The 56,061-nt window shown below is 54.8% G+C and carries 57 protein-coding genes and 7 pseudogenes (1 of these 64 only partly in view); 2 read left to right on the top strand and 62 right to left on the bottom strand.

Going from position 1 to position 56,061, the window contains the following annotated elements:
• The 48 genes and pseudogenes from E0L15_RS03180 to E0L15_RS02940 form a co-directional block, all read right to left on the bottom strand.
• Positions 1-1,821 carry the 5' portion of an antirestriction protein ArdA gene (locus tag E0L15_RS03180; protein WP_168124517.1) on the bottom strand. It extends 39 nt beyond the left edge of the window, so 1,821 of the gene's 1,860 nt are visible here — the first part of the coding sequence; the start codon lies at positions 1,819-1,821; the stop codon falls past the left edge of the window.
• Between the two features lie 12 nt (positions 1,822-1,833).
• Positions 1,834-2,370 (bottom strand): hypothetical protein, encoded by a 537-nt coding sequence (locus E0L15_RS03175; RefSeq protein ID WP_206020541.1) that lies wholly within the window; start codon positions 2,368-2,370, stop codon positions 1,834-1,836.
• A complete protein-coding gene (locus E0L15_RS03170; RefSeq protein ID WP_168124516.1) occupies positions 2,357-4,456 on the bottom strand; it encodes a type IA DNA topoisomerase in 2,100 nt (699 codons plus the stop codon). Before E0L15_RS03170 ends, E0L15_RS03175 begins: the two co-directional genes overlap by 14 nt.
• Positions 4,453-5,001, bottom strand: a pseudogene (locus E0L15_RS12630) (DUF4366 domain-containing protein); the annotation flags it as partial. The pseudogene E0L15_RS12630 and the gene E0L15_RS03170, both read right to left, overlap by 4 nt.
• A 117-nt stretch (positions 5,002-5,118) precedes the next feature.
• Positions 5,119-5,628 (bottom strand): annotated as a pseudogene (locus E0L15_RS12625) (SH3 domain-containing protein); the annotation flags it as partial.
• On the bottom strand, positions 5,618-5,899 hold the full coding sequence (locus tag E0L15_RS03160) for a DUF4315 family protein (RefSeq protein ID WP_003510898.1): 282 nt from the start codon (positions 5,897-5,899) through the stop codon (positions 5,618-5,620). The gene E0L15_RS03160 and the pseudogene E0L15_RS12625, both read right to left, overlap by 11 nt.
• Positions 5,886-6,626: a phosphoadenosine phosphosulfate reductase family protein gene (locus E0L15_RS03155; protein WP_168124529.1), complete on the bottom strand. Its 741-nt coding sequence runs from the start codon at positions 6,624-6,626 to the stop codon at positions 5,886-5,888. Before E0L15_RS03155 ends, E0L15_RS03160 begins: the two co-directional genes overlap by 14 nt.
• Before the next feature lie 16 nt (positions 6,627-6,642).
• Complete coding sequence (locus tag E0L15_RS03150) at positions 6,643-8,541, bottom strand: C40 family peptidase (protein WP_168124514.1); 1,899 nt, start codon at positions 8,539-8,541, stop codon at positions 6,643-6,645.
• Positions 8,542-9,558: a DNA cytosine methyltransferase gene (locus tag E0L15_RS03145; RefSeq protein ID WP_168124513.1), complete on the bottom strand. Its 1,017-nt coding sequence runs from the start codon at positions 9,556-9,558 to the stop codon at positions 8,542-8,544.
• The gene (locus tag E0L15_RS03140) at positions 9,546-10,181 is read right to left on the bottom strand and encodes a hypothetical protein (RefSeq protein WP_168124512.1); all 636 of its coding nucleotides are present in this window, start codon (positions 10,179-10,181) and stop codon (positions 9,546-9,548) included. Before E0L15_RS03140 ends, E0L15_RS03145 begins: the two co-directional genes overlap by 13 nt.
• Positions 10,182-10,183: 2 nt before the next feature.
• A complete protein-coding gene (locus E0L15_RS03135) occupies positions 10,184-12,607 on the bottom strand; it encodes a VirB4-like conjugal transfer ATPase, CD1110 family (protein ID WP_168124511.1) in 2,424 nt (807 codons plus the stop codon).
• Positions 12,537-12,959: a PrgI family protein gene (locus E0L15_RS03130; protein ID WP_087238554.1), complete on the bottom strand. Its 423-nt coding sequence runs from the start codon at positions 12,957-12,959 to the stop codon at positions 12,537-12,539. The genes E0L15_RS03135 and E0L15_RS03130 overlap by 71 nt, the downstream gene beginning before the upstream one ends.
• A 5-nt stretch (positions 12,960-12,964) precedes the next feature.
• The gene (locus E0L15_RS03125) at positions 12,965-13,522 is read right to left on the bottom strand and encodes an MT-A70 family methyltransferase (protein WP_087235115.1); all 558 of its coding nucleotides are present in this window, start codon (positions 13,520-13,522) and stop codon (positions 12,965-12,967) included.
• Positions 13,523-13,534: 12 nt separating this feature from the next.
• Positions 13,535-14,401: a VirB6/TrbL-like conjugal transfer protein, CD1112 family gene (locus tag E0L15_RS03120; protein WP_021661448.1), complete on the bottom strand. Its 867-nt coding sequence runs from the start codon at positions 14,399-14,401 to the stop codon at positions 13,535-13,537.
• Between the two features lie 66 nt (positions 14,402-14,467).
• Positions 14,468-14,566: pseudogene (locus tag E0L15_RS12620) on the bottom strand (Maff2 family protein); the annotation flags it as partial.
• Between the two features lie 85 nt (positions 14,567-14,651).
• Positions 14,652-16,271: a recombinase family protein gene (locus E0L15_RS03110; protein WP_000945966.1), complete on the bottom strand. Its 1,620-nt coding sequence runs from the start codon at positions 16,269-16,271 to the stop codon at positions 14,652-14,654.
• A gap of 111 nt (positions 16,272-16,382) precedes the next feature.
• Positions 16,383-16,571, bottom strand: coding sequence for a transposon-encoded TnpW family protein (locus tag E0L15_RS03105; RefSeq protein WP_000427739.1), 189 nt, complete (start codon positions 16,569-16,571; stop codon positions 16,383-16,385).
• A 14-nt stretch (positions 16,572-16,585) separates the two neighbouring features.
• Positions 16,586-17,425, bottom strand: a complete 840-nt coding sequence (locus E0L15_RS03100; protein ID WP_000200031.1) for an ATP-binding protein — start codon at positions 17,423-17,425, stop codon at positions 16,586-16,588.
• Entirely contained in the window at positions 17,422-18,216 is a 795-nt protein-coding gene (locus E0L15_RS03095) for a replication initiator protein A (RefSeq protein ID WP_001205019.1), read from the bottom strand. The genes E0L15_RS03100 and E0L15_RS03095 overlap by 4 nt, the downstream gene beginning before the upstream one ends.
• A 72-nt stretch (positions 18,217-18,288) precedes the next feature.
• Positions 18,289-18,675, bottom strand: a complete 387-nt coding sequence (locus E0L15_RS03090; protein WP_000998386.1) for a cysteine-rich VLP domain-containing protein — start codon at positions 18,673-18,675, stop codon at positions 18,289-18,291.
• A complete protein-coding gene (locus tag E0L15_RS03085; RefSeq protein ID WP_009249723.1) occupies positions 18,665-20,332 on the bottom strand; it encodes a relaxase/mobilization nuclease domain-containing protein in 1,668 nt (555 codons plus the stop codon). Before E0L15_RS03085 ends, E0L15_RS03090 begins: the two co-directional genes overlap by 11 nt.
• A complete protein-coding gene (locus E0L15_RS03080; RefSeq protein WP_001126628.1) occupies positions 20,304-20,702 on the bottom strand; it encodes a plasmid mobilization relaxosome protein MobC in 399 nt (132 codons plus the stop codon). Before E0L15_RS03080 ends, E0L15_RS03085 begins: the two co-directional genes overlap by 29 nt.
• 646 nt (positions 20,703-21,348) lie before the next feature.
• Positions 21,349-21,540: a hypothetical protein gene (locus E0L15_RS12300; RefSeq protein WP_000841357.1), complete on the bottom strand. Its 192-nt coding sequence runs from the start codon at positions 21,538-21,540 to the stop codon at positions 21,349-21,351.
• 131 nt (positions 21,541-21,671) lie between these two features.
• Entirely contained in the window at positions 21,672-21,869 is a 198-nt protein-coding gene (locus tag E0L15_RS03070; RefSeq protein WP_001909500.1) for a helix-turn-helix domain-containing protein, read from the bottom strand.
• A pseudogene (locus E0L15_RS12295) lies at positions 21,862-22,284 on the bottom strand (sigma-70 family RNA polymerase sigma factor). The gene E0L15_RS03070 and the pseudogene E0L15_RS12295 overlap by 8 nt, the downstream one beginning before the upstream one ends.
• A 170-nt stretch (positions 22,285-22,454) precedes the next feature.
• Positions 22,455-23,222, bottom strand: coding sequence for a class I SAM-dependent methyltransferase (locus E0L15_RS03060; RefSeq protein WP_000456787.1), 768 nt, complete (start codon positions 23,220-23,222; stop codon positions 22,455-22,457).
• A gap of 231 nt (positions 23,223-23,453) precedes the next feature.
• Entirely contained in the window at positions 23,454-23,909 is a 456-nt protein-coding gene (locus E0L15_RS03055) for an XRE family transcriptional regulator (protein WP_001071126.1), read from the bottom strand.
• An 81-nt stretch (positions 23,910-23,990) separates the two neighbouring features.
• Entirely contained in the window at positions 23,991-25,910 is a 1,920-nt protein-coding gene (tet(W), locus tag E0L15_RS03050; protein WP_000691721.1) for a tetracycline resistance ribosomal protection protein Tet(W), read from the bottom strand.
• Positions 25,911-26,555: 645 nt separating this feature from the next.
• Complete coding sequence (locus tag E0L15_RS03040) at positions 26,556-26,696, bottom strand: Maff2 family mobile element protein (RefSeq protein WP_021659600.1); 141 nt, start codon at positions 26,694-26,696, stop codon at positions 26,556-26,558.
• A 32-nt stretch (positions 26,697-26,728) separates the two neighbouring features.
• A pseudogene (locus E0L15_RS03035) lies at positions 26,729-27,559 on the bottom strand (TraM recognition domain-containing protein); the annotation flags it as partial.
• An 87-nt stretch (positions 27,560-27,646) separates the two neighbouring features.
• The gene (locus E0L15_RS03030) at positions 27,647-28,012 is read right to left on the bottom strand and encodes a hypothetical protein (protein WP_071429084.1); all 366 of its coding nucleotides are present in this window, start codon (positions 28,010-28,012) and stop codon (positions 27,647-27,649) included.
• Positions 28,013-28,090: 78 nt separating this feature from the next.
• Positions 28,091-28,282 carry a transposon-encoded TnpW family protein gene (locus E0L15_RS03025; RefSeq protein ID WP_168124510.1) on the bottom strand — a complete coding sequence of 64 codons (192 nt, stop codon included), beginning with the start codon at positions 28,280-28,282 and terminating at the stop codon, positions 28,091-28,093.
• Between the two features lie 44 nt (positions 28,283-28,326).
• Entirely contained in the window at positions 28,327-29,190 is an 864-nt protein-coding gene (locus E0L15_RS03020; protein WP_168124509.1) for an ATP-binding protein, read from the bottom strand.
• Positions 29,187-29,942 (bottom strand): phage replisome organizer N-terminal domain-containing protein, encoded by a 756-nt coding sequence (locus E0L15_RS03015; protein WP_168124508.1) that lies wholly within the window; start codon positions 29,940-29,942, stop codon positions 29,187-29,189. The genes E0L15_RS03020 and E0L15_RS03015 overlap by 4 nt, the downstream gene beginning before the upstream one ends.
• A gap of 115 nt (positions 29,943-30,057) precedes the next feature.
• Entirely contained in the window at positions 30,058-30,456 is a 399-nt protein-coding gene (locus E0L15_RS03010; protein WP_087221679.1) for a cysteine-rich VLP domain-containing protein, read from the bottom strand.
• Complete coding sequence (locus tag E0L15_RS03005) at positions 30,437-30,610, bottom strand: hypothetical protein (RefSeq protein WP_168124507.1); 174 nt, start codon at positions 30,608-30,610, stop codon at positions 30,437-30,439. Before E0L15_RS03005 ends, E0L15_RS03010 begins: the two co-directional genes overlap by 20 nt.
• A 99-nt stretch (positions 30,611-30,709) precedes the next feature.
• Positions 30,710-32,116: a MobQ family relaxase gene (gene mobQ, locus E0L15_RS03000; protein WP_347565968.1), complete on the bottom strand. Its 1,407-nt coding sequence runs from the start codon at positions 32,114-32,116 to the stop codon at positions 30,710-30,712.
• A 225-nt stretch (positions 32,117-32,341) separates the two neighbouring features.
• Complete coding sequence (locus E0L15_RS02995; RefSeq protein ID WP_168124506.1) at positions 32,342-32,638, bottom strand: DUF3847 domain-containing protein; 297 nt, start codon at positions 32,636-32,638, stop codon at positions 32,342-32,344.
• On the bottom strand, positions 32,578-33,117 hold the full coding sequence (locus tag E0L15_RS02990) for a sigma factor-like helix-turn-helix DNA-binding protein (protein WP_168124505.1): 540 nt from the start codon (positions 33,115-33,117) through the stop codon (positions 32,578-32,580). Before E0L15_RS02990 ends, E0L15_RS02995 begins: the two co-directional genes overlap by 61 nt.
• Positions 33,114-33,575, bottom strand: a complete 462-nt coding sequence (locus E0L15_RS02985) for a sigma-70 family RNA polymerase sigma factor (protein ID WP_168124504.1) — start codon at positions 33,573-33,575, stop codon at positions 33,114-33,116. Before E0L15_RS02985 ends, E0L15_RS02990 begins: the two co-directional genes overlap by 4 nt.
• Before the next feature lie 10 nt (positions 33,576-33,585).
• Positions 33,586-34,038 carry an RNA polymerase subunit sigma-24 gene (locus tag E0L15_RS02980; protein WP_168124503.1) on the bottom strand — a complete coding sequence of 151 codons (453 nt, stop codon included), beginning with the start codon at positions 34,036-34,038 and terminating at the stop codon, positions 33,586-33,588.
• Positions 34,039-34,141: 103 nt separating this feature from the next.
• Positions 34,142-34,555 carry a sigma factor-like helix-turn-helix DNA-binding protein gene (locus tag E0L15_RS02975; RefSeq protein ID WP_168124502.1) on the bottom strand — a complete coding sequence of 138 codons (414 nt, stop codon included), beginning with the start codon at positions 34,553-34,555 and terminating at the stop codon, positions 34,142-34,144.
• 480 nt (positions 34,556-35,035) lie between these two features.
• Positions 35,036-35,407: a metal-dependent transcriptional regulator gene (locus E0L15_RS02965; protein WP_087221707.1), complete on the bottom strand. Its 372-nt coding sequence runs from the start codon at positions 35,405-35,407 to the stop codon at positions 35,036-35,038.
• A gap of 11 nt (positions 35,408-35,418) precedes the next feature.
• Positions 35,419-37,161, bottom strand: a complete 1,743-nt coding sequence (locus tag E0L15_RS02960) for an ABC transporter ATP-binding protein (RefSeq protein ID WP_168124501.1) — start codon at positions 37,159-37,161, stop codon at positions 35,419-35,421.
• Positions 37,158-38,972: an ABC transporter ATP-binding protein gene (locus E0L15_RS02955; protein WP_168124500.1), complete on the bottom strand. Its 1,815-nt coding sequence runs from the start codon at positions 38,970-38,972 to the stop codon at positions 37,158-37,160. The genes E0L15_RS02960 and E0L15_RS02955 overlap by 4 nt, the downstream gene beginning before the upstream one ends.
• Positions 38,956-39,570 carry an MptD family putative ECF transporter S component gene (locus E0L15_RS02950; protein WP_168124499.1) on the bottom strand — a complete coding sequence of 205 codons (615 nt, stop codon included), beginning with the start codon at positions 39,568-39,570 and terminating at the stop codon, positions 38,956-38,958. The genes E0L15_RS02955 and E0L15_RS02950 overlap by 17 nt, the downstream gene beginning before the upstream one ends.
• A 3-nt stretch (positions 39,571-39,573) precedes the next feature.
• Positions 39,574-41,061 (bottom strand): ABC transporter ATP-binding protein, encoded by a 1,488-nt coding sequence (locus tag E0L15_RS02945; RefSeq protein WP_168124498.1) that lies wholly within the window; start codon positions 41,059-41,061, stop codon positions 39,574-39,576.
• A gap of 11 nt (positions 41,062-41,072) precedes the next feature.
• A complete protein-coding gene (locus tag E0L15_RS02940; RefSeq protein WP_079545323.1) occupies positions 41,073-41,780 on the bottom strand; it encodes a CbiQ family ECF transporter T component in 708 nt (235 codons plus the stop codon).
• Between the two features lie 200 nt (positions 41,781-41,980).
• Between E0L15_RS02940 and E0L15_RS02935 the strand changes: the two genes are divergently transcribed.
• Positions 41,981-42,952 (top strand): AraC family transcriptional regulator, encoded by a 972-nt coding sequence (locus E0L15_RS02935; RefSeq protein ID WP_168124497.1) that lies wholly within the window; start codon positions 41,981-41,983, stop codon positions 42,950-42,952.
• A gap of 32 nt (positions 42,953-42,984) precedes the next feature.
• On the opposite strand, the gene E0L15_RS02930 is transcribed toward E0L15_RS02935, so the two are convergent.
• The 14 genes and pseudogenes from E0L15_RS02930 to E0L15_RS02865 all read right to left on the bottom strand — a co-directional run bounded on the left by E0L15_RS02930 (position 42,985) and on the right by E0L15_RS02865 (position 55,701).
• Complete coding sequence (locus E0L15_RS02930) at positions 42,985-43,338, bottom strand: TnpV protein (protein WP_168124496.1); 354 nt, start codon at positions 43,336-43,338, stop codon at positions 42,985-42,987.
• A gap of 26 nt (positions 43,339-43,364) precedes the next feature.
• Positions 43,365-45,245: a recombinase family protein gene (locus E0L15_RS02925; RefSeq protein ID WP_168124495.1), complete on the bottom strand. Its 1,881-nt coding sequence runs from the start codon at positions 45,243-45,245 to the stop codon at positions 43,365-43,367.
• A 91-nt stretch (positions 45,246-45,336) separates the two neighbouring features.
• Positions 45,337-45,762, bottom strand: a pseudogene (locus E0L15_RS02920) (type IV secretory system conjugative DNA transfer family protein); the annotation flags it as partial.
• A 50-nt stretch (positions 45,763-45,812) separates the two neighbouring features.
• Positions 45,813-46,004, bottom strand: coding sequence for a transposon-encoded TnpW family protein (locus E0L15_RS02915; RefSeq protein ID WP_087235179.1), 192 nt, complete (start codon positions 46,002-46,004; stop codon positions 45,813-45,815).
• 122 nt (positions 46,005-46,126) lie between these two features.
• Positions 46,127-48,004, bottom strand: a complete 1,878-nt coding sequence (locus E0L15_RS02910; protein ID WP_168124494.1) for an AAA family ATPase — start codon at positions 48,002-48,004, stop codon at positions 46,127-46,129.
• A 15-nt stretch (positions 48,005-48,019) separates the two neighbouring features.
• Complete coding sequence (mobQ, locus tag E0L15_RS02905; protein WP_130870849.1) at positions 48,020-49,531, bottom strand: MobQ family relaxase; 1,512 nt, start codon at positions 49,529-49,531, stop codon at positions 48,020-48,022.
• A 230-nt stretch (positions 49,532-49,761) separates the two neighbouring features.
• Complete coding sequence (locus E0L15_RS02900; RefSeq protein WP_087249583.1) at positions 49,762-50,058, bottom strand: DUF3847 domain-containing protein; 297 nt, start codon at positions 50,056-50,058, stop codon at positions 49,762-49,764.
• Between the two features lie 114 nt (positions 50,059-50,172).
• Positions 50,173-50,523: an SdpI family protein gene (locus tag E0L15_RS02895; protein ID WP_087268227.1), complete on the bottom strand. Its 351-nt coding sequence runs from the start codon at positions 50,521-50,523 to the stop codon at positions 50,173-50,175.
• A gap of 68 nt (positions 50,524-50,591) precedes the next feature.
• Positions 50,592-50,888, bottom strand: coding sequence for a hypothetical protein (locus E0L15_RS02890; RefSeq protein WP_087249586.1), 297 nt, complete (start codon positions 50,886-50,888; stop codon positions 50,592-50,594).
• 171 nt (positions 50,889-51,059) lie between these two features.
• Complete coding sequence (locus tag E0L15_RS02885) at positions 51,060-51,386, bottom strand: TnpV protein (protein ID WP_087385919.1); 327 nt, start codon at positions 51,384-51,386, stop codon at positions 51,060-51,062.
• A complete protein-coding gene (locus tag E0L15_RS02880; RefSeq protein WP_168124493.1) occupies positions 51,383-53,743 on the bottom strand; it encodes a recombinase family protein in 2,361 nt (786 codons plus the stop codon). The genes E0L15_RS02885 and E0L15_RS02880 overlap by 4 nt, the downstream gene beginning before the upstream one ends.
• Before the next feature lie 55 nt (positions 53,744-53,798).
• Positions 53,799-54,323 (bottom strand): annotated as a pseudogene (locus E0L15_RS02875) (type IV secretory system conjugative DNA transfer family protein); the annotation flags it as partial.
• On the bottom strand, positions 54,320-54,802 hold the full coding sequence (locus E0L15_RS02870) for a PcfB family protein (RefSeq protein ID WP_168124492.1): 483 nt from the start codon (positions 54,800-54,802) through the stop codon (positions 54,320-54,322). The pseudogene E0L15_RS02875 and the gene E0L15_RS02870, both read right to left, overlap by 4 nt.
• Positions 54,803-54,807: 5 nt before the next feature.
• Entirely contained in the window at positions 54,808-55,701 is an 894-nt protein-coding gene (locus E0L15_RS02865; protein ID WP_168124491.1) for a DUF6017 domain-containing protein, read from the bottom strand.
• A 93-nt stretch (positions 55,702-55,794) separates the two neighbouring features.
• Between E0L15_RS02865 and E0L15_RS02860 the strand changes: the two genes are divergently transcribed.
• Positions 55,795-56,010: a hypothetical protein gene (locus tag E0L15_RS02860; RefSeq protein ID WP_168124490.1), complete on the top strand. Its 216-nt coding sequence runs from the start codon at positions 55,795-55,797 to the stop codon at positions 56,008-56,010.
• The last annotated feature ends 51 nt before the right edge of the window (positions 56,011-56,061 follow it).

The raw sequence follows: 56,061 nt of genomic DNA, 5'->3' as shown, positions 1-56,061 counted from the left end.
GTCCGGGGGCTTGCGCTCGCCGCACTCCCGTTTGGCCTCCGCCAGCCGCTCCCGGATGGAGGGCTTCTTCTCCGGCGTGGTCCTGCGCGCCTCACCCTGGGCCTTCTCCAGCTCCTCACCCCTGCGGCCGTTGTTCAGCACCCCGTCGATCATCCCGTAGTCGTCCTCCAGGGTCATCTCGGCGGTGCGGAGAGGGTTCTCCGGCTCCACCGGCAGGGCGATGATCTGCCCGTTCAGACTGATGAACTGCTCCGGCTGCTTGAAGTGTTCCGTGTACTTCTGCACCTGCTCCGGGGTCAGGGAGGTGAAGCTGTCCTCACTCAGCCCCACCACCAGGAAGGTGCCGGCCATGATGTCGTAAATCTCCCCATGCTCATCCCGCAGGCCCCGGTTCAGCCCCAGGCCAATGAGCTTGCCCTCATCGTTGCAGACCAGCCCCACCGGGTCAGAGAAGGGATAAGCGGTGGCAATATCGCCGCCCACCTCCGCCTGTAACGAATGGAGGCCGGGGGCGATCTCCTTCACATAGGGCTCCTTCATGGGCTCCACCACCAGGACAGTCATCTTCTCCGGGGCGGCGTGCTCCTGGGCCTCCTCGCTGCGGATAGCAAAGGCGCGGGAACCGTTGCCCATGATGAGATACTTCCCATCGTCAGACTGATGGTGCAGACCGTACCCGGCCGCCTCCATCTGCTCCCGGCTCATATCCGTCACATAAAAGGTCCCCCTGGGGGTCCGCACCGTTTCGCCGGTCTCCCGGTCATCCGGGGAGGGCGCCGGGGCCTGCCCGGACAGCTCCGCCTCATACTCCCGGCCCGCCTGCTCCGCAAAAGCCAGCATCTCGTCCGCATGGGACTTGTCCGGGTTCTGGATAGCCTCCCGGATCACCGCCGGATCAAAGTCAAGAAATTCCTCATAGCCGGTGGCGTCCTTAAACTTCTCGATCTCCGAAGGCAGGTAGTCCTCCTGGGTCTGCCCCAGGGCGGCCAGCTTCTCATCCAGGGCGGAAATGCGGCCGGCCATCAGATTTTCGTAGATCTCCTCCTTGGCCGCGTGCTCCTCCGGGTGCTCGGCGGCGTACTGCGGGTCGTGCTGGCGGAAGAACTCGTCCATATCGTAGGCGATGTCCATCGCCCACTCGGATTTTTCCTCCTCAGTCAGCTCCTCCGCGTCCTGGAAGGTCATCACCCGGTATTCCTCCGGGATGCTTCCGTGTTCGCCGTCGTAATACTCATGGAAGCTGCTCCCGGTATCCCGCACATACCCCAGGTCGGTGAACTCGCCGCCCTCCTCCAAGGCGATGTCCCGGCCGTAGGCCTCATAGTCGATGTAGTTCCGCAGATGTTCCGGCACCTGCATGGCGTCCAGCTCCTCGATGTAATACCGGCCCAGGTCATCGTGGTCGTGGATGTCGGGATAAATGTCGTAGCAGTCCAGGTTCTCGGTCAGGTTGATGATCTCCTGCAAACTGCCCGAATGGTCGCCGATCTCCATCGCCGCCTGGAACTGTTCGTACTCGCCCTGGCTCATCTCGTCCAGCTTGGAAGCCAGGTAGTTGAGCTCGTCCAGGCTCTCATACTCGCCCAGCTTGTCATAGAGGCCGTCCACATAGCAGTCATAGTCGGTGATGAACCACTCCTCGTAGGGCTGGCCGAAGTCGTCCTTCTGCCCAATGCCGATCCGTTCAAACACCTTCTGCATCTCCTCCGGCGTGGTGGGGAACTTCACCCATTCGCCCACCAGGTCGCCCTCGTTGTACTTGCCCAGGTTGGTGATGAAGGCGGCGAAGGGATAGTCCTTGTCATATTCATAATGGGGCATATACGCACCTCCTTACAGCTCCGGCTCAGACTTCCCCTTGCGGGGCGTCTGGGCCTTATTCTTGTTTCTGCACTCCTGCCTGCTCTGTTCCAGCCGCTCCCGGATGGAGGGTTTGTGGTCCGCCTGCTTCGACTGGGGGCGGTCGTGCTGCCACTCATCCCCAGACAGCGTTAAATATCCCCGGCTGGTGAAGCAGCCCTGTTCCTCCTGCACAGCGTATTTGCCGAAGGGAACCGGGTCAATGGCGTCCAGCAGTTCCGGGGGCAAAAGGGTGTCCAGATGCTGCGCCAAGTAGCGCCAGCCCACATCCTCCACCTTACTGATGTTGGCCTCCAGGATGAAATACTCGGTATTGGCGGGAAATTCCCGGAACTGTTCCAGGGTGGTCAGCCGGAAGGGGGATTCCTGCACAGCGGCCAGGAGCCCCTGGTCCTCCGGGGAAAGGGTGGACAGCGCCCGAAGCGCCGCCTCCTGCTCTGCGGAACTCCCCTCCTGGGGGAGCATCGCTTTCAGATCATTCAGGGAAATATCCGATTTACTTTTTGCCATTCACGCCCTCCTTCCGTTTGGGGAACTCCAGCTTGAAGCGGACATACTTCTCGCCGGTATCATCCAGCACCACCACCGCGTCATAGGCGGCGCCCTTCTTTTCAGACCACATCCCCTTGACGGAAGTGCGGCCCTTCTTCAAAAGGTCGGCGGCCATCTTCTTTGTCAGCTCCTTTTTGCGGGAGGTCCAGAAACGGTCATCCTTCCACAGCACGAAGCGGCAGGAGCGGTCGGAACAGTAAAAATTCTTCTTGCCCTCATAGACCGGCTTGCCGCAGCGGGGGCAGAGACCCACGGCCTCCCGCTCCGCGGCAAACAGCTTCTGTCCCTCCTCGGAGATGTGGGAATAGGTTTTCACCAGCTCCCGCGCCATGCCAGAGATCCCCGCCATGAAAGCGGCGGGGTCGCCCTCGCCCCTGGCGATGGCGGTCAGCTTCTGCTCCCACTCCGCCGTGAGCATGGGCGAGGTCAGCGTGTCCGGCAGGACCGTAACCAGGTTGATCCCCGCCTTGGTGGGAATGAGGCTTTTGCCCTTGCGCTCCACAAACCCGGCCGCCACCAGCTTTTCCAGGATCGCCGCCCTGGTGGCCGGGGTGCCCAGACCCTTGCGCTCGGCGTCCTCCGGCATATCCTCTTTCCCGGCAGTCTCCATCGCCGCCAGGAGGGTGTCCTCCGTGTACGCCTTGGGCGGGGCGGTGAAGTGTTCGGTGACAGCGGCCTCCACCTGGTCAAAAAGTTGACCCTCGGTGAAGTCCGGCATCGGGTCGGACTCCGCTTCGCCTTCCGGCTGCTCCTTCAGGGAGGCGCGGAAAATGCGGTCAATGTCCTTCCATCCCTGGGACAGCACATGGCGCCCCTTGGCAGTGAAGGTCTGCCCACCGCAGGTAAAGGTTGCCGTCACCGCCTCGTACACATAGGGCTCCGCCGCCGCACACAGCAGCTCCCGGCAGACCAGCAGGAGAAGGTTCCGCTCACCCACGGGCAGAGCGGACAGGTCCGCTTTCTCCAGCTCCAGCGTAGGAATGATGGCGTGGTGGTCGGACACTTTTCCATCGTTCACCAGCAGGAACACATCCGGGAAGAACTCCCTGCACCCGTCAAAGGGCGGCACCTTGGCCGCCAGGTGGAGGACCGCCAAAGCGGTCTCCGCCATATCAGCGGTCAGATACCGGCTGTCCGTCCGGGGGTAGGTCAGCAGCTTCTTCTCGTAGAGGGATTGCGCATAGTCCAGCGTCTGCTTGGCCGTGTAGCCGAACACCCGGTTTGCCTCCCGCTGGAGGGTGGTCAGGTCGTAGAGCTTGGGCGGCGCCTCTTTCTTCTGTTCACAGGTGACGGAAGCGCAGACCGCCTCCGCGCCGGCACAGGCCGCCCGCAGGGCCTCCGCCTCCTCCGGGGCGGTGATCTTCTCCGACACCGCCTCAGCCCCGCCAAAGGTCAGGCGCACATGATGGTACTTCTCTTTGCGGAACAGGGTGATTTTGCTGTCCCGGTCCACCAGCATGGCAAGGGTGGGCGTCTGCACCCGCCCCACATTCAGGGTGCGGTGGTAGAGGACAGAAAAAAGCCTTGTGGCGTTGATCCCGATGAGCCAGTCCGCTTTCTGGCGGCAGAGGGCAGACTGGTACAGCGGGTCGTACTCCACGCCGGGGCGCAGGTTCTGGAAGCCCTCCCGGATCGCCGCGTCCTCCATCGAGGAGATCCACAGGCGGGAGAAGGGCTTCCGGCATCCCGCCATCTCATAGACCAGCCGGAAGATGAGCTCGCCCTCCCGCCCGGCGTCGCAGGCGTTGACCAGCTCGGTGACGTCCTCACGGTCCATAAGGCGTTTCAGGTTCTGGAAGGCGTCCTCCTTGTCCCTCACCAGCACATAGCGGAAGGGCTCCGGCAGGATGGGGAGGTCGTCATACTTCCACTTTTTGTAGCCGGGGTCATAGCCCGCCGCGTCCATCGGGGATACCAGATGCCCCACGCACCAGGAAACGATGAGCCCATTCCCCTCAAAACAGCCATCGGCCCTGGATGTGACACCCAGGGCCGACGCAACGGCTTTTGCAACACTCGGTTTCTCGCAGATCACCAGCTTCATTTCGTATCCTCCGTTTCGTCCTCCTGTTCAGGTTCGTCCTCGTTGATATACTCCTCCTCATCGGCAAAATCGTAGTCATCCGGGTCCGCGCTGGCTTTGGCTGCCTGCTTGGGCTTGATGAACTTGATATAGGCGAAGGCTCCGCCGCCGCCCAGCACCAGCAGCACCAGGACCAGCGCCAGGGCGCCCATGCCCCCGGACTCCTCCTCCGGCTCCGGTTCGGGTTCCGGCTCCGGCTCCGCGCCGGCGCACTCGGCCATATTCACTGCGCACACCTCGCAGGAGGTGTTCACCGCTCCGGCCTGGCATTTCTCCTTACAGATGCAGACCGCCGGGGCCTCCTGGGCTTCGCCATCCTCCATCAGGGCAAGAAGGTCCGCCTCGTCCACCTGGTTCAGGAAGTGGACGGTCTGCGCCCCCTCGTCATCCCGGTCGATGATGAGATAGAACACGTTGCCGCCCTTTGTCTCCACCGTGATGAACTGCTTGCCGGAGGACGCCCCACCCAGGTCGTCAATGAGGGACAGGTTCCCGTCCGGGGTCAGGGCTGCCCCTCCGCCCCCGGAGAAGCCGGAGGAGACCAGCTCCAGCAGGGCGGAGAGGTCCGTCCCGTCCAGAGAGAGGGAGAAGCTGCCCGTGTCCGTGATGGTCAGGTAGTCGGAGTGGACATAGCCCTCCCGCTCCGGCAGAAGTACCTTGACCCATTCGCCCTCGGTGCCGATGACTTCCACCTGCGCCCCATCGGGAAGCTGGGTGAAGGCGTCGTTGTCCAGCCCTGCGCCGGTGCGGACATTCAGGTTGCCGCCGCAGGTGGTCACGGTGCCGGTCTGCTGGGTCTCCCATTTCTCCGCGTCAGGGGTGAACAGGATACCGTCCTCGGTGACGGTCACGGTCCCCAGGTCGCCCAGCAGCTCGGTGATCTGATTCAGGGCGTCCCCGTCAGCCTCCGTGTTATTGTCTGCGCTATCATCGCCGGCGGGATCTTCCTCATCGGTGACAGTGACCTCCGGGGCTTCGGCGTCCTCCGCAGGGTCCGCCTCCGTCCCGGCCGTTTCGGTGTAGTAGGGTTCGCCCTCCCCGCCGCCGGCGAAAGCGGGGACAGCAAAGGCCGTGGCACAGAGCGCCACGGCCAGGGCCGCCGTAAACAGGCGGATGATCTTCTTATTCTTCATACTCGGTATCCTCCATCTCATTCTCGCCGGGGTCCGCCGCGGCCTCCGCCTCCATCATGCCCTCCGGCAGGGTGATGAGGCCGCTGGCGTAGGCCTTCAGGAAGGCCGTCAGCTCCCGGTTGTCCATCTTTACCGCCTTGACCATGCGGACGATCTCCAGGTTCTCCTCCTCGGTGAGCTGGGCCTCCAGGGTGCGGAGGCGCTTCTGCTGCTCGGAGATCTTCTCCTTGGTCTTTTCAATGTCACGGCGGATCTTCTCAACAGTTGCCATGTTCGCAAAACTCCTTTCCAAATCGTTCTTTCCATGAGTAGTTCCGGCCCAGGCCCTGGACCGTTTTCAAATTGGGGCGGGCGTTGTCCTCCAGGGCGATGGCCCTTCGGAACAGGTCCGGGTGGTGGTCCCGCAGGTGGATGATCTCCTCCGCCCTCATGCTGGGGCAGAAGAAGCAGGAGGATTTGCCCGGCTGGGGCAGGCCCGCATTTTCAATGGCCTGCATACAAGCCGCCCGGTCCCATCCCCACTCCATCAGGGGATACCACTTGCTGTACTTGGGGTCGGCCAGGTCGCCCAGCAGTACCTTGTCGCTGCGGTAGCCCTCACCTGCGTCGTAGCCGATGAACTTCACCACCCGTTTGCCCGCCGCCCATGCCTTTTGGCAGGGCAAATAGTGATTGCAGAACTTTTCCTGCGGCCCGATTTTGTGTTTCAGGGAACACCGCTTGAAGCCGTAGGCGATGGAGGGCAGGGTGCCGCTCTGCAAGCACTCCTGCTCCAGGGTCAGCTGCTTTCCATCCCGCGTGGTCTTGTAGACTCTGGAGATAGGCGGCATCCCGTGGTCCTTCAGCCAGCGGTCCATAATGTCCAGATAGGCATAGGTGTGGGGATGCTCCGCCCCGGTATCCGCAAAGAGAATCAGGTCCACGGGGATGCGGTGCTGGTGCAGGCCGATCAAAAGGGCGGTGCTGTTGACACCGCCCCCGTAGGAAACCATATTGATGCTTTACCACCTCCCATCAGTTGTACGGCGGCCGGCCGTAGGCATAAAAGTGAGACTGCCAGTAGCTGGTGTTCAAATTAGTGTAGGAAATCGGATCTCCGCAGTGCAGCATCATATTGTCACCCACATAAATGCCCACATGGGAAACGCCTGGAGTGTCGTAGGTCCCCACGAAAAACACCAGGTCGCCCGGCTGGGGATCGGATACCGGGGTGGAGATATTGTAGAGCCCCTGAGCGCCCAGCCGCCCGGTGTTGCACAGGCCGGTGCTGGTGAGCACATAGCTGACGAAGCCGGAACAGTCGAAGGAGGTCTCCGGGCTGCTCCCGCCCCACACATAGGGATACCCCAGGTATTTCTCCGCCTCGGTGATGAGGGTGGCAAACCGTTTATCCGTCAGATACTCGGCGGGGATGTCCCAGGCCGTAGGCGGGTTCTCCACATACTTGCCCACATACCCGGAGGACGGGAACAGGTCCGGCCGGTTGCCCAGGGTGGACATATACACGGCGTACATGGAGAGCTGATCCTCGCCCATGATGTAGACCGGCACATGGGAGAGGTCGAAATTCTCCAGCGTGACGGTGCAGATGTACCAGGTGTAGGGAACCTCTACCTCGTACTCGTTGCCCTCGCTGTCCGTCCTCGTTTCTGTCCGATACCTTGTTTCGGTGGTCACGGTCTCGGTGAGGATGTACTGCTTGTCAAAGAGCATTTCCAGATCCCCTTGTACCTCATCCAGGGTGAACACCCCCTCATGGAGGGCGGACAGGATGGACAGCAGCACATAGGGGTCATGCTCGATCTCATCCAGGTCAAAGTGGTACTCGTCGTAGTCGTGGGTGGCCTCGTAGGTGTCCAGGTACTCTTGCAACTCGGCCTCCATCTCGCAGTAGGCGGCCTCGGCCCCGGTCAGGTCCGCGTCCTCAGAAAGATAGGAGGAGGCCACCAGGCCGGAAGTCCCGCCCCCGAACATGGAGGTACAGGACTGCATCAGCCCCATGATGAGCATGAGGATCAGGCCGATCCCGCCCACGATGAGGAGGGTGTGCTTGTTCTTGGTGACGAAGCCGCCCAGCTTCTGGGCGATGGTCCCGCCGCCCTTCTTCGCTGCGGAGGCGGCGGTCTGGGACGCCTTGCCTGCGGCCTGGGCAGCGCCGGTCCCTGCCCGGTGGGCGGCGGCGTACTGTTTTTGCAGACGTTTCTTCTGCCACAGGCGGGAGATGGGATTGCTGGACGCAAGCTGGGGATTTTCCAGGACGGACTTCTGCCAATAGAAATCCGCATTGGCCTTCACCGCCGCCTGCTCCGCTTTTGATACATCCCGCCAGGGTTTCAGCTTGCGGTCTGCCCGCGCCTGGTGGAAGCGCCGGCCGCCATAGCCCACGGCCTTCTCGATCTGCCGCTCCCCCAGGTGGCCGGCCTGGACGCCGGAGTTCTCGCCCTCCACCTTGCTCACCTCGCCGTGGAGAGTGGACTTGACCTCTTGCACCGGCCGGGATAAGGGATTGCCATGCTCCTTACCGGGAGGCTTCACGGGGACAGCGGCCTTCGCCGTATCCAGCTTATCCGCCGCCTTGTCCGACTTGCGGACAGCTTTTTTCAGCTCTGGCGCCGCCCGGTCTGCCTCGGAAAACTGCAAACGGGAGGAAGGGCGATCCCTGGCCGCCTCACCCTCCCGGAAGGTGTCGCGCCGTTTGCGCCGCGCTTTTTTCGCCTGGCGCCGTTCCACATGGCTCGCCGCCTCGTCCGCCGCCCGGTTCAGCACACCGGCGGTCTCATCAGCGGTGGAATAGTCCTGCTCCGGGGAACGGTCCGAAACATGGGTAGCCTCGCCGGTCACCAGGTTCACCGAAATGGCCCCGTCACGGGTCATCTTCTGGGCCTCCTTCTCAGAGGCTTTCCATTCCTGCATTTATCCGTCACCTCCTCCATAGGGGCAGATGCTGGCGCACGCCCCGGTCTCAATCGCCGCGATATAGTGAAAAATGGGATAGGCCTGGGGCGGGCAGACCGCGTTGCCCAGGGTTTTCAGCCGCAGGGCCCGGTCCTTCGTGTCCTCCGTTATGCGGGGGATGTCTGTGGGCTCCTCTCGCCAGAGGATACGGCCGTCCATCCCTGGGGGAAGCCCATGAGCCATTCCACCCAATCGGGGTTCAGCGCCGCCTTCTCCGACAGGGGCTGCTCCTGGTGGATCACCTGGGCCGAAAGGTTGCTGGACGGGGGCTTGCCCCGGAAGGCCGTGGGTTTCAGGGTGGAGCGGTAGCCCTCCGACGCCGCCGGCGTCAGGTAGAACACCGCCGCCGAAAGGCTCAGGCTCCAGATCGTCCCATCCTTGTTCCGCTTGCGGAAGATCCCATTGTCCGACAGGTACACATCCAGGTTTGCCGCGTCCCTGCAGGTGGATTTGTCGGAGGCAAGGGGCGTGGGAAACATCAGCCGCGACGATAAAAGTTCGCTGGCGCTCATGCCACGCGCCGACGCCGCAAGCCGGAAATACGAATGGGAGAACAGCGTATCCCGCTTTTGCCAGGTCAAAAATCGTTTTGTCGAGCCCCATATTGATGAAGCCAGCAACATTTTCCCCAAGCACCCAACGGGGCCGCAGCTCGGTAATAACTCTGCACATCTCCGGCCACAGGTAGCGTTCATCCGCAAAGCCCTTCCGCTTTCCCGCGGTGGAGAAGGGCTGGCAGGGGAAGCCGCCAGAGATGATGGTGACTGTTTCAAGTCCTGTTTTCTCAAAAAACGCCTCCTTCGTAAATGTGGTGATGTCCCGGAACTTCGGCACATCCGGCCAGTGCCGCTCCAGGATGGAATAGGGGTAGTCCGCCCACTCACACTGGCAGACGGTCTCGAACCCGGCCGCCTCCGCCGCCAGGTCCAGACCGCCAATGCCGGAGAACAGGCTCACATGGGTCAGTCGCTCCATACCTCGTCCCCTTCAAGGTCTCCCTCGTCCTGGGGCTCCTCCACATCCTCCAGGCGGACCAGGTTATGGCGGCGGATGATGGACTCCTCCAGGACGTCCTGGGCGGCATTGCTGTCCTCCGGGAGGCCCAGGCTGCGGTAGAGCTTTTTCAGCACCTTCTCATAGCCGCCGGCCTTTTTCTTCAGCCGGAGGAAGTCCTTCTCCGTTTCCGCCTCGGACAGGCGGCGGGCCAGCGAGTAGTAGAGGACGATCAGGTTGTGGATGTCGCCCACCAGCATACGGAAGCCATAGCCGGGGATGATGTACTCATCCTTATACTTCTTGGGCTTCGGCTCCTCCACGGGTACCGGGGTGGCCTCCGCCAGCTCCTTTGCCATAAGGTCCTTCAGGTCCCTGGGGTCGCCGAACACCAGGTAGCGGCCGGGGATGCCCCAGCCCTGAAACTTCTCCTCGGCGATCTCGCCGTAGCGCTTCGCCGCGTCCAGCACATGGAACACGTCCTCCTCGTCCTTGATCCGGCCCGCCAGGAAGGCGAGCTGGTGGAGAAGGCCGTACAGGTGGACCTCATCGTTGATGTGGGAGAGATAGGTTTTGCCGTCGATAATGTAAATCTTGTTTTTCATATTCATTCCTCCGTTTCCGCCGCGTGCTCCACCTCGCTGGGCTTGGTGGTAAGCAGCTTATAAAGCTCCGTGTCCTTTGGGAAGTCGTCCGCAAAGGGCAGGATCACATTGTTGAAGAACAGCAGCCCATGGCCCGGCTCGGAATTGGTCACATAGGCAAGCTGTTCCGCCGAAATGCCCAGCCGCTCCGCCAAAATCTTGCGGTCGCCGGCGGCCTGGTTGAGCATATAGATGAAATCGCTGTTTTCCAGGATGTTCTCGATCTCCGGGGAGGAGAGCAGGTCCTTGGGGTTCTGGGTCGCCCCGGTGGGCACCCCGCCCCATTTTCTAAACCGTTTCCAGATCTCCGCCGAATAGGCCGCCGTCTGCTCCTCCTTCAGCAGGAGGTGGAACTCGTCCACGAAATACCAGGTGGAGCGCCCAATGGCCCGGTTGATGGTGACGGTGTTCCACACCGCATCCTGGACAATGAGCATCCCCGGCTTTTTCAGGTTTTTGCCCAGACCCTTGATGTCAAAGCAGACCAGCCGGTTGCGGATGTCCACGGTAGTGCGGTGATTAAAGAAGTTCAGCGAACCGTTCACATACAGATCCAGCGCCTGGGCCACCCGGTCGGCCTCCGGGATGCCCTGCGCCAGCAGCGCCTCCATCAGGTCGCCCAGGATGGGCATATTCTCCGGCCGGGGGTCGGCAAAGTAGGGCTGGTAGATCTTCTGCACCGCCCGGTCGATGACCGTTTTCTCGATGGCCTCCAGCCCCGTCTTGCTCCCCATGATGAGCTCGCAGAAGGACAGGACAAAATCACTTTTCAGCGCCAGGGGGTTCTCCTCGTCTGAATAGTTGAGGTTGATGTCCAGGGGGTTCACATAGTCGGTGCTGGACGGGGACAGCCGGATGACCTGCCCGCCCAGCCGGCGCACCAGGGGCGAATACTCGTCCTCCGGGTCGCAGATGATGACATTATCTTTTGTGGTCAGGATGATGAAAGTGATCTCCCGCTTGCAGCTCATGGACTTGCCGCTGCCCGGCGTGCCGAACACCAGCCCGTTGGGGCTTCTGGACTGTTTGCGGTCCAGAAGGATCATGTTGTTACTCAAAGCGTTGAGGCCGTAGTACATGGCGTCCCCGCCCATGAACAGTTCCTGGGTGACGAAGGGCACGAACACCGCCAGTGCCGAAGTGGTGAGGCTTCTCTCGATTTTGATACGGTTGAGGCCTAGGGGGAGGCTGCTCATCAGCCCGTCCTCCTGCTGGAAGTCCAGCCGGGTGAGGAGGCAGTTGTAGGTCTGCGCCACGCTGGCCGCCTGGGATACGGCGATCTCCAGCTTCTGCTTTGTCTCCGCCATGTGCATGACCAGGAAGGTCAGGTTGAACATCCGCTCATTCCTGCTTTGCAGGTCCTGGAGGATGGTCTTTGCCGCGCCGCCGTAGGTGGCAAGGTCGCTGGGGAGGATGTCCATATCGTATCCGCTCCGCACCGCCCGCTTCTGCTCCGCGATCTTCATGGCGTCCAGGTCGGTGATCTTGCGCTTGACCATCTTGATGGCCTCATTCTGGTTGATGCCCCGGATGTGCATGGTCACCAGGATGTTGCCCTCGGTCTCCATGAACTCCGCCAAAATGCGGTCGTGGATCTCCGGGGCGGTGATCTGCAAAAAGCTCACCGCGCCGTACATCTCACCAATGCGGAAGGTACGGGTCTCCCCAAAGTGGAAGGAGGACGGGGCGATGAAGTCCTTGACCGACAGCCCGCTGGGCGCCAGCCAGTCCCAATCGAAGGCAAACTTGCCTCCTTCCGGGTGGAGGATGCCGTGAAGCAGCTCCAGCCGCTCCTTCCCGTCCAGCACATGGGCGGCGGCGCCCATGACCTTGAAGCGGTTGAGGGTGTCGGTCTCGATGCGGGCGAACCTCGCCCGCGCCGCCGGAAGGTTTTCCGCCTCGATGGTCAGGGTCACATACTTGGTTTTCACATAGCCGTTGCTGCCCCGCTCATACTGGAAGCGGAGTATCCCGGCCGCGTCCTCCCGGACGGGGTCCAGGTCGTCCCCCTGGGGACGGATGCCGAACAGGTCCTCCTCCGGCCCATGCTCCACATACCGGCTGCTGAGCGACATCTGCACCCCGATGGTGGGGTCGTAGCCGTTGTAGAAATCGCAGAGGTGTTCAAATATATCCCGCTGGCCCTCCGGCGAAGCCAGGCGGTAGTTGACATCCTCGAAGGCGATGGTCTTGGAGAAGGTCCCGCCCTCCAGCCGGCACAGGCCGTCCGGGAACATATTGCGGAAGGGGATGCTCTCCTGCACTGTATGGGCTTTCCCGTCCCCCTTGGCCTGACGGACCACTGCCTCGATCTGCTTACGCTCGGCGCGGGTCAGCTTGCGCCTTGCCCCTGCCGGTTTTGCGGGTCTTGCCGTTTTTGCCTGCAATCGCTCTCACCTCCTGTTCCAATTCGTACTGCCGCACCAGGGCGGAGTACAGGTTGTTGGTCTGGTAGATCCGCGTCTTTGGGCGGATAAATTTGTTTTCAATGAGATGTCCCAGGAACACCTCCAGGGGCTGCCCGTTCTTCTCGTACATGGCGAACAGGAAGAAGGGAAGCATCACCAGGATCATGCACAGGGCCGCCGTGGTGGTGCCAAGTGCCCCCTTGGTCAAAAAGAAAAGCGGCACGCCGATAATTGCTGCCGCTCCGAAACAGATCACCTGCCGTTTGGTCAGCCCGAACAGGACCTTGCTCTGTACCTTGCTCAGGTCCTTCGGGATCGTTACATAGGCCAATAAAATCAGCTCCTTTCCGCAAGCTGAATGTCGCTTGCTACTTCATTTCCCCATACATCCCAGCCGGGAGTCGCCTGCCGGGCGAACAGCTCAATCCGGGGGACGTCTCCCATCAGGGCCTCGATCCGGCGCCGCGCCTCATCCGGCTTTTTGCTGTGCTCCTCAACATGGGAGAGGATGACCTGCTTGACGTCCCTGGCTGCCCGTTTCGGGTGCCCGCGGGTCGCCAGCAGGCAGATCTCCGCGTTGGCGCGGGTCCAGTATCCCATCCCGGTGAAGATGTTGTCCGATTTGCGGCACTGCTTCACCCACACGAAGGCCACCGTCTTGAAGGTGAAGCCCCAGGCGTCCATAACACCCCAGCCCTCACGGAGCATGGGGAAGGTGATCCAGAGGAACAGGGCGCAGTCCCCGGCCGCAAGCCGGGATACTGGCAGCGCCTTGATGGCCTCTATGCTCATGGTGGGATAATGGCTTTCCGCGCTCCGGCCCGCGCCCTTTTTGCTCCATACCTTGTAGGACCAGGGCGGGTCCGCGTAGATGACATTGTATTTCTTCTCCATGCCGGCCTCCCTCTAATGCGCTCCAAATAGAGACTTTGCGAGGCTACCGGTCTTAAAGAGGGTGAAACACAGGAGCACCGTGTACCCCATGCACCCCCAAATAGCGCCGGAAATGTTGTCGCCGCTCAGGGAGATGCCCTCCACCAGCACCGCGTAGATGCCCACGCAGATCATAATGAGGAACGCCTGGAAGCCCAGGGCCAGCAGGGAGCGGAGATAGTTCTGCCCCGTGTTGCCCCATTCCCGGTTCACCATCGTGGCAAAGGGGATGGGACCTATCGAGGTCACCAAATACACCTCGATCATCCTGCCATAGATCACCAGGAAGATGCAGATGGAGAGGATCTGCGTACACAGCCCCACGAAGATGCTCTGGAACCACAGCCCCAGCAGGGCGCCGATGCTCCAGTCCGCGAGCTGGGTCTCCAGGTCGGCGGTCACGCCGGATATGTCGATGCCCGCGTCCGAGATGATGACGCCGGCGCTCTGGCTGACCACGTTCTGCGCCACATCGAACACCGCCATGACGATGTTCCAGGTGTTGGTGACGATGAGCACCGCGCAGAAGGTCTTGAAGATCCACTTGAAGAAGATCCAGGTGTCGAAGTCGTGGAGGTTGTTCTTTTCTACGATGAGCTGGATCAGCTCATAGCACATGACAAAGGTGAGGACGATGCCGGCGATGGGGACGATCACGGTCTCCGAGAGATTGCGGACCATGTTGAAAATGCCGCTGTTCCACGCGGAGGGCGTCATACCCACCTCCCCGGCGATCTCGCCCACCTTGGTATTCAGGGTATCAAACATCCCGGTCAGGTTTGAAATGATACCGTCGATGAGCAGTTCCTGGAACCACTCCTGTATCGCGTCAAAGATCAACGGGGATCACCTCCTTTCCGGGAGGCCCCGTGTGCCGGGGCCTCCCGTGGGGTCTGCTGGCAGACATCAGGCGGAGAGCAGGCCGGACAGCAGGGGGATCAGGGTCAGGCCGATGAGGGCGACACCGCCGCCGGCCATGAGCTGCTTGATGCCCTGGCTTTTTGCTAATGTGCGATAAAGAAGTAATAGAAGTGTAAAAAATTTTGCCGTTCCTATCCGGCACTTAGGGCTGTGTCGGATAGGTCAGGCGTTAGGCTTCCGGCAAGTCTATCTTGCCGACAAAGCTGTAATAAATCTCAATGTCCTGCCTGCGGGTGCCGTTCTCGTCATAGCTGCACTCATGCACGACGATTTTCTCAATCATTTCCCGCAAGAGGGTGGGGGTCAATTCTTCAAAAGCAAGGTGCTTTCTCACAATCCCCATGAATTTCTCGGCGTTGACGGTGGCGGCCTGCGACTTGGAAAGTTCCTCCTGCAAAGCGGCAGCCCGGTCTTTCAGTTCCCGCTGCTCCTGCTCATAGTCCGCCGACAGCTCCATGAAACGCTCGTCGCTGATTTTGCCGCTTACATTGTCCTCATACAGCCGCTTGATAATGCGGTTCACTTCGGCAATGCGTGTCTGGGCCTGTTCAAGCTGCTTCGTGGCTGCGGCGGTCTTTCTCTTGCCGCCGATTTCGTTCTGCTGGATGAGCAGCTTTACAAAGCGGCTCTCATGCCTGGCGGCGTATTCCGTCACTTGCCGGAGATTGGAAAGCACGCCCGCCGTCAAAAGGTCGGTGCGGATAAAGTGTGCCGTACAGTCACGGGTACGCTTCTTGTAGCTGCCGCAGATATAACAGTCCTGCTTGCGGTTCTTGTTCTGATACCGCTGCTGATACAGCACATGGCCGCAGTCGGCGCAGAACAGCATACCAGAGAACAGCCCCACTTCATCATAGCGGTTCGGGCGTTTTCGCTGCTTGCGTAACTCCTGCACACGCTCCCATGTTTCCGTGTCGATAATCGGCTCATGGTGATTTGGGAAGATAGCCTGCTTCTCGATGGGGTTCTCAACGCTGTGCTTGACCTTGTAAGAGGGCTTCTCCGTCTTGAAGTTTACCAGACAGCCAGTGTACTCCCGGTTTTCCAGCAGATGGACGACGGTGTTTGTCGCCCACTTGCACTCATAGCCGGGGTGGTAGCGTCGGGTGCTGCCCGTCCTGCGGTATTCCAGCGTCCCCGGCGTGGGGATTTGCTGCTCCGTCAGCATACGGGCAATCTTGGTCGGGCCATTTCCCGCAAGGCAAAGCTGGTAAATCTGCCGGACAACCGGGGCGGCTTCCTCGTCAACGATATAGTTCTCGTCCTTGTCCATGAGATAGCCATAGACTGGCTTGCTGGTTACAGGCTTGCCGCTCATGCCTTTTGCTTTCTTTACTGCCTTGATTTTCTTGCTCGTATCTCTCACCAGCCATTCGTTAAATAAGTTCCGCAGAGGGGTAAAATCATTGTCCATGCCGCCGTTTGCGCTGTCCACGTTGTCATTGACAGCGATAAAACGCACGCCCTTTTGAGGGAACAGCATTTCCGTGTAAAATCCCACCTGCAAGTAATTACGCCCCAGCCTGCTCATGTCCTTGACTATGACGGTGCCGACTTTCCCGGCTTCAATGTCTGCAAGCATGGCTTGAAATCCGGGCCGCTGGAAGTTCGCACCTGAGTAGCCGTCGTCGGTGTACCAGCGCAGATTGGTAAAGCCGTTCTGCTTGGCGTAGGCTTCCAAAATCCGTTTCTGGTTGGAAATGGAATTGCTCTCGCCTTGCAATTCGTCCTCATGGGACAATCTCGGATAAAGGGCGGTAATGAGGTTTTGGGTGGCTTGTCTTAACATAAAATCCTCCGTTTCCGACAGCCAGCCCCACTATTCCGTGGTTTCATTGTACCACGGAACAGGGGCGGCTGTACAGCGGTAAAAGTGATAAATCTGCTTCTTTACAGCTTGTCAAATCGCCTTTTTTTGTGTAGCAGCGGCTTCCGCTTCCAGTACCCTCGCCATCTTGTCGGCGGCGGTGCTGGTGGTGTCTTTCTTGAAAAAGCCGGACACGACAAGAACGGTATTCCCCATGCGGATTTCCGTCACGCAGTCGGGGCGGCGGGTGGTACGGTGGTCGTGCTGCTTGATATTCTCCATAGGCAATACTCCTTTCATTCAGCCAGCAGTTTCTTCATGGTTTCCATTTTCCGCTTTGCGGTTTCCTGCCGGAAGTTGACGCCAGTAAAGCGTATCGGGACGCACATGGACAGCAGTCGGTCATAAATCCGGGAATGGGCCGTGTCTGTCGGCTTTTTCAACTCGTCCAGCGGGCGGTTGGTGGTGGCGATCAGCGGCTTGTTGCTGCGGTATCGGGTATCAATCACATGGAATACCTGTTCCAGTCCATAGTCGGTGCCACGCTCCATGCCGAAGTCGTCAATGATAAGCAGCGGATAGCGGCAAAGGCGGGAAATATACTCATTCCGGCCTGTAAAGCCGGGAGAGAGGTCGCCCAGGATAACGGCGAAGTTCGTCATATATACGGGGACTTCTTTCTCCATGAGGGCGTTTGCGATACAGCCCGCAAGGTAGCTTTTCCCGTTGCCGACGTTCCCCCAGAACAGGCAGCCGATGTTTTCGGCCTGCATTTCTTCCCAATGCTCCGCATACCGCCGGGCAATCCCGGTCTGCGGGTTTCTGCCGTTGTCGTTCTCGAATGTCCATTGCTGCATGGCTGAGTCGGCAAAAGCCCTCTGTTTCAGATTTTCCACGGCTTCCACATGGCGGCGGTGTTCCTCGGCGGCCTGCCGCTGCTCACGGGCGGCTCTCTGGCAGTCGCACTCTGCCGGGTGGCGGTCACGGCCAAACAGCTCCTTACCCTCCGGGAAGTAGGCTTCTTTCGGCGTATGGCACTTTCCGCAGTAAAGCAGTCCGTCCTCGCCGATATAGTCCTCCATCTCCGGGGCGGCGGTTGTCATGTTCTCCAAAATATCTTTGATTTCACTTGTCATAAGCTTTCTCCCTCCATACAGGTATAGTCGGGGATGCCCTGTTTTACGGCTCCCTTTTTGTCATTGGCCGCCCATCTGTGCAAGGCGGCGGCATAATTCTGGTAGGCTTTCCCGCTGGCGGCAAGGTAATGGCTCATTTCCTCAATCAGCCGTTCCAGCCTGTCCGGGTATTCTGCCTGTAACTCGTCATATTCGTCCTTTGACAGAAAAATATTCTCATATCGGCCATAAGCTGTGGGCGGCTCCCCACTCGCTCTCATTGTTTGGTTCTCTATTAAGTTGTTTATATTAGTTTTGTTAGGGGTCGGTTTTCCGACCATCATAGGGTCGGTTTTCCGACCGTCATAAGGTCGCTTTTCCGACTGTATGAGGGTCGCTTTTCCGGCCATCAGTTGGTCGGAAAACCGTACCACTGGGACAGGCGGCACTTTCACATAAAGCCGATTGGGTGCGGAGAAGCCCCGCCGTTCCCGTTCTAAAAGCCCGGCTGCGTCCAGTTCTTTCAAGGCTCCCTTGATGGCGGTACAACCCTTGTCCAGCATTTCCGCTATCTCCGCAACGGGGTAGACAATGAATATCCTGCCCTCGCCGTCCTGCCAGCCGTTCTTCTGTGACAGGGTGGAGCGGTCTAATAAAAGCGCATACAGCAGCTTGGCGGTCTGTGAAATCTCCATTTTCAGCAGGAAACGGGGGTATGGAAGATAGGCGGGCAGCGTGGTGTCTGCCCTGATATAATCAGCGATAGTATCACCTCCCTCTGTGTTGTGTCGTTTTTGGGCTTTGTCACGCATTAGGACGGCATTTCCGGGGGGAAAGGATAAATGTATCGCATACCCTTTGACACCCACGAAAAAAGCCTTGATTTATGCGGGTTTGAAAGGCTCTAAAGCGTGACATTTCTGCCTTTGTTTCCGCTTTCTCTCGGCGGCTTTGCGTTTCTTCATGCACCCGGCGCAGCCGGGGCAGTATTTCCCCCGGTTGGATTTGGGGACAAAGGCCGCCCCGCAGACCGCGCAGCGTTTCCGGCTCCCCCGGTACAAGAGGGCTGCGGCCAGCTCCCCGTCAAGGGGCAGGACAGCCACACGGAACCAGCGGCACATGAGGGAATAGGAAATGCTCTGGACGCACACGCAAGGCTCCCCGTCGTCTAACAGCAGGCAGTTCCCCTCGTCGTAGTTACAGCACTCATGCACAAGGCGGCGGGCTGCCTGGTGCTGGCGGTAGTCCATGCGGGACGGCTTATCGTTCATGGCTCTGCTCCTTTCTGCGGTGCGGCTCTTCCCGGCGCAAAATCTGGTCGATGTTCCGCTTGACGGTCTGCAACTCCCTGAACCGCTGCTTCTGTTCGTGATAGGTGTTGTACAGGCCGTCTTTCTCGGAGATAAGCTGCTCGATCTCGGCCTGCAACGCTTTTCGGCCGGGCAGCTTGGTAAGCCCCTGTGCCTTGAAATACCGGGCGGCGGCTTCGGCTATGATAAAATCGCTCTCGTTTGCCTGGCGGTATGCGGCGCGGGCTTTCTCGGATTTCTGCGCTTTCAGCCCCTCGCGGATGGGCTTGGTCTTGGCATAGGCAAGTACCTGTTGCCGCAACTCCCTTTTCCCTTGCAGCTTCGTTTCCAGTGCTTTCAGTTCGCCGCTGGTCTGGCGCATTTCCTGATAGGCGGTAGCAACGGCGGCTTCAAGCTGTTCCGGGGAAGAAAAGCCGTACTGTTGGTAGATGGTCAGGGTCTTGGCGGCCTGTTTCAGATTGTGTATCTTCGCCCATCGTTCATAGCCTTTGCCCTTGCCCTCGGCCATCTTCTGCTCAATGTCCACAAGCCGCTGCACACTGTCCTGTCTGGGGTCGATTTTCCCTGTCTTTTCGCCCTGTAAGCGGCCTTTCCCGGCGTGTAGGTATTCGGGTATGGCTGCGGTCTGTTCGGCGGCTCTGGCGGCTTGGTGCTGCGGGGTGTAGCGAACCGTTACGCCCCTCTGGGCGTTCTGCTCCAAAACGGCAAGGACGGCGGTGCGGTCAAAGTCGCCGCCCAGCTTCCGGGCGGTGATAGGCTTCGTCCTGTCTGGCGTGAGGTAGGACAGCCGCCCCCGGCTCTCCTTGACGGTCACACCCTCCCGCAACAGCAGAGAGGAAAACTCGTCAAAGCTGGCAGCGGTGGCAAGGGCTTTCCGTAGGGTCTGCCGCAGCTTCTCCTTGTTCGTTTCAAACTTGGTCTGCCGGGGCGTGATACCGCCTGCAATCATGGGGGCGTTCTGCTTGTCCAGTGCGGCCTGTCCCTTTTTCTGCGCCCAATATTCCCGGTCTGTGACACGGTTCTTGCTGCCGTTCAAGAGGTCGATTTGGTAAAGTCCTTCCCGGTGGCACATCTCCATGACCTCGGACTTGAAGTAGCGTAGGGCTGCGTCGGTGCAGCGGTGCTTGCACCCGGCTTTCGTGTCCGCTGGCCTGTCCATGTAGGGCAGGAACGGCACTTCCTCTATCCGCAGGCTGTTAATGACGATATGCACATGGATGTTGCCGCTGTGGTTATGCCCGTCCGGGTGGGTGCAGACAAGGGCCTGATGGCCGGGGAAATGCTCTTTACAGAATTGCTCCCCCAACGCCTGCGCCCGGTCTACGGTCAGGCCGTTGTCCGGCCCGTCCCGTGGGTCAAAGCTGATGATATAGTGGTGGCTTTTCACATCCTCCCGCCGCTGATTTTTCTCATAGCGGAGATTGGAGCGCATACACGCAACGGCAAAATCCTCGCCGCCGCAGTTCAGCGTGGACAAGCGATAATCCTCACGGGGGATAAGCCTGCCGTTTTCATCAAGGACGGGCTTCATAGTAAATTCGTCATGCTCAAAGAGCAGGTATTGTTCGGCGGCTCCGTAGTCGGCGTTCTTAGAGCCTAAATGCTTGAGTGTTGCCAACGGCGTCACCTACTTTCTTTAGGACTTCATACTTGAGGGCGGCAAGGTCGGCGGCCGCTTCCCGCAATTCCTTTGCCATAGCCGGGTAGGGGCTATGCCACTCGTTGAGGGTGCGGGCAATCTGGTTGAGATTGCCGCCAATCCTGCCGTACTCGGCTGTGAGCTTCCCGACAGCGGAGAGCAGCTCGTCATTGACTGACGACACATGGAGTACGGGGCGTATGGTAGTGCGCCGGATGGCCTGCCGGAGAAATTCGGACTGACTGATACCATAGGGCGCAAGCCGTTCTGTGAAGTCGGCGTATTCTTCATCGGTCAGCCGGGTTTTCACAACATGGCTGCGGTGGGGGGTGTTGTATCGCTTCGGCATGGGCTGTAAACCTCCTTTCACTTATCACAAAAAATGGGCTGGTCTGTTAGCTATTTTCGGGGCATTTCCTGTCTGCCGGACAGAAATATTTTTGCGGCGTAAGCCGCATAGCAGGGTTTGGGGAAGGCACTCCCCAACAAGTTTCCCGCGAGGGGCAAAACCGCAGAATTGCGGATTTTGGCACCGTGGTAGAAACTTGCTCTAAGTAAGCCGTAGATTTCCCCTTGCACTTACTACTCGTATAGCTGCCGCCTGTTTTGGCCGGATTTCTGCAAAAATCTTACGGCGTGGGGCGATTTTTACCCGCAGTTCTTTCTTTCCGCTAAAGATACATTTCAAAGGCCGCCAGCTACCCGCTTGCCGGGAATTTTCTCAAATTTTCCTTTGCCTTAGAAATACAGAAAATGCAGATTTGGCTACCGCCGCAGAAAATTTTTTGTTTCCGGCTTCACCTACCTACTACGGATGACTTTGCGATTTTGCCAAACGGATAAAGAAAAAAGCAGCAAATCTTTTTCAGACTTACTGCTTTCGCTGGCCGCCGATGGGCGGTGGATATTCAGTTTTGAAAGTTCAGGTCAGGTTGGCCCGATGATGGATAGCACAATAAATTCCTGTTTTCCCTTTAAGGCATTGTGCATTTTTTCTATTTCTCTTGATGATTATTTTTTTCATAATCAATCAATGTACCTATAACAATTCCAATCAACATTCCGATACCTGCACAAATAGAAATAGCAAAAAGATTTTGCAAAAACGCCCATGCCAACACACCTATGCAACCACCGACAATAAATCCTGTTAATAAGCCAATAGTTAAGTATTTATTACTTTTCATATTGCTATATCTCCCCTAAAAGTATATTTGTCGTTGGTTCTATTATACTATGACCTGCTTCCTTTAGGAATAGATGAATTGTAAACTGGCTGGAGTGAAACCGCTAATGACAGCCAGTGTTTGTTCTTTGTTTATCGGTCAAAGCGAAATTTGAACAGGGCGGCAATGAGCTGTTGCTTTATATGTTCCTCAACTTCGGCGTTGACTTTCCCGTGTACTTTGGAACAGTAGCGGATATATCCGGCATAGTGGGAAAGAATGGTGTCGATTGCGTCCGGGTCGCCCTCATGGGCTTTGACGATTGTTTCATAGGGGAGAAGTTTACTCATAGTCATTTCCCTCCATGAGCCGCCTTAACCGCTGCAAGGCAAGCCGGATATGCCGCCCCGCTGTGCTGCGTGTCCGGCCAATATGTACGCCGATCACTCGCTGCGGCTGGCGCAGGAAATAGTAACGAAAAATTTCTTCCTGCGTCTGCTCCGGCAAAAGGGCAAGGGCGGCGGCAAGCTCCGCATGATACAGAACGGCGGTCTGGCCGCAGGCGGTAAAAAGATATTCTTCAAGCTACTCCGGCTCGGCAAGCTGGACAAACTTTTCACTCATCAGATAATCAAGGGAAACTTCCCGTTCCCACCTCCGGCGCAGCTTCAAGATTTTATCTATGGCTGCGTGACGAATGACTACCTTGCAAAAGGCATTGAATGTGTACTGGATATGCACCTTGTAGGCTTCATCTTCGGTCATGGAAATTCCCCCTCTCTGAATAATAGTGCGGGGCGGCAGTACTCCTTGCTGTCGCCCCTTGATTGCCTACCAGCAAAGACGGGCGGGGCTGTCAACGACGGCGCGAAGCGGCGTTCATTTTATCGTTGACTGGCTCGGCTGGGTTTGCTATTTACCCGACAAACTTGAATTTATTTTAAGCTATCACGTTTTACCTTCTTAAGCCTTACTATCATTACCATAGGAATTTCTTTGTTGGTTTTGAAACATTCTTCATAAAATCCATCAATGACAAATCCAGCTCTAAAACAAAGGTTAAAAATATCTTGTATGGAACGATGATAATAAATCTGCTCTTTCGGTTGCCCTTCAATCGCTATATCATAGTAACTGTGCGGTGTCATATATTTTTCAGTCAACGTGACAAAACAAGGGTGTTGCGTTGCAAAGACAAAAATTCCGCTTTCCTGCAACAGTTCATAAACAGCCATAAGAAGTGGTTCAATGTCCGTAATATCCATAATTGCCATATTAGAAACTGCTTTCGTAAAGGCTCGATTTCTTTTTAATTCTAATATACTTTTTCTATCGGTCGCATCCGCCACACAAAATTCAATTTGTTTTGCATATTGTGATTGCCGTCTTTTAGCCAATTCTATCATTTTTTTGCTGTAATCAAAAGCGACAACCGAAGCACCTCTTTGTGCAAGATACGAAGAATAATTTCCATTGCCACACGCAATATCCAAAATGTAATCCGCAGGATTAGGAGATAGAAGTTCCGTTACTTTGGGGCGCACTACCTCTCTGTGAAATTCATTAGATTCGTCACCCATTGCATTATCCCAAAATTGTGCGTTCTCCTCCCAGATTTTTTTACTTTCCTCTGTTCCCATGTTCTCTCCCACTCCCAAAATTTGCTTTTTTGCTTCCATTAAATCTTCCTTACTATATTCCATTGTTACCCTCCATAACTTCTGATTGTTGTCGTCTTGACTATTATGTATCTTTTCTTTCCAAAATGGTATAGGCTTTTATTTTTGTAATGCTGCAAAACTTTTCTTCTGTAAGGTATTCAAAGGATATTTCCCTTTGCCGCCGCTTGCATTAAGCCGCCGCTATTGGAAAGCCAAAAGCAGCGGCTTTTTTTACTCGGTATTACCGAAAAGTATAGAAAGCAGGATATGTCATCATTTGTCATTTCTTCTCAATGTAATAACTGCATGGCATATCAAGCCAAATACAAGAGAAAAACAGCCACCGCCAAATAGTGATGCTCCCCACCCTGCACCTGACATTGTCATAAAACCGCCAACAAAGAAAATACCAATGCCAAGAAATATACCAACACCATAAAAAAGTCCAATTGCCATATCGTACTTATTAAATTGTCGTTTCTCCTTTTTTTCATATGTTTCCATCTTTGTTATTACCTCCTTCGCAAAATCGTCCATGTTGACTCCAAAAAGAAAGCAAATTTTTTTCAACATATTTAAATCGGGTTCATTAACATCTCTCTCCCAATTCGATAGTGCCTGCCGGGTAACATTCAATTCCCCGGCTAGTTCTTCCTGTGTCATTCCCAATTGTGTTCGCAGATGACGTATTTGCTTTCCTGTTGTAATATTCGTCTGTTCCTGGTTCAAAATAGTTTCTCCTCTCTGATACTGATTTTATCAATGATATTTCGCAATAGCCAGCAATGAACGCTTGCATTGCGCAAGACGTTACATTATCTTCTGAAACATATAGCGCACCTTGTCCAGGCGGCTGTTTGGACGGCGGGGCTGGATGACTGGCTTGCCGACAGCGGCCTGATACCCTTTCAGTTCTGTAAGGCATACGCTCTGCCCGTTGGTGTAAAAGGCCAGATCAGTACGGTATGCCTGTATACAGCGGGCGGGAATCTCGCCAGTAAAGACAACTTCATCCTTTTTTACCTGGACCGTTTCGATGGTGGCACAGTATTTCGGTGCATCATGATAAGCCCTGGAAAGATATTCCCGGGGCGCATAGAGGGTGAAGGAGAGATAAGGTTCCAGCAGTTGCGTCCCTGATTCCTTCAATGCCTGTTCCAATACAATCGGGGCCAATGAGCGGAAGTCCGCCGGCGTGCTGACCGGACTGTAATAAAGCCCGTATTCAAAGCAAATCTTACAGTCCGTTACGTTCCAGCCGAACAAGCCCTGCTCCAGCCCGTAACGGATACCATCCCTGACAGCGTTTTGAAAACTCTGGTTCAAGTATCCCAGCGAAACCCGGCTCTCGTATTGTACACCGGAGCCAAGCGGGAGTGGTGTAACAGACAGTCCGATGGATGCCCAAAACGGGTTGGGCGGCACCTCGATATGGATGGTGTGGCTGGCTGCTTTGAGCGGCCGCTCCATATAAATGACGGTGGGTTCCTTTACCACTGTTTCAAGCTTGTATTTTTCCGACAGCAAAGCGGAAACAACCTCCAACTGCACCCGGCCCAAAAAAGAAAGAATGATCTCATGGGTGATGGAATCCACCTCGCAGCGCAAAAGCGGGTCAGTATCCGCAAGTTGCGTAAGAGCGTCCAGCAGCCGTTCTCTTTGCGCTGCCGTTTTCGGCGCAATCGACGTCCGCAGCATGGGGAGGGGGTCCTCACGCCACCTTTTACGAGGGAGCCGGGTTGGGTCCCCTAATACATCGTTTAACCTCACGCTGTCGCTGGGAAGGATAACAATTTCACCCGGATAAGCGGTGTCTGTCCGAACAATTTCCCCTTTGGATGGAATACGCATCTCTGTGATTTTCAGCTTTTCTCTCCCGGCCAGGGCCACCGTATCCCGCAGGCGCAGCGTTCCGCTGTATAGCCGTAGATAGACACGCCGCTGGCCGCAATCTGTATACTCCACCTTGAAAACGCTGCCGCATAGGGCGGCGCTCCCCTGTTCCCCAATCGGTTGGAACAGCCCTGTCACCGCATCCATCAACGGTTGAATGCCAAGGCCCTTTTTGGCGCTGCCATAATAGACCGGGAACAGGGAGGCGTCTTGAACCCGCCGCTGTTCCTCCCGCACAAGTTTTTCCCGGCTGATTGGTTCTCCTGCGATATACTTTTCCAATAATTTATCGTTATTTTCGATGACCGCATCCCATGCTTCTATGTCGGTATTTTCCTCCAGGACTATTTCCGGGGACAGCGACACCGTCTGCTTGATGATAATATCGGCGGAGAGCTTATCCCGAACAGACTGAACCACGCTCTGCAAATCAACGCCAGCCTGGTCGATCTTGTTGATAAAGATAACGGTGGGAATGTTCATTTTCCGCAGGGCATGGAACAGAATACGGGTCTGGGCCTGCACGCCATCTTTAGCGGAGATCACCAAGATGGCCCCATCTAAAACAGCCAAAGAGCGGTACACCTCCGCCAAAAAATCCATGTGGCCGGGCGTATCCACAATGTTGACTTTACATCTGTGCCACTGGAAGGAAGTGACTGCCGCTTGAATGGTAATCCCACGCTGCCGCTCCAAAAACATGGTGTCCGTCCTCGTTGTCCCTTTTTCGACGCTCCCCGGTTCTGAAATGGCTCCGCTGGCATATAGCAGGCTCTCCGTCAAGGTCGTCTTTCCAGCGTCTACATGGGCAAGAATTCCAATATTGATTATTTTCATGTGATTGTCCTCCCTTTACTGCCCCGAAGGGCATAAAAATCCCCAGCAGTAAAATACTTTTACCACTGGGGATGATAATTTGCGGACATACACATATACAGCATACACCTGTTTGTGAGTGCTGTTTTTGGGGATATGTCAAAATTGATAAGGCAAAAGTATTCTTAAATTGGGTACAAAAAACTAAGCCCCTACAAAAGGGACTATCATAATCCTTTGTTCCCACTATTTGATTATAGTTTTATTTAAGAATACCTTGCCGCATATTTTTTACTCCTTTTCTGGAATTGAATTATTATATCACATCAGTTTTAGGAAAACAAGTATCTAAAAGAAATTTTTCTTCCCCTTATATGTAACAATCATACCGGCTTCCTAACGTTCAGAATGGTTTCTACTGTCTGCTGCGGTGTTTGGTTGGAATTGTCCAGCCAAAAGCCGATCCGTGGTGTTGTCTGCATTTTACTAAATACAAATTCAATGTATACAGAAAGAAATATATAAGGAGTGGGAGGGATTCCGCCGTAGTCGGCATTGTAGGAAAATCCAAAAGTTTAGATTTTCTCAAAATGCTTATCTTTTGGTCTTTGGTTCGGAATAGTGTAGTGCTGGCGGTCTATCTATTGTTTTCGGTTGCTTGCTTCTTTACCGTACATGAGCATTGGAGGCAGGGTTGTCCTGCCCGTAACCTTCCAGGAGGTTGATGCCGCCCCACACGCACAGGCCGCCGCCCAGCGCAATCACCAGAGTCTGCAATACGTCGATAGCGTTAGTGAAAAAATCCATAAATCATATTTCCTTTCTTCGTTGTAGAATTGTTATTGAAGGTCCGTTGCTGTCAATTCGTACATCTCGAAAGGCTCATCCGGCTTTACGATGGCCGGTTTGCGTTTCATGTACCGTTCCATATCAAAGAGGTACTTCTTGTCGGCGTCGGCGGTGTATTTGTAGTTGGGGTGCTTCGTCAGGTCGTACTTGTCCGAGAGGAACGGGCGCACACCCCGCAGCATGAAGATACACTTGCCTCCGTCCATCACTGCCAATTCGTCTTGTGTCATCAACTCCTTTCCCAATTTTTGATAGGTGAGGCCGTGGGAAACCTGGCTGCCGCGGTTCTCCGATTGATTGAAACTGTCGATCGTTTCTTTCCCCAGCAGCTCCGAAATTTCTTTCAGGGTGGATTTCTCCTTGCCTCCCAAAAACAAGGTGCTGTCGCAGTTACCCACGATGGTATCCGCCGCGTCCTTGTAGATGGTCTTTAACTGACTTTGTGACTGCAAAATAATAGAAGCCGATATTTCACGGCTTCGGATGGTAGCAATCAATTTCTCGAAGTTTGGAATTTGCCCAATATTCGCAAACTCGTCCAGCAGGCATCGCACATGGACCGGCAGGCGGCCGCCGTAGAAGTCATCCGCCTTGTCGCACAGGAGGTTGAAAAGCTGGGAGTACATGAGCGCCGCCACGAAATTAAAAGTGCTGTCTGTATCCGAGAGGATGACAAACAGCGCCGATTTCCGGTCGCCCAGGGTGTCCAGCTCCAGCTCGTCCTCCGCCATGAGGTCCCGCAGCTCTGCGATGTCAAAAGGCGCCAGGCGGGCGCCGCAGGAAATCAGGATCGACTTCAAAGTTTTGCCCGAAACGAGTTGTCAAGGACTTTTTAATCAAATTCACAAAAAGGCCACAAAAAAAGTGCCAGAAGCACTTTCATGCTCCTGACACTCAGGCGAGTAGAGTTACTTGCGGCCGCTTAGCAGTTCGTCGCAAATGTACGCATATTCCGGCAGTTGGTCGATATAGGGTTTCCAGCGCCGCTTAATCTCGGCCAGTTCCAGCGGATCGGCGTCCTCGAAGTCATGGTCGTTTCCAGTCATACCGAAAACATCCAGTGCTATATCATTCAAGCACTCATAACAAAGGCTGGCAGCGGACTCTATCCAGTTTCCGGTGTCAATATAGATCGGGTCGATAGATATTGCCAGCCACACATAGCCGACCTTGTCCGACCAAACCAAATCATAACCAGTCATTTGTTGGATGTGTTTCTCGAACACTTTACGGACGCGCTCAATCTCATTTTTCTCTTTTTCTGTGTACAGCATTTTCATGTCCTCCTTGGATAAAAGTTTTGGTGCGTACCACCATCAGTTTAGCACAAGGCGGCTGGCTTTATCAGCCGGTCACATCTGCTGTATCTCATTTTTGAGCATACGCTTGATTTTGTCGCTCATGGTTTCGGTGCTGGTCTGGCTGAAATGGACGCGCACCTTGTAGGTGGTCTTGCCGATTTTCTTTACCAGCGCGGGGGCATCCTCCGGCGCTCTGGTAGGGGTAGTGTCTGCGGTCTGCATGGTGCGGGTTTCTTCGCTCATGGCGCTCCTTCCTCCGGGCGGGGCTGTGCCGTCCGGCAAAACAATTATTCGCTCTTACGGTTCACAATGTCTTTTGCCGCCTGCCTGGTAGCCCCGGCGTTTTCCTCCCGGAAGTTCTTCCCGGCAAAAAGGATCGGGGCGCACCGTTCCAGGATACGGTCATAGATACGGGCATGAGCCAGGTCAGGCGGGTTCTTGAGTTCGGCCAGCTTCAGGTTGGTGGTGATAATCATGGGCCTGCGGCTGCGGTAGCGGCTGTCAATGACGAAAAACATCTGCTCCATCGCATACTCGGTACTGCGCTCCACACCCAAATCGTCAATGATGAGCAGGTCGTACTCGTCAAAGCTGGTGATAAATTCGGCCCTGTCCTCGGAAAACATCCCCGTCAGGCGGTTCAGGATGGTTGGAAAGTTCGTCATCAGCACCGGCACATCCCGGTCAAGCAGGGCGTTGGCGATACAACCGGCGAAAAAGGACTTGCCGGTTCCCACATCCCCGAACAGCAGCAGGCCGGTGTTGTTTTTGTATGCCTCCTTCCAGTTCTCTACATAGGCGCGGGCCTTGTCCATCAGGGGATTTTGGCCGTTGTCGTTGGCAAAGGTGTAGTCGTACAGATAGCGGTCTTGCAGGCCCTGGGCCTTCCGGCGCTTGATACGCTCCATGCGGCGCTGCCGTTCCTCGGCGGCCTTGCGCTGTTCCTCGGCCTCCCGCTGGCACTGGCAGATGCAGCGGGGCATGAAGTAGCCCGGTTTCCCAAAGCATGGCACAACGGTCTGCCTCTGGCCGCCGCACTTTTTACAGTGAATAAGGCCGTCTGCCGGGTCTATGTACTCGTCCCCGGCCAGTTCTATACCGGCGGCTGCCTTGTCGATCAGCGCCCGGATTTCTGCGGTAATTTCCATCATACGGTTTCATCCTCCTTTACGCTGTAATCCCGGTTGCGGGTGGGCGGGGCTGCTTTCTTCGCGTCCTCACCGGCCCAGCGCCGGATGGTGGCGGCGTGGCTCTGATACCGCTTGCCGGTAGAGGCCATGTACTCGGACAGCTTTTCGATGTACTGGCCCCATACGGTGGGAAAGCTGGCCTGCAAGTCTGCCAGTTCCTCGTCTGTCAGGAAAACATTCTGGTAACGGCCATAAGCGCGGGCGGTGCGCCCCGATTCGGGGCGTCCCTTCTCTATCTCTCTCTTTATCTCTATCTCTATCTCTTTCTCTAACTCTATCTCTATCTCTGGTGGACGAATGTCGGACAAATGTCCGCCGTTTGTCCGGGGCGCGGAAAGAGCCTTGTTTTGGAGCCTTGCCGCCCGCTTTCGCTCGGCCTCGGTGGAGGACTGGCCGATCAGCAGTTCGATATTGCTCATGTAGAAGGTGCCGCTGTCCAGCACTTCCACAAGGCCCAGCTTCAGGAAGATTTGCAAGGCCCTCTCCACAGTGCCGATCTGCTGGCGGGTGATGGTGGCGATCATCTGCGCCGTATAGGGGATATTATCGTCAAGTTGAAGCCGCCCGCCATGTTTCAGGGATTTCAGATACAGCTTGAGCAGGATGTTGGAGTACAGAACACCGTCCTGCATACTTTCCAGCAGCACGATGGAGTCATCGTCAAAATAGTTCTCTTTGAGTTTCAGGTAGTAATATTTTCGGTTGTCTGACATAGGATTTCCTCCTTGGGGTTTGTTTCAGGGGTCTGTACGCCTTTAGAGGGCCGTTTTGAGGGCCAGAGGATAAATCTATCAGGCCCCCAGCGACACCCTCGAAAAAAGCCTTGATTTACAAGGGGTTTTCAGCCCCTAAAGCGTGACATTTCGCCCTTTGTTTCCGCTTGCGCTGGGCCGCCTTGATACGCTTCATGCGTCCAGCACATTCCGGGCAGTATTTGGCCCGGTTGGAGCCGGGGGTGAACAGCGCCCCGCAGACGGCGCACCGCTTGGCGTCCAGGCGGTGGAACAGGGCCGTTTCCAGTTCCCTGTCCAGCGGCAGCACCGCCGCCCGGAACCACCGGCACAGTAGGGAGTAGGAAATGGACTGGACGCAGACACATTCCTCCCCATCGTCCAGCGCGATACAGTTGCCGCCGTCATAGTTGCAGCACTCATGTACCAGCCGCCGCGCTCTGCGATACTGGCGGTAGTCCATGACGGGGATGGGTTCAGGCTTGCTTTTCTTCATGCTGGCACTTCCCGCACCCGCCGCAGTTGCCGCAGCCCTGGCAGGCATGGGCCTCCGGCTCCGGGCCGGTGGGCGCGTCTGCTTTCCGCTGCAACAGGGCAAGGGGCAGGCGGATATTCAGGTGGACAGTGACGGGTAAAATAATCTGCTTCATAAGGCAATCTCCTTCCATGAGTGAATGTTGACAGTTCTGTGCAAAGGGGTGTCGTGAAACGCGACGCACCTGAAAGGGGTCGGCAAAACGCCGTACCCTTTACCGTTCCGGCCCCCGGTCACGGGACTTGTCCTGTCCCTGGCGGGCCAGTTGGTCGGCAGCCTTGCGGAGCCGTTCAACGGCTTTCAGTTCCTCCCGCATGGCCTTCATGTCGATGCTGTCCACCTGCTTCTGGGCGGCCAGCAGGTCAATCTCGCGCTGCCATGCCTTGGGGGTGATTTCCTCGCCGCTGGCTTTCAGTTCTTTCAGATACCGGGCCGCCGCGTCATAGAGGATCAGTTCCCGGCTGTGGCGCTGCTCGAACAGTTCCCGCTTCTCCGGCTTCACCCTGGCAAGCTGTTTATGAATAGCCTTGTATTCGTTGTACTGCGCCCACATCTCCCCGCGCTCGGTGAGGACAGCGATCCGGCGTTCGGCCTTGACGATCTCTCGCCGCAGGTCATAGTAGCGGGTGTTCATATCTGCGATTTTTTCGTGGAGCTGCTGCATGGACTGGATGCCGTTTGCCTGCAAAAAGCTGAACAGGGCGGCGCTCTCCTGCAAAGCCCGGATTTTGCCGGTACGGGTGTCAGGCCGCTTGAGCTGCTGCTGGGCCTCCCACAAGTCCATCATGCTGGGCTGCTGGCCCTCCGGCTTCTCCGCCTCGGCCTTCGACCAGTTGTAGAGGCGGGTAATGCGGGCCTTGATTTCCTTGAGCAGCTTATTGTCGGCGGAGATCTGCCGGTTGACTTCTCCCTTGTCGGTGCGGATACCGCGCTTCTCCATCTGGCTGGCCGCTGGCCCCAGGTGGACAGAGGGGATTTTATCAATGCCCTGTCGCTTGTAGCTGCGGTGGTCTACCAATGCAGGCTGACCGGCGGCCTCCAATGCCCGGTTGGTATAGGCCGCCCATGCCGCCCGCCAAATCTCCACATTCCCTTTGTCGTTCCAGTCGGTAGTGTCCTCCCGGTGGTTCTTCCAGCCGCCTTTCCCGTCCGGGATACGCTGGCCGTTCTCGTCCAGGTCGTATGCCTTGCGGCACTTTGCGCCCCATGCGCCATTTTCTTTCAGGGGTCGGACGGTCAGCATGATATGAACATGGGGGTTGCCGGTTCCCTTGTCATGGATGGCAAAATCGGCGCACATCCCCTTGTCCACAAAGTTGTCCTTCACATAGGCCCGGACAAGGGTAAGCTGCTGTTCCCTGGACAATTCGCGGGGCAAAGCCGCCTCGATCTCGCGGGCAAGCTGGCTGTCCCTGGCTTTCTCGATCTGCTCCACACTGTTCCAGAGGGTGGAGCGGTCTGCAAACTCTGGCGGAGCGTGGGTGGGCAGCATGATTTCCGCATGGACAACGCCGCCTTTCCGGGTGTAATCATGGGTCAGGCCGTCCCATTCATTCGTCAGCTTTGTCCCGCTGCGGTAAGCGGCTGCGGCAACAGCGGAACGGCCCTCGCTGCGCTTGATGATACTGACGGGGATATGGCAAAAATCTATGGGGATCGCCTCCTTTCGGTGAGGGATATTCAGGCCGCAGGGGACGGGACAGCCGCTTGCGGATGTTCCGTGGCCTGTGGCGCACAAGGGGTTTGGGGAGTGTAGCTCCCCATCGCGGACGAAGTACGCAACAGCCCCCGGCAGGGCGCACGACACCGGCAACGGTGTATAAGTGCGCCCTTGTAAACAAGGGACTTACGGCTTGTCCCCGGATTTCGGCAGTTTTGCGGCCAGTTCCGCCGCCCCCGGAAGATGGGACAGGGCAATCAGGAACGCCTTGACCTCTACGCCGGGAAGGCCGGGGGCCAGAGGAAAAATGCCCTCCAAAATGGCCCCGCGCTCAATCAGGCGGCGGGTGCGGGCCTTGCGTTCCTCATTGCGCTGCTTGTTCTCCAAAATCTTCTGGCGGTTCTCAAGCTGCCGGATCTCCTTCAGGACTTCTTCGCGCCCGTCTTTTTTCGGTTTCGCTTGGGTGGTGATTTCTTTGTGCATATCGACTTCTCCTTTGGCGGCTCCATCCAGCCGCGCTTGATATAATATTTCTGTAACTTGATAAGGGTGGTGCGAACCGTGACAATGGCCGCCGAGGTAGTGAAGCCCTCAGCCTCGGCAATCTCCTTAAACTGCTTGCCCTCCCAAAAGCGGGCATGAAGGCAGCTTGCCTGCCGGGGCGTCAGGGTGGCAAGGGCCTCCCGGAGCCGTTCCGTCATCAGGGCGCGGGCGGCCTCCTGTTCCTGTTCTGTTTCTTTTTCCATCAGAATATCTTCCGGGGAAATGGCCTGTTCCGGGAAATGGTGTTCTATGCCGGGGGAAGCGTCCAGAGAGTAACAGTGATAGTGCTGCTTGGCGTCATTGGCGTTCTCTGCGCGGCTTTCCTCCACAATGGCGTCTGCAACCTCGTCCGGCACTTCCACAAAAGTGTCCTTCTTACAAATCGGGTAGTAATATTTTTTCAGGTTGATGGTTTTCATAGGCCGCTTGTCCATTTCCGGCGCATGAAGTACCGGCGCAGCCGCCGGAGCGCCGCATGGATGGACTTCCCCGCCTGGGATGGGGTGATACCCTCCAGCGCGGCAATATCCTTCACTTTCATCCCCAGCATATACCGGGCATGGACGCGGCGGGCCTGCGTTGGGGGCAGAGAGGAAATCGCCTCATAGAGCCGCCGGAGCAATTCAGCGTATTCGGCCTGCGCTTCCTTTTCCATCAGGCAATCCTCCGGGGATGGCTGCGCCCAGCCGATGGCGGCGTTCTCAATCCCATCGTCGCAGTCAAGGGAGTAAAACGCCTTGTAGCGGTACATCTTGCGCTCCCTGGCGGCCTCGGCCCGCTTGTCCAGCAGGAACGCTTCAACGATTTCATCCGACACCTCCACAAAGGTGTCCTCGGTGCAGAACGGGTAATACTGTTTGAGGTTGATGGTCTGCATAGGCCCGCCCTCACTCTGCCGGGAAAAGGCCGTCATAGCAGCGGCGCATATTCCGCAGGCCCCGCCGGATAGCAACGCTGACCTTGCTGCTGTGTACGCCCTCCCTCCGGGAGATTTCCGGCTGGCTGATACCGGCGATGTAGTAGGCCCGGACGCGGCGGGCCTGTGTGGGGGTGGCATGGGTCAGGGCTTCCGGCAAGGCGGCCAGCAGACGCAGATGGGCAGCCCGTTCCTCGCGATCCAAAAGGATTTCCTCCGGCGATCTGCCGTGTTCCAGCGCATAGTTCTCCGTCCAGCTATATGCGTCCAGAGAGTAGTAGGCGCGGTGGTAGACCTTCCGGCGCTCATAGTTGTTCATCTCGCGCTGGGCCTGCCGCATGACCTCCCAAACTTCATCGCTGACCTCCACAAACTCGTCATGCCGGTAGTGGGGATAAATCCACCGCAGATTGATTGTTTTCATAGGCTTACCTCCTGAAAATGGGAGAGGCGGGCAGCTTGTCCGCTGTCCGCCTCCCGCTGGGATAAGGGAAACAATCCCTTTCACTTGGTAGCCCGAAAAGGGGTCATTCGTATGGGTGGTTTCTCAAATTTTTTTGAAAAATTTTTCTGACCGCTTCAATGGAGCCTTGCACCGAACTCTTGGAGCAGCCGCACAGGGCAGCAATCTCCGAAAAACTCAGCCCGTCCAGGGCATAGAGCAGGAACCGGCGGCGCTGGGCCTCGGTGCAGGTATCCAGGACGGCCATCAGCTCACCCAGCGTTTCCATGCGGCAAAGGTATTCCTCCGGCGTTTCGCCGTAGATACCCACGCCCTCGGTGGCAACTATGTATTCGTCAAACTCCCGGCCATCCCAATGCCGCCGCTGTTCATGGGACAGGTTCTCGGCTTTGTGGTCGGCCCGGTCAAGAAATTCATAGACTTCCAGCGTGACCTCCACGGCCACAGCTTGTCCGTTATAATTGATGGTGACTTCCATCGGCCTTTCCTCCGTTCAGATTTTTGCGGGAAAATCTGAACGGGGCGGCGGGGAACGGCACCGGGGGCAAGGTTCGGGCCAACATGGCCCGATGTTCCGGCCCCACAGGTATGAAAAAACGCCCGGACAGCAGAAAGCTATTCGAGCGCAAAAAACACGGTATTCAGTTACATTGTGACAATTTTCGCACTGGCTGCCAGACGGGACCGGTTCGGTGGCCGGGATTTTTTTGACGATAGTGCAAATATCGTCTGAATTTGTCGGCGGTCAGTGTGCTTCACGGCGGCTCCCTCCTAAAAGCCGCCGTGTCAGCGTGTAGGCGTCACTCCTTTGTCGAGGGCATAAGGAACGGCGGCCTTGATGTTACTCAAAACCGCCGCAGTACCCCGAAAATCCATTATGGGCGCACAAAACTACCTGCCCTGCAACGGTTTTTTTCTTTCCCCGTCTGGCGGGGCAGGATAGCTTGGCTTATTCGGTTTATTCTTGCTCTTGTGCGGCTGCCTCTTTCAACCGCGAAAAGCTCTCATCGCTGATGATGTGTTCAATCCGGCAGGCATCAGCCTCCGCAGTTTTTGGATCAACGCCTGCGGCGATAAGCTGCTCGGTAAAAAAGCAATGGCGCTCGTAGATTTTTTCGGCTACCTCGCGGCCCACATCGGTCAGATGGAGAAAGTGATCCTTGTCCATCGTGAGAAAGCCGCCGTCCCGCAAGGTAGCCACTGCATGGCACACGCTGGGCTTTGACACCTCCATGTGCCGGGCTACATCTACGGAGCGTACCATACCGAGTTTCTTTTGGAGAACAAGGATGGTTTCCAGGTAGTCCTCCCCGGACGCATGAAGTTTCATAAATATTTCCCCTAATTGATTTGCCAACCGGCTGTAGTCTGCTGAATATCCCACAAATGCCGGTATAGACCATGATTATCCATCAGTTCCTTATGTGTACCCACTTCTTTTACCTCGCCCTGATCCAATACAATGATTTGATCGGCCCCGGCAATCGTTTTCAATTTATGGGCGATCATTACCACAGTACGGTCTTTCACGAGCTCTTCGATGGCTTGCTGAACCTCCACTTCATTTTCCGGATCAAGGGAGGAAGTTGCTTCATCTAACAGCAGTACAGGGGCGTCTTTCAAAATTGCGCGGGCGATAGAAATTCGCTGTTTCTCACCACCTGACAACGTGGAGCCGCCTTCTCCAACCATTGTGTCATAGCCATCCGGCAGAGCCATGATGAAGTCGTGACAATGAGCCAGTTTTGCGGCTGCTTCAATTTCTTCCTGCGTGGCATTTTCCCGGCCATAGCGGATGTTGTTTCCAATCGTATCTTGAAACAGGTACACATCCTGAAATACAACGGAAATTTTTGACATCAGTTTTTCCGGATCTACGGTTGTTTCATCTATACCGCCAAAACGAACAGCGCCGCTTTGTGGGTCATAGAATCTGGCAATCAGCCGCAGCATTGTACTTTTTCCACTTCCAGACGGGCCAACTATGGCGGTCATGGTGCCGGATGGAAAAGACGCGCTGACATTATGCAAAACCATATCTTTCCCATAGCCAAAGGTCACATTCTCAAAGGATATATCGTGATTTTGGGGGGCTTCCCCATCTCCCTGCATGATAGGTTCATCCAGCAGATCAACAATCCGTTTTCCGGCGGCTGTCTGATAGACAAAAACAGGAAGCTGGATAATTGCGCCAACCAGCGGGTCAAAAATACGGGTTCCAACCAAAAGGAACATAACAAAGATGGTAATATCCAGCGTTCCGCCCATAAGCAAATAGACGCCCACCATTGTTATCAAAGACAAGCCGCATTGTAGGAAAGAAACAGCCACCAAATAGAACGGGCCGGAAACACATTCCAGCTTGATGCACTCTTTCATAAAGGTGTAAAACGCCCGTTCCAGCCGTTTGAAATTTGTTCCCCTGAGATTATAAGCCTTAATCACTTTCATTCCCGACAGATATTCCTGCAGCCGGTTTGCCTGTTCAATTCTCGCTCTTGTATGCGCCGCACCGCGCATTTTATCAATCACCTGCACACCAAGCAGAATTAAAAAAGTAATCGGAAATCCTGCAAACATGGCAAGGGACAGCCGCCAGTCAATAAAAGACATCGCTACAAATCCGAGAACGGCGGTAATAAAGCCTCCGATCAACTGCGGCAGAACATGGGTAACAGCTTCCTCGATTTGTGCGAAATCATTCATCATTGTGTTGCCCAATTCGCCGGGGTCTTTGCTCGTAAGGAAGCCCAGCGGCAATTTTCTGATATGTTCCGCAAGCTGGACGCGGCCCTTTGCGCTGGCATCATAACCATCGTGATAAGTGGCATGAACCGCTTTCCGTTCAAACAGGTACAAAATGATTGCAAGGATAACCATGCCGCCCCAGACAAGCCAAAGCTGTTTTGTGTTAAGCGTGTCACTCGTTCCACCAAAGTATAAATAAATGCTGCTTACAACTAAGGTCAGACAGCCAAAAGGGAAAAGGTTGACAAGATCAGCAAGGACAGTCCAGACAACAGGCTTTATCAGCTTTTTCGGGTTTCCTGCGGTTATACAATAAAGGGCATTGGTCTTTTTCATGCCTGCGCTACCTCCTTTTTCTTTGAAATCTGCCAATCAGAGGAAAGCGTATAGGCATCCCACATAGCAGAATAGGTCTTGCTCTTTTGCAAAAGCTCGTCGTGGGTTCCCTCTGCTTCGATTTTTCCCCCGTTGATAACCTCGATCTTATTTGCGTTTTTGATCGTAATAAGCCGGTGTGCAATAATCAGAACGGTTTTATTTTTTATCAGTTCTTGTAGTGCCAACTGCATTTGATATTCATTCTCCGGGTCAGCGTATGCTGTGGCCTCGTCAAGAATCAGGATAGGGGCGTTTTTCAAAATGGCCCTGGCAACGGCTACACGCTGTTCCTCGCCGCCTGAAAGATAAACACCGCCCTCACCAATCAGCGTGTCATAGCCTTTCGGTAGTTTTTCGATGAACTCATGGCACTGGGCAGCTTTCGCAGCAGCATACACTTCTTCTTTTGTCGCGCCGGGTTTTCCTACTGCAATGTTATTATAAAGCGTGTCAGAGAACAGAAAAGAATCCTGAAATACAAAGGACATCGTATTCATTAAGTCCTCGGTTTTTATATCCCGGATGTCAACACCGCCGATCAGGATTTTTCCTTGTGGAACATCCCAAAAGCGGGGAATAAGCTGTGCAATCGTAGATTTTCCCGAACCGGACGGCCCGACTAAAGCGGTGATCTGGCCTTGTCCGGCTTCAAAAGAAACATCTTTCAGAACAAGCGGACTGTCTTTTCCACCATAAGAGAAAGAAACATGATCGAATGAGATTGCATATCCATCCGGTTTTTTAGGGGCGCTCGGCTCTGCAATCGGGACTTCGCTCATAATCTCGTCAATACGAATTACGCCCTCGGTAATGTTGTTCATGCTGGAACCCAAACTGTTAAATTTGAAAACAGGGGTAGCAATTCCTGGCGCAAAGATCAGGAAAAACAGCAGAGTCACGGCAAAAGCCACGTTCTCCGGGTCGCCCGAAAGGAAGAAGATACCGGCTGTCAGAATAAAGGTCGCTAAAGACAGCACCAGCACACGGAAAACACAATACACCGGCTCGTAATTGTCCGCATATTTCGTACTGAAGTCCCGATAGCTCATAATGTCCTGGTAGAATTTGCGGAAAGAATGAACCGTCTGCCCGAAAATTTTAATTGAGGGCATCCCACGTACATACTGTACGGACGATGTGCTGATATTTTCCAGCGCGTCGTAGTATTCCTTTAAGCCCTCCTGGGCTTTGGAACCGAACATCATAGAGAATTGGGCTGTAAAGCCTACGATAATAGGAATGATGCAGGCAAGCGCCAGCCACACATTCAGCCGGAACATGATAATTACCATGATGATTAGCATTGCAATGGTATTCACCATATCAGGGAATTGGTGAGCAATAAATTTTTCAATCTGCTCTACATCCTGTTCCGCAATTTGCTTGACTTTCCCGATTGCATTTCGATTAAACCACCCAAGAGGCAATTCGCTGATATGTTCAGACAAACGGACGCGAATACCGTAGAGCGTGCGATAGGCAGCAGTATGGCCTAACATACCGCCAAAATACATAAATACATAACCGATCAGCAGGCCAACAATGCCCTTTACAGCCCATGACACCATAAATCCCGTATCTGCATTTGTGAGATCAGATGCGTTTTTCAGCAATTCAACCATAATGTTATATACGGCCAGGAACGGGACTAACTGAAAGAACACATTTGCGGTTGAGAGAATGCACCCCCACACCATTAAAGTCTTTTTTTCTCCCGCCAGCTCCAACAGCCGGGGAATACCACTCTTTTTCTTATTTTCTTTTGCCATTGTCGGAACCTCCTTTTGCAAGCCTCTTTGCCACTATCTTTTCGCCCCACAGGTAGCCTAAGATGGCGCAGAGGATCGTAACAATCGTGAGGACAACTACAATAGGCGTGTTAATCAGCTCCATGCTGGCATTTGCCATGTTCCCGGTAATCCGTTCTGCATAAAAAGCCTTGAAAGCGTCCTGCATATAGCACAGCGGTATGTATTCACCGAGCGCAAGGCCAAGCATGGGGCAGACCACACCAATGATTTTACCGGCGTGATTGTTCTTACCCACAGTATCATATAGAATCTCACCGATAATGCCGCCAACGAAAGTGCAGATAAACATAAGGCCGTAGGGGGCCATAGAAAACAGGCAAATACCGAACAGGAATGAAGAAATCAAAATTCCGCCCCGGATGGTGATTTTAGAAAGCATGACAACAAGAATCAGCGCCCCGAAAATCGCGAGAATACAAGGCAGGGCCAGCATGATAGGCGGGAAGAAGCCTACCGTACAACCGATAATCCAGCCCACTGCAATCCATAAGGCGCTAAAAACGCCCACGCGAATCAGGTCACGAAGTTTTTTACTCCCTTTTGTTTTTGAACTCATACGTTATTCCTCCAATTCAAAGATTTTTGATAGTGTTTCTGATCTATATTCGTCAGGAGATATTCTTTTTATGGAATGATCGTCCTGTACTACTAATAGCGACGTAAATAAGGATGCTGCAAATTCGTAGTCATGGGTAATGACAAATGCGATTTTACCTGCAGCCGCCTGTTCTGTAATTGTTTCACTTACCAGCTTCATGTTTTCGGCATCCAGTCCACTTGTGGGTTCGTCAAAGTAAAGGAAAGGAGCATCACTCATACAGGACAATGCGATAGAAAGCCTCTGCTTTTGTCCCCCTGATAGGGTCGAGGGGTGGACATTTTCGTATCCCTCCAAAGAAAACTTCCTTAAAATCTCTCTGGCCCGTTCATAGGCGGTGGGGGTTTTCTCAAAACCTGTTACCATTTCGGAAATGACACTTCCGGCAAAAAACTGATAATCCACATCCTGCATAACATAAAACGATTTGTGGCGACGCTGCTGTTTAGAAGCATATTTACCGGCGATACTGATTTTTCCGCTTTTCGGCTTTTCCAAGCCCATGAGAACGCGGATTAAAGAGGATTTCCCCGTTCCATTTTTACCGACAATTCCAACAATATCTCCACTCTGGCACTCAAACGAAACATCTTTCCAAAGAAGCTGTTTTGACTGATACCCAAAAGATAGGTTTTCAGCGCGGACAGAAACTTGCTCACGGGTAGCTGCTTTCACAGAGGCGGGATTACAAACAATATCCTTTAGATTTACTTGCCGCAGCCCATTGTCATGAAACCAATTCGTGGACTGTGCTTTGAACTCATTTCCTGACAAAATCGTGTTGATCTGCCCGTCCTTTAGAATCACAACACGATCAGCCAAATCCTTTAAGTAGTACAATTTGTGTTCTGAAATGATGATTGTGCAGCCCTGTTCCTTTAATTGCCCCAACAGCTTTTTGAGCTGCTTAGTTCCCTCCCAATCCAGATTAGCGGATGGCTCGTCAAGGACATATATCTGAACATTCGCTGTATAAATGGACGCAATCGCAACCTTTTGTTTCTCGCCGCTGGATAACTCGAATATGCTTTTCTTTAATAGATTGGATATATTAAGCTGCTTCACGGTATTTCGGAAACGGTCTTGAATGACAGGTGATGGGGTTCCTAAATTTTCACTCGGAAAAGGAATCTCTGTTTTTACATGGAGCGTGAAAAACTGTGAACGCGGGTCTTGAAACACACTACCAACATAAGAGGAATAGTCCCCTGTTTCATGTTCCGATATATCCATGCCGCATACCCGGCAAGAACCTGTGATTGTTCCTTCAAAGAAGTCAGGTATCAATCCGTTTATACAACGGGTCAATGTTGTTTTTCCGCAGCCGCTTTTTCCTGTGAGAACAATAAATTCTCCCTCCTGAATTGTCAGGTCAATGTCGTGGATGCCGAAAGTATTGCTATCATAGGCAAAAGAGAATTTGTTGCATATTACTTTTTCATTCTGCATACATTCACCTCCTAAAAATTCAAGAAATCAAGATACAATAAGCCACAGATCACGACTGCCATGCCTAACAAATAGAGAAAATCAGCAAGAGTTAATTTAACTTCGGTGCAGCAAGAACGGTTACGCTCTACGCTCAATCCCTTGCACAAAGAGGCCGCGGACAATTCTTCCGAAAGTTTTTCACTCCTGAACAGCAATGGCACCATGTAATTTTCAATGGTCGGTATCAGGTGCTTCAAATTCCTGACAGATAGATTTAGCCCCCGCATTTTCAGGCTTTCATTCACATAGCAAAATTCCTGCAATATCGTAGGGACATATCTATATACCACCATCAAGGGAATGGACAACGATTTAGGAATATGTATTGCGTCCAAAGAATACAGCAATTCATCCATAGGCGTTTTGTCCATGAGCAGTTTAAGGAGCAAATAGATTGGAAACACCCGGACGATCATCATAAGGAATGACGGAAGCACAACCGAAAGAACGGGAATCTCCACGATAAGCAAGCCCCAAGTCAAAGCATTTAAGCACGCATACGCAACAAGCCTTTGGAAAAATACTTTTGCCCCGTACCAAAAGAAAATCAAAAAATCAATGACAAGGAAAAAGCAAAAGGTCGCCAACTGACTCTTAAAATAAAAGCTCAAAATAGAAGCAGCAACAATTTGCAAAATTAAAATTCTTGCATCGGGTTTTGATGCTTTGAAATTCACTTTTCATTTCCCTCCTTTCGCACCACCCCGCCATTGCAGAAACCGCAATTTGGTGGTAAAATGTTTACGAGGTTAGAGAGAGCTAACCTCGTAATGCCATTATAACGGCGCAATTTTGACAGCACAAGTCAGGAACGGCACAAACGACTTTTAACCGTATTTTTCCGACTGATCGGCGTATTTTAGAAAGGCATCAGACCATGAGTGAAATAAAACAACTATACCAGCAGTTACTACCAACTGGCGGTTTTCTTTTAGACAATGGCAATTCAAAGACAGAAGAAAATCAGTTTTGCTATGCTTTATCCCCGGATAAAGGCAAGGGGGTTTTCTGGCAGTATTTCTTTGAAAATATGTTTGAAATAACAAAGCAGGACTTTTACTTTTTTGAGGATTTCTTTCTGGAATCGCCCGAACCGGAATTTCTTGCCGTACAGTATTATTCCTCTGTATCTGGTGAAGAATTTCATCCTTACTATCAGCTATCTCCAAACAGTTTACGAGCGTATATAGGCGGAAGCCAGAAAACATATCGGGCTGTCTATCACAAAAATGTCCCTATTCGATCTGTGAGCATCAGCATTATGCCTGATTTCTACAACCGTTACTTAAAGGAACGGTTGGGCGGTGAATATATTGACCCGCGAAACGCCTTTAAGAAAATGGTTCTCGGCGTAGATTTCCCGCAACTTGTAGCACTCTTGAAGCAAATTCAAAGCTACTCCGGCAGCGGTATGTCTGCAAAGCTGTTTTATGAGGGCAAGGTATTGGAAGCTCTTGCATTGATTATGGAGGAAGCCAAGCGAAACCAGGACCGCAAAAACAAAATACGCATTACAAAAGAGGATGAAGAAAACCTGAACGCGGTTGCTGATTACCTCGATCATCACTATTCATTTCCCGTTTCGCTGGAACAATTATCAAAGATCGCCTACATGGGAACAACAAAACTAAAGACCACATTTAGGGAACTGTTTGGGTGCAATATTTCGGATTACATTATTCGCAAGAGAATGGAGCAGGCCCAGCACTTATTGATCGGAACCGAGTTAAGCATTGCAGAAATCGCACAAGCCGTAGGTTATGAGCGGGCTGATAGTTTTTCAAGGCAATTCCAACGGACAACCGGATTGTTACCAAGAGAATACAGAAATTTGATAACTAAAGAATGAACGTCAGGTTTATTCTGACGTTCATTCTCAAATCAGGCAAATATAATTTCTTGAAAAATTGTTTCTTCTACCTGCGCTTTCAGCGTGTTCATCAGCCCCACCCAGCGCATGGGGTCACGGGCTTTCAGTTCCTCGGTAACGCCCGCCGCCTCCATCATGCGGGGCAGCATAGCTTCCATCCGTTCACGCGCCGTCAGGTCAATCTCCAACAGGTGCGGGTACAGCTTTTCGCTCAAAATCAAGCTGCTGTAAAGACCGGGCCGGTGTTCCTTCAGGTAGCGTTGCCGCATACGGCCATACTTGCCGATGGGAGCCGCCGGCTGCTCGGAAAGTTTTAGGTCGGGGATGTAGTAATCCCCGCAGCGGGTGTAAGTCAATTCGCTCATGTTCATTCTCCTTTGCACTGTGATGGTTAAACTGCGGCACTGGCCGATACGGTGGCCTTGCGTGGCTCCTGCCTGGGTAACTGGCTGACGGTGGTAAAAATGCCCTTCTCCATGTCCTCAGCCCGGATTGCGGCCTTTGCCGCCTCCATTTTTGCCTTGCGCTTGGCGTTATAGCGTTCTTCCCATTCCTTCTGTTTGCCGTTTGCCTTGCGGCGTAAGTAGTTCTGGTGAAGCCTGTCTTTGCGTTCCTCCTTCTTCCGCAGTTCTTCCTGTTCCTCCGGGGTCAGGGGAACCGGCTGCAAGGCGGGTGGGATATACCGGCCCACAAAATTGAAGTAGATTTCAACCTCCTGCGTGGTGTCCTGACTGCCTTTGCGGGCGCGTTCATGGACAAGGATTTTCTCTACAAACTCGTTGAGCATGGTATTTGTCAGCGTGTCAAAATTCTCATACTTGTCAATCAGGGCTATAAACTTCTCCGCAGATTTCCGGCTCTGCTCATAGCCGGTAACGGCCTTTTCCAGTTCCGTGATTTCCGCATTGAGAGCGTCCTGCTCCTTGGCATACTGTGTGTCCAGGGCCTCATACCGGGCGTCCGGCAGCTTGCCCAGGGCGTTGTCCTCATAGATTTTGCAAATCAGCCGTTCCAGTTCCCCGGCCCGCTTTTGGGCGGCGGCCAGCCGTTTCCGCTTCTTGGATATGTCGGCGGTCTGCTGGGCGGCTTGCGTTTCCTGGACGGTGCGGATAAACTCGGCCCGGTCATTTTTGGAATACTCCGCGATGGCCCGGAGCATATCGGTTATCAGGGTCAGGACAGCCTCGGCCCGGATGCGGTGCTGTGTGCCGCAGAGCGTCCCGCATGGGATTTTGCTGTACTGACTGCAAGTAAACTGTGGGTCACGCTTGCCGTTATTGACGCGATGGACATACATCTTGCCGCCGCAGTCGGCACAGTACATCAGGCCGGTCAGGGGATGGGCCTCGCCCCATCCGTCCGGGTAACGCCTGACATTTGCCCGGATACGCTGCACATTGTCAAAGGTTTCCTGGTCGATGATGGCCTCATGGGTATTCTCGAAAATCGTCCACTCGCTTTCGTCAACATAGTGGCTTTTCTTGTCCTTGAAGTGCTTGCGGGTTTTGAAATTGATGGTGTGGCCCAGGTATTCCCGCTTTTTTAGGATGTTCACAATGGTGGATGATCCCCAGCCGTAGGGGTCTTTGACCGGCTTCGTCCTGTTTACTCCTTCGTCAAAGCGTGCCAGATGGACAGCGGGGATTTCAACCTTTGCCTCGGACAGCAGCTTGGAGATTTGATAGGGGCCATAGCCTTCCATCGTCAGGGAAAAGATGCGGCGTACCACTTCGGCGGCTTCTTCGTCCACAAGCCAGTGTTCCCGCTTTTCGTCCCACAAATATCCATAAATGACAGTGCCGGTCAGGTGCTTACCGCTCATACCTTTGGATTTGAACACAGAGCGGATTTTCCGGCTGGTGTCGCGGGCGTAAAACTCGTTCATAATGTTGCGGAACGGGGTAAAATCGTCATCGCCTTTCAGACTGTCTACACCGTCATTGATGGCGATCAGCCGGACGCCGCGCTGCCGCAAAATCTCCATGACCTGGCCGACTTTCAGATAATCGCGCCCCAGGCGGCTCATGTCCTTTATGACGATGGCCTCCACCCGTCCGGCCTCGACTTCCTCCATCATCGCCAGAAAGCCGGGGCGATCAAAACGGGTTCCCGATACGCCGTCATCGGTGAAGTGGGTGGGGTTCGGCAGACCATTCCGGCGGGCATAGTCCTCTAACATCTTTTTCTGGTTCGATATAGAATTGCTCTCGCCCTGTAACTCATCGTCGCGGCTCAAACGCTCGTACAGTGGGGTGATTTTCTCGTTTCTCATGGCTGTACCTCCTGAAATGAAAATGCTCTAAGTGACTGCTTCACTAACCATGACAAAAACCATGATTAAGAAGTCACTTAGAGCATACATCTCCCGCGGCCATTTTGAACTTGCGGTATTGCTTCACGGCAAAGTGGTCCGGGTGCTCCTTCTCCAGCTTGGCGAACAGCAGGTCCACGGGGGACTGAAACTCCTCGTCGTCCTCCCGCGCCTCGCTGGCGTTGATGAGGTCCAGCAGGGTGATGAAGTTGCGTTCCTCCGGCTCCGCCTCGTACCAGATGTATCCGATGAGGGCGGAGTAGTACAAGCGCTCGGCCTTCACCCAGAAATCCTCGGAACTTTTTTCACCCTCGCCCTTGGTGTTGAGGATCAAGGCGTTCACCAGCTTCAAAATATCCTTCTCGCTGCGGATGTACGCCAGAGGGTTGTACCGCATGGATTTTTTGAAGTTGATGAGGTTCAGGCTTTTAATGCGGTATCCCTTGCGGTCCAGCATGGCGCCCACCTCGTTCAGGATGGTGCCTTTCGGGTTTTGTCAATAAGGAACAAGAAAAAAGTATCTTGCTTTTAAGCGGTTTCATCGCCGCTGTCGTTCTTGATAAGGCGCACAACCTTGTCCGTAAAGGTTTCCCGGCTGGTTTCGCTGAAATGGATATGAATGTCAAAGGTCGTGCCGCCGATGTTCTTCACAAGGTCGGGTTTGGCGGTCAGAGGGGAAGCGGCTGCGGGGGTGCTGGTCTTGCTGGTTTCATTGTTCATAGGCTGCTCCTTTCTATGAGAAAAGCCCCATACGGTAGCACATGGGGCGGTGATTGAGGGGTGAAGTGGCGAAGTGGCAAAGTGGCAAGGTATCTGGGTTTTGCCACTTGGATTTTGCCATTTCATTTTTTGAGGGCGTGATACCATGCCGCGCCGATACGCTTTGAGGTAATGCGCCCGTCAAGGTTTTTCTTTGCCGCCCGGACGGTGCGGGCAGAAATCCCGGCTTCGGCTGCGGCCTTGTCAATATCCTCACTGGCAAGCTCTTTCCCGTCTGCGAGCAAGTCCAGTATTAGCCGTTCCGCCTGTTCGGTCTTGGTGGCGGTGTTCCCGCCCGCGCCGGATAGCAGCTCGTCGGCGGTTATGTCGTATTCGCCTATCCATGAAAAGCCTGTTTCCGGGTCAAGGCAAAAAGCAACGGGCTTGCCCTCCGGCGCAAGGGAAGATTTGTCATGGACGATAACGCGCACATTTGGCTCCCGCTTCACGCGCCCGATCAGCAGGACGCTCCTTGCTGCGGCGCGGAAGTCAATAGAACCTAATCCCCGGTATGCGCTCTGCCCTCCGGCGGCTTTGTTCAAGTGTCCGATAAGGATAACGGCGCACCCGGTACGCTCGGCAACATCGGCAAGGCGGCGGAACATGGGGCGCACTTCGTTTGCCCGGTTCATGTCGGTCTTTTCGCCCATGTACGCCTGTATGGGGTCAAGGATAATCAGCCGCGCCCCGTTCTGCGTGATTGCCTTTTCTATGCGCTCGTCGGACAGGGTAAGCTCCCGCTTGGCTTCATCAATCACAAGCACGCGGTCAAGGTCGGCTTCGGCTTCTATCAAGCGGGGCTTGACGGTATCGCCCAGCCCGTCCTCGGCGGTCTGGTAAATCACTTGGAATGGCGGCAAGGGCTTCATTCCCGGCAGCGTTCCCCCGGTGGTGCAGGCGGCGGCAAGGCGTAGGGCAAAGGTGGTCTTGCCCTCGCCGGGATTGCCTTGCACAATGGTTACTTTCCCGAAAGGGATATACGGCTCCCATAGCCATTCAACGGTCTGTGTGTCAACCTCGCTCATGCGAATAATCTCGACGGTTTCTTCCTGCGGCGGCTCTTTCAAGCCGTAAACCGCTTCCCGGATATACTTCCCGTCTGTGATTTCTGCCCGGTGCTGCAATACCTCGTTCCAGTCCTTAAACAGCGGCACAAGGCGGTGGACGGTATATCCCTCCGGCACAAGCTCCGCAAGGCGGCTGCAAGCGTCGTTTCCCGCTTGGTCGCTGTCAAGGCAGAGGTAAACGGTCTTGATGTTTGGGCGGTCAGAGAGGAAACGCAACAGGGCTTTTTCTCCCACGCCGCCCAATGACAAATAGCTCTGCTTCTGCCATGCCTTTTTGAACAGGCAGAGGAAAGAGAGCAGGTCAACGGGGGCTTCAAAGACAAAAAGCCTGTCGCCCTCGCCCCGGTAGCAGAAATTAAAGGCTTTGTCGCTGCCTTTCACATCAAGCCGGAAGTTTCCCGCCGTCCCCTTGCTGTGGGCGTAACGCGGTATTCCGTCCTCGTCCCGCCCCACAAATACGGCGTTGTGGTGGGCTGCGTCCTCGTAAATATCGCCGCGGGCAAAGAAAATGCCCGTCACATCTTCATCAATGCGGCGGGCTGCTGTGAGGTAGTTCCTCGCTGTTCGATTGTCGCTGTTTTGGGGCGGTAGCCGGAAGTCGGATAGGGACGCGGGGCAAGGTCTGTCCGGCGGCGGTACGGCTCCCTTTTCTCCTGTGAGAAGTTCCACGGCTTCGGTGAAGCTCTTGCCGAAAAACTCCATGACAAAATCGACGGGGCCGCCGCCCTTGCTCTGGCTGTGCCTGTACCATTTGTTTCCCCGGACGGTCAAGCTGTCGTGCCGTTTCCAGCGGTATTCATTTCCGGCGCGGGTAAGCTGCTCGCCCTGTGATTGCAGGAAAGAAACAAGGTCGGCTTGGTTCGCCCGGTCTATCTGTTCTTGGGTGTAGTACAAAAATCTCAACTCCTTTCATCGTTCTAAGTCATGCCGCTTGGCGCGGGTCTGCTCTGGCTGGTCGGCTTTCAGCGCAATATCAACGCACTTGCGGATATTGTGCAGCTCGGCAACCTCGGCGCGGGTTTCTTTCAGCTTGGTATATTCCGCTGTCCTCTGTCCGCTGAGGGTGGCATACTCTTTTTCCCATTCAGAAATAGGCAAGGGGGGCTTTGTCCCTTTCGGCAGATTTGCATGGAGATAGCGGCTCGCTGCGTTCCATAGGGTAAGCTCGGCGCGGTGGGTTTCCTCGTACTTGTCGCGCTTGTTCGTCCAGCCATTTTTCAGCTTTTTCAGTTCGTCGTGAATGGGCTTGTACTCGGTGTAGTTCCTCCCGTACTCAATCAGCTTTTGCAATTCTTTCATGCGCTTCTCGGCGGTTTTCATGCCCTCCCGGATAGCGTCGGCTTGGTCGCTGACAGAGGAAAGGGCAGCGTCCAGCTCCGCAAGGGTGGAAATGCCGCGCTCCGCAAGGAAATTGACTGCCTGTGATACGGTTTTCAGTTCATCGGCTGCGTGCTGCCTTTGCCAATACTGCGAATACTTCCGGCTCTTTTCCCTCTGAACGCTCATATACTTTATCAGCAGATTTGCAAGGCCGGGGGATTGCGGGGGCTGCTCCGGGGCGGTTTCCCGCGCCTTGAACAGCTCGCCAATCCATTCTTTGAGCTTTCCAATCTGCGCCCGGATTTCCCGGATAAGGCGGTTTGCCTTTTGGATATTCCGGTTCAGCTCGCCTTTCTCGGTGGCTATGCCTTTCTTCTCCATTTGACAAGCCGCTACGCCCATGTGGACGGTAGGCAGCTCGTCAATGCCGCGCTCGGCGTTGCTGCGGTGGTCGATACGCTCCGGGCTTCCGGCGCGTTCAAGGTAGGCGTTTGAAATATCCGCCCATGCCTTGCGCCATAAAAGCGCGTTGCCCTTGTCGTTCCAGCCTGTGAGGTCAACTTTGTGCGTCTTGTATCTGCCGCTTGGCAAGCGAATACGCTCGCCGTTTTCGTCAAGGTCATATTCCTTTTTGGACTTCGCCGCCCATGCGCCGCGCTCGTCAAGGGGGCGCATGGTAAGCATGATATGACAATGGGGGTTGCCGCTGCCGGTGTCGTGAATGGCAAAATCAACGCACATTCCTCTGGAAACAAATTGAGAGGAACAGTATTCCCGGACGAGCCGGATCTGTTCCTCTCTGGATAATTCTATGGGGAGTGCTGCGTCAATCTCTCTGGCAAGCTGGGCGTTCCCGGCTTTCTCGTAAAGTTCCACGCTGTTCCATAGGGCAGCGCGGTCAGAGAAAGAGGGCGGGGCATGGGGCGGCAGTAGGATTTCCGTATGGACAACGCCGCGCTTGCGGGTGTAGTCATGGGTCATTCCGTCCCACTCGTTTGTGATTTTCTCGCCGCTTCGATAGGCGGCTGCGGCAACGGCTGACTTGCCTTTTCCTCGGCTCACAATGCCGATGTTACAATGGTAAATGGCTATGGGTATCACCTCCCGGATAGGATAATAAAACCCGCAAAAATAGTACAGACGCCGGGGCGGGTGTACTGTTTTTGTGGGTGTGCAGGGATAGCCGCGAAGCGGCGCAAGGGGTGCAGCCCCTTGTTGCGGCAAAGCCGCCATATCGGAGCGCGGGGAAAGTTCCCTGTGCGGAGATAAAGCCCTCGGCAGAGCGCACACGCCCGCAAGGGTGTATAAGTGCGCCCTTTGTTCCAAAGGGATTACTCCGCGTTCCCGTCCCCGGCTCGTTTTTTCAAAAACTCCTGTGCTGGCTCGCTCGTCAAGGCAAGCCGTAAAAAGGCTTTCGCGTCCTCGTCCGGCATGGCAATCAGCTCCGGCACAAGGCTCTCCATGAAGCCGCCGCGCTTGCAAAGCCTGTGGGTTCTCGCCTTGCGTTCCTCAACGGATAACTTCTGCTTGATGATTTTCTCCCGGTTCTCAAACTGCCGGATTTTCTTCTTGCTTTCCTCAATCTCGGCGGTCAATTCCTCGCGGGTTTTCTCTCTCGGTTTCGTCATGACTGGTCGCTCCTTTCTGCCTGTCGGCATAGAAAAAGGACAGTCGATTTTCTCGGCTGTCCCTTGTGGGTGGAGTGTTTGATTTTACTATGTTCTGTTCGATTAAACAAAAATTCATTCCTTAAACTTATTCTTTATTCCTATTTCTGTTTTATAAAAGCCGCAAAACAAAAATACTATTCCCGTACAAATTCCTACAGTAAGGGCAATATTAACTGAAATCTGTAAAAGGAACATTCCTATACTTAAAATAATCTCAACTACTCCTAATACCTTGCCAAGAGAGATAAAATTATTTGGTGCTATACTTTGTGCATAATTCCAGTGTTCTTGTGATTTCCGTGCAGTTGGTGTGTTATATCCGTTACCCGATTTTATGTCAGTTGCAGGATGTCTTTTCAATATGTCCCCAACCAAAATCATTACAAAAGGTATAATCAGATTTAATAACAATAAGGAATACATGGTTTGCCTCCTCAACTCCGATTTGTTCCCAAGAAACAGTATATCATAAGATTGTGAACAAATCTACATCATTTCAGCCTGTCAGCGGCGTTGTTCTCTCTGGCATATTGCCGCGCCGCTTCCCTGCGTTCCTCACTGTATGGGGCGGTCAGACGGAAAGAGAAACGGCCTTTCTCAATGTCAAACTCCATGCAGCCCGTTTCCGGGTCTGCATCGGTCTGCTGGCAGATCGCCGGGTAGCGGCGGCTGTATGCAAGCAGACGCTTTTTCAAGGCGGTGTTGTGGGTGCGGATATGGATAAGGGGGTCTTTCTCGTCAAACCAAATATCGGTGGTCTTTTCCTGCTTGGTAAGCCCTGTTCTCATGCAAGCTCCTTTCTGCGCCCCTGTTACGCAATAGGGGCATTTTTCGGGTGTTTTCTCCGGCTCTTGACTTGGAGAAAACAGCGTTTTTGACGATAAAAACCGCCCGGACGGGGAATGGTTCGTCGGGGCGGCTGTTATCGCAAGATTTCCGATTTTTCCGGCTCTTGACCGTCAGACATAGATTAGCTCATGCCTGATGATTTCCTCGGCTCTCGCCTTGCAGTTGTTCATCAATCCTACCCATTTCATCGGGTCGGCGGCTTTAAGGGTTTCGGTGGCTCCCGCTTCTCTGGCAAGGCGGGGCATGAGGTAGTCCAGCATATCCCGCGCCGCCCGGTCTGTTTCCGCAAGGTGGGGATATAACTTCTCGCTGGCTACAAGGGCGGTATAAAGGCGGTGGCGGTATTGTTCCAGATAGGCTTTCCGCAGCCGCCCGTAGTGGCCGATATGGGGCTTTGGGGTAATGGGGCGGTTCCCGTTATCAATCAATCTTCTCATGCGATTTGTTCTCCTTTCTCGTCGTGCTTCTTCCTGTGGTAGTTCTCCCGCCTTGCAGCAAGGAAGTTCTCATACCGGGCTTGGGCTGCGGGGTTTCCGGCTGCGGCTTCCTCGTACATCTTCTGGCGGGATTTCTTGGTGGCTTCCGAGTGGTAAGCCCGCCGCCTTGCAAGCTCGGCGGCTGCGGCGGGGTCGGTTTCCGCTTGGGCTTTCAGTTCTTGGTAGGCGTTCTTCTTCCGGCTCCGGCTGGCTTCAAGGCGTTCCGCTTCCTCCGGCGTGAGGGGCTGTCCCGCGACTTGCGCGGCGGCAAGCTCTTTGAGCGTCCGGGGCTTGGGCGGCTGCGCTGCTTTCTGCCGTTCATACCATGCCTTGTGCTGGCGGTTTTTCCTCTCGCGGTAAGCGGCAAGGCGTTCTGCTTCCTCCGGCGTGAGGTCGGCTCCGGCCTTTTGCAGCGCGGCAAGCTCCTTTAAGGATTTCGGCTTTGGGGACTTGGGCGGCTCGGCGGCTTTCCGTTTCTTCCGCCATTCCTTTTGCCATGCCCGGTTATGGGCTAACCGCGCTTCGTCTGCCGCCTGTTCCTCCGGGGTCAGCAAGCCCGCTTTCTTCCTCGCGGTAAACTCCCGCTTCTCTGCCTTGCGCTTTTCCTCCCGCGCTTTGGCAAGCTCCTGTGAACGGGCTTCCTTTGCCGCCTGTTCCTCCTGCTGGCGGCGTTGTTCCTCGGCTTCCATTGGGGTAACGATATGGGCGGGGACTTCAAACGCGCCGATGAAGTTGAGGTAAATATCTATCCGCTGGCGGCGGCTGTTCCCGCGCCCCTCGCCCTCATGGACAACCACTTTCTCGATAAACTCGTTGAGCATGGGCGTTGTCAATTCGGAAAAGTCGGTGTAGCGGCTCACAAGCTCGATAAACTTATCTGTTTTCAGCCTGTCGGCGTTCCAGCTCTCGATTGCTTCCTGCCATTGTGCGATAGCGGCTTCCAGCCCGGTCTGTTCCTCGTCATATTCGGCAAGCAGACGGGTAAAGTGCTTATCGGGTATCTTGCCTGTGGCGTTTCCCTCGTACAGCTTTTTTACAAGCCCGTCCAGCTCCTTATACCGCCGCTGCGCCTTGCTCACTTTCTGCCGGTACTCCTTGACGGCATTTTCTTGGTGCTGGTCGGTGGCTTTCCGCACACGCTCGATAAACTCCGCTTCATTGTGCCGTACATACCAGCTCACGCGCTGGATTGCGGCAAGAATGGCGGCTTCCATTTTCGCGGTGGGGATATAGTGCATGGTGCAGTCGCGGGTAAGCTGGCGGTAGCTGGAACACACAAAAGCGTCGTCCAGATACTTGCCTTGCACAAGGCTGCTGCGGTGGGTCAGCTTCGCGCCGCAGTCAGCGCAGTAGAGAAGCCCGGTCAAGCGGTTTGGGGTGTTCTGCCGCTTGGGGGCGCGGCGTTTTGTTCCCATAAGCCGCTGGACGGTGTTCCATGTTTCCTCGTCCACAATGGCGGGGATTTCCCCGTCAAAAATATACTGTTCCTCCGGCGCGGTCTTGCGGGTGCTTTTGGTCTTGTAGTTCTCGCAGACGGTTTTCCCTAAAACCTTGCGCCCTGTGTACTCCGGGCGTTTGAGGATATAGCTGATAGTTGTTGTTGACCATGCGTAGGGGTCTGTGTACTTCGCCGACCGGACGGGTGCGCCTATCCGCTTCCAATGCTCGGACGGGATAGGGATTTTCTCGGCGCGGAGTGCCCTTGCTATGCTGGCGATACTCTCCCCGGCAACAACGCTGTGGAAGATACGGCGCACAACGGCGGCGGCTTCCTCGTCGATTACCCATTCGCCCTTGTTCTCCTTGGACGCAAGGTAGCCATAGCTGACGCTGCCGGAGCAGCGCAAGCCCTTTTCCATTCTCGACTTGAAAACGGTCTTGATTTTCCGGCTGGTGTCGGCAACATACCACTCGTTTATCACATCTCGGAAAATTGACATTATATCAAAGCCGTTGGCGGTATCAAGGTTGTCATTTGCCGCAATAAAGCGTACATGGTACTCGTCAAAGGTGCGCTTCAAAAGCCCCACTTCGACAACATCACGGCCAATCCTGCTTTGGTCTTTGATAATGACCGTAGCCACATTTCCCGCCCGGATTTCTTCCAGCATAGCGTCCAGCCCCGGACGCTTGAAAGTCGTTCCCCGCACTCCGTCATCGGTGAAGTGCCGGATATTCGTAAAGCCGTTCTTTTGGGCGTAGTCCTCCAAAATGCGCTTTTGGTTTTCTATCGACACGCTTTCCCCGGCTCGCTCATCGTCATGGGAAAGACGCTCGTACAGGGCTGTGATTTTTCCCTTGTCCGGCTGTTTCTTCATGGGGTGTAACCTCCTTTCTTGAGGGTGCGCGCTCCCTTTATCCTTATTGTAAATTACCATTGGGGTCCGTGACCACATAGGAGGAATGGCACTGGAGTAGGTTGGGCTTGACGAAGAACCTCGTCTTGCCGCTGCCGGAGCCGCCAATGACCAGGATATTTTTGTTTCTTGCGTACTTGGGTTCCTTCGGGCGGCTCGACATGGTGATCCGCTCCGTTTGGGTGAGAAGGACATTTTGGGAGAAGTCCTTGTCCATGTAGGGGGCGATGTCGGCCGGGGTGCCCCATCGGGCGCTCCCGTACTCGATACCCCGGCGGTATTTCTTCGCGTTCTTGCCCTTGGAGTAGACCACCAGCCGGATCAGCACCGCGCCGGCGGCGCCCACGCACAGGTCCACCAGATGGAAGCTGGGCGCCAGACTGGCAAAGGCCACCGAAAAGCCCTGCCCGATGTGGAGCAGCTTCTCCGAGGCGTCCGCCCCAGGAGCCAGCCGCACACCCTGACAGAGCTTGTCAAAGAGATACACGAAGATGAGATACGGGAGGTTGAGCAGCACCAGCTTTTTCATCTTGTCGGTCATCGCGCCACCTCCCGGTCCTTGGCCTTGACCTTCTCCCGTTCCCGGTGCATGGTCCTGGTCTGTTCCTGGGCCTGGGCCAGCCGCTCCCGGATGGTGGGGCACTTCTTCCGGTCCAGGGTCATGGCGGTGAACTCCTTGAAAGCCGGTTGGAGCTGGTCCTTGTCCTTCGCCTTGAAGAACACATAGTAATGCGGGGGTTCTGTATGGGGGTCCTTCTTCAGGGCGTAGTCGATGTCGTACTTCTTCGCCACCGCCGAAAATGCCTTGATGTTCTGCTCCGTGATCTCGATGTTGGTCAGGGAGGCCCCATGCTGTTTGAGCTGGTGCAGGGTCTGTTTTCCCTGGTGTAAGCTGCTCTGGGAGGGCTTCTTCTGCATCTCCTCCAGCACCTTCTTCATGGCCTTTTGGAGCAGGTCCGCCGTCATCTTGCCGGTCTCCACCGAGAGGGAGACCACGCCCTGGGTGATTTCTTCCTGCACGCACATCACCTCCGATCTCCGCCGCCGTACATATCGTGGCTCACCAGGGAAGTGTAGTAGCTGTCGATGGTGGCCGGGGCGTTATACAAAGCGGCCAGCAGGTATTTCTTGATATTGCGGACATAGGTGGTGTTCTCCCGCATCCGGTCCAGCACATACTCGATGTGGGAACTGTTCAGCTTCAGGAAGCGGGACTTGACCACCTCCGTCGGGTAGTCGTCCCCGGCGATACGGATCATCTCCCGGTTGGAGCACACCGTGTCCACCATGAGCTCCACCAGCTCGTCCAGGCGGTCACGGTCAAGGCGGTGGTTCTGGATGAGGCAGTCATACTCGATGTTCTCCAAAATCAATTCCCGATAGCTTTCCCGTTCCCGCATCCGGTCCCGTCCTTTCCGGTCCGAGCCCCTGGGGGTTTGGGGGATTGATTGGACAGGATTTGATCCTTCCGTGCTGAGTCCATCTTTTTTTGATTTATCAGGATTGCTTTTATCTTTATTTAATTGCGGCCGGTTTTCCAGACCCGGAGTATCCATATCCGGGTTTTCCGTATCTGGATGTTCCGTATCCGGCTCATCCTCACACGGCCCGTCCGGCTCCGGGGGATGGGGCGTTTCGTAGATGACATACTCCACGTCCACGATCTTGCCCTTGCTGTCCCGGAGGCGGTTGCGGACGATGTAGCCGGCCCGCTCCAGCTCCTTCAGGGCAGAGCCGATGCTGTCCGTACCCTCCTTGCAGATCTTCGCAAGGCCCCTGGTGGTGTAGTTCCAGTCCTCCGGCAGGGACAGCATCATGGAGAGCAGCCCCTTGGATTTCAACGACAGGCCTGTATCCCGCAGATGGTGATTGGACATCACCGTGTAATCGCGGGTTTTCTCAATGCGGAATACCGCCATGTTGGATACCTCCTTCCTTCGGTTTTGAAAAGTGTTCGTTTCGGTGGGTTTGCGCCCCTGTATCGCCGCCCGGCCTCCCATGAGAGAAAGGATATGGGCGGCTTCATTTGCGCCGCCCACAGGCGAAAAAACAAGGGATTTCCCACCCTAAAGCGCACACTAAATTTGGGGATAGAAAAAGGGCGACTGTTAAAAAACAGCCGCCCAAAAGGGGGTCTAATACAAGTTATTTGCTATCCGACAAGCCCGGAAACCGTTGATATTACGGGATTTTTTGAAAAGTTCTGTATCGCCATTCGCACCAAGTGACCGGAGCAAGGGAAACCTTGCTCCGGTTTTTTGTTATCCAAGCATAGGAAA

The organism is Pseudoflavonifractor sp. SW1122 (assembly GCF_012027765.1).
GTDB classification, from domain to species: Bacteria; Bacillota; Clostridia; order Oscillospirales; family Oscillospiraceae; genus Enterenecus; species Enterenecus faecium.
This window is presented reverse-complemented; position numbering and strand designations above follow the sequence as displayed.

Excerpts from the sequence above, each read along its gene's own strand:
- E0L15_RS03175 (WP_206020541.1), bottom strand. The coding sequence starts at position 2,370 with ATGGCAAAAAGTAAATCGGATATTTCCCTGAATGATCTGAAAGCGATG.
- E0L15_RS03170 (WP_168124516.1), bottom strand. The coding sequence starts at position 4,456 with ATGAAGCTGGTGATCTGCGAGAAACCGAGTGTTGCAAAAGCCGTTGCG.
- E0L15_RS03160 (WP_003510898.1), bottom strand. The coding sequence starts at position 5,899 with ATGGCAACTGTTGAGAAGATCCGCCGTGACATTGAAAAGACCAAGGAG.
- E0L15_RS03150 (WP_168124514.1), bottom strand. The coding sequence starts at position 8,541 with ATGCAGGAATGGAAAGCCTCTGAGAAGGAGGCCCAGAAGATGACCCGT.
- E0L15_RS03145 (WP_168124513.1), bottom strand. The coding sequence starts at position 9,558 with ATGGAGCGACTGACCCATGTGAGCCTGTTCTCCGGCATTGGCGGTCTG.
- E0L15_RS03140 (WP_168124512.1), bottom strand. The coding sequence starts at position 10,181 with ATGAAAAACAAGATTTACATTATCGACGGCAAAACCTATCTCTCCCAC.
- E0L15_RS03125 (WP_087235115.1), bottom strand. The coding sequence starts at position 13,522 with ATGGAGAAGAAATACAATGTCATCTACGCGGACCCGCCCTGGTCCTAC.
- E0L15_RS03110 (WP_000945966.1), bottom strand. The coding sequence starts at position 16,271 with ATGTTAAGACAAGCCACCCAAAACCTCATTACCGCCCTTTATCCGAGA.
- E0L15_RS03105 (WP_000427739.1), bottom strand. The coding sequence starts at position 16,571 with ATGGAGAATATCAAGCAGCACGACCACCGTACCACCCGCCGCCCCGAC.
- E0L15_RS03100 (WP_000200031.1), bottom strand. The coding sequence starts at position 17,425 with ATGACAAGTGAAATCAAAGATATTTTGGAGAACATGACAACCGCCGCC.
- E0L15_RS03095 (WP_001205019.1), bottom strand. The coding sequence starts at position 18,216 with ATGCGTGACAAAGCCCAAAAACGACACAACACAGAGGGAGGTGATACT.
- E0L15_RS03090 (WP_000998386.1), bottom strand. The coding sequence starts at position 18,675 with ATGAACGATAAGCCGTCCCGCATGGACTACCGCCAGCACCAGGCAGCC.
- E0L15_RS03080 (WP_001126628.1), bottom strand. The coding sequence starts at position 20,702 with ATGCCGAAGCGATACAACACCCCCCACCGCAGCCATGTTGTGAAAACC.
- E0L15_RS12300 (WP_000841357.1), bottom strand. The coding sequence starts at position 21,540 with ATGAAAAGTAATAAATACTTAACTATTGGCTTATTAACAGGATTTATT.
- E0L15_RS03070 (WP_001909500.1), bottom strand. The coding sequence starts at position 21,869 with ATGAGTAAACTTCTCCCCTATGAAACAATCGTCAAAGCCCATGAGGGC.
- E0L15_RS03060 (WP_000456787.1), bottom strand. The coding sequence starts at position 23,222 with ATGGAATATAGTAAGGAAGATTTAATGGAAGCAAAAAAGCAAATTTTG.
- E0L15_RS03040 (WP_021659600.1), bottom strand. The coding sequence starts at position 26,696 with ATGGATTTTTTCACTAACGCTATCGACGTATTGCAGACTCTGGTGATT.
- E0L15_RS03030 (WP_071429084.1), bottom strand. The coding sequence starts at position 28,012 with ATGCTGTACACAGAAAAAGAGAAAAATGAGATTGAGCGCGTCCGTAAA.
- E0L15_RS03025 (WP_168124510.1), bottom strand. The coding sequence starts at position 28,282 with ATGAGCGAAGAAACCCGCACCATGCAGACCGCAGACACTACCCCTACC.
- E0L15_RS03020 (WP_168124509.1), bottom strand. The coding sequence starts at position 29,190 with ATGATGGAAATTACCGCAGAAATCCGGGCGCTGATCGACAAGGCAGCC.
- E0L15_RS03015 (WP_168124508.1), bottom strand. The coding sequence starts at position 29,942 with ATGTCAGACAACCGAAAATATTACTACCTGAAACTCAAAGAGAACTAT.
- E0L15_RS03010 (WP_087221679.1), bottom strand. The coding sequence starts at position 30,456 with ATGAAGAAAAGCAAGCCTGAACCCATCCCCGTCATGGACTACCGCCAG.
- E0L15_RS03005 (WP_168124507.1), bottom strand. The coding sequence starts at position 30,610 with ATGAAGCAGATTATTTTACCCGTCACTGTCCACCTGAATATCCGCCTG.
- E0L15_RS02995 (WP_168124506.1), bottom strand. The coding sequence starts at position 32,638 with ATGCACAAAGAAATCACCACCCAAGCGAAACCGAAAAAAGACGGGCGC.
- E0L15_RS02990 (WP_168124505.1), bottom strand. The coding sequence starts at position 33,117 with ATGAAAACCATCAACCTGAAAAAATATTACTACCCGATTTGTAAGAAG.
- E0L15_RS02985 (WP_168124504.1), bottom strand. The coding sequence starts at position 33,575 with ATGCAGACCATCAACCTCAAACAGTATTACCCGTTCTGCACCGAGGAC.
- E0L15_RS02980 (WP_168124503.1), bottom strand. The coding sequence starts at position 34,038 with ATGAAAACAATCAATCTGCGGTGGATTTATCCCCACTACCGGCATGAC.
- E0L15_RS02975 (WP_168124502.1), bottom strand. The coding sequence starts at position 34,555 with ATGGAAGTCACCATCAATTATAACGGACAAGCTGTGGCCGTGGAGGTC.
- E0L15_RS02965 (WP_087221707.1), bottom strand. The coding sequence starts at position 35,407 with ATGAAACTTCATGCGTCCGGGGAGGACTACCTGGAAACCATCCTTGTT.
- E0L15_RS02960 (WP_168124501.1), bottom strand. The coding sequence starts at position 37,161 with ATGAAAAAGACCAATGCCCTTTATTGTATAACCGCAGGAAACCCGAAA.
- E0L15_RS02955 (WP_168124500.1), bottom strand. The coding sequence starts at position 38,972 with ATGGCAAAAGAAAATAAGAAAAAGAGTGGTATTCCCCGGCTGTTGGAG.
- E0L15_RS02950 (WP_168124499.1), bottom strand. The coding sequence starts at position 39,570 with ATGAGTTCAAAAACAAAAGGGAGTAAAAAACTTCGTGACCTGATTCGC.
- E0L15_RS02945 (WP_168124498.1), bottom strand. The coding sequence starts at position 41,061 with ATGCAGAATGAAAAAGTAATATGCAACAAATTCTCTTTTGCCTATGAT.
- E0L15_RS02935 (WP_168124497.1), top strand. The coding sequence starts at position 41,981 with ATGAGTGAAATAAAACAACTATACCAGCAGTTACTACCAACTGGCGGT.
- E0L15_RS02930 (WP_168124496.1), bottom strand. The coding sequence starts at position 43,338 with ATGAGCGAATTGACTTACACCCGCTGCGGGGATTACTACATCCCCGAC.
- E0L15_RS02925 (WP_168124495.1), bottom strand. The coding sequence starts at position 45,245 with ATGAGAAACGAGAAAATCACCCCACTGTACGAGCGTTTGAGCCGCGAC.
- E0L15_RS02915 (WP_087235179.1), bottom strand. The coding sequence starts at position 46,004 with ATGAACAATGAAACCAGCAAGACCAGCACCCCCGCAGCCGCTTCCCCT.
- E0L15_RS02900 (WP_087249583.1), bottom strand. The coding sequence starts at position 50,058 with ATGACGAAACCGAGAGAGAAAACCCGCGAGGAATTGACCGCCGAGATT.
- E0L15_RS02895 (WP_087268227.1), bottom strand. The coding sequence starts at position 50,523 with ATGTATTCCTTATTGTTATTAAATCTGATTATACCTTTTGTAATGATT.
- E0L15_RS02890 (WP_087249586.1), bottom strand. The coding sequence starts at position 50,888 with ATGAGAACAGGGCTTACCAAGCAGGAAAAGACCACCGATATTTGGTTT.
- E0L15_RS02885 (WP_087385919.1), bottom strand. The coding sequence starts at position 51,386 with ATGAGAAGATTGATTGATAACGGGAACCGCCCCATTACCCCAAAGCCC.
- E0L15_RS02880 (WP_168124493.1), bottom strand. The coding sequence starts at position 53,743 with ATGAAGAAACAGCCGGACAAGGGAAAAATCACAGCCCTGTACGAGCGT.
- E0L15_RS02865 (WP_168124491.1), bottom strand. The coding sequence starts at position 55,701 with ATGGCGGTATTCCGCATTGAGAAAACCCGCGATTACACGGTGATGTCC.
- E0L15_RS02860 (WP_168124490.1), top strand. The coding sequence starts at position 55,795 with ATGGGCGGCTTCATTTGCGCCGCCCACAGGCGAAAAAACAAGGGATTT.